Annotated in this window: 39 protein-coding genes (1 of these 39 only partly in view); 13 read left to right on the top strand and 26 right to left on the bottom strand. The window is 45.4% G+C overall.

The window, feature by feature from the left end:
- Nucleotides 1-774: 774 nt before the first annotated feature.
- From OM416_RS26605 to OM416_RS26595, 3 genes are all read right to left on the bottom strand, one after another.
- A complete protein-coding gene (locus tag OM416_RS26605; RefSeq protein ID WP_264934490.1) occupies nucleotides 775-1950 on the bottom strand; it encodes a YhgE/Pip domain-containing protein in 1176 nt (391 codons plus the stop codon).
- Between the two features lie 80 nt (nucleotides 1951-2030).
- Complete coding sequence (locus OM416_RS26600; RefSeq protein WP_264934488.1) at nucleotides 2031-2462, bottom strand: MarR family winged helix-turn-helix transcriptional regulator; 432 nt, start codon at nucleotides 2460-2462, stop codon at nucleotides 2031-2033.
- Nucleotides 2463-2626: 164 nt separating this feature from the next.
- On the bottom strand, nucleotides 2627-2794 hold the full coding sequence (locus tag OM416_RS26595) for a DUF3934 family protein (protein ID WP_076333364.1): 168 nt from the start codon (nucleotides 2792-2794) through the stop codon (nucleotides 2627-2629).
- A gap of 313 nt (nucleotides 2795-3107) precedes the next feature.
- Between OM416_RS26595 and licT the strand changes: the two genes are divergently transcribed.
- The 3 genes from licT (at nucleotide 3108) to OM416_RS26580 (ending at nucleotide 7503) form a co-directional block, all read left to right on the top strand.
- Nucleotides 3108-3968 carry a BglG family transcription antiterminator LicT gene (gene licT / locus OM416_RS26590; RefSeq protein WP_264934483.1) on the top strand — a complete coding sequence of 287 codons (861 nt, stop codon included), beginning with the start codon at nucleotides 3108-3110 and terminating at the stop codon, nucleotides 3966-3968.
- A 184-nt stretch (nucleotides 3969-4152) separates the two neighbouring features.
- A complete protein-coding gene (locus OM416_RS26585) occupies nucleotides 4153-6051 on the top strand; it encodes a beta-glucoside-specific PTS transporter subunit IIABC (RefSeq protein ID WP_264934481.1) in 1899 nt (632 codons plus the stop codon).
- A gap of 42 nt (nucleotides 6052-6093) precedes the next feature.
- On the top strand, nucleotides 6094-7503 hold the full coding sequence (locus OM416_RS26580) for a glycoside hydrolase family 1 protein (RefSeq protein ID WP_264934479.1): 1410 nt from the start codon (nucleotides 6094-6096) through the stop codon (nucleotides 7501-7503).
- Between the two features lie 98 nt (nucleotides 7504-7601).
- Here OM416_RS26580 and OM416_RS26575 read toward each other — a convergent pair whose 3' ends face one another.
- The 5 genes from OM416_RS26575 to OM416_RS26555 all read right to left on the bottom strand — a co-directional run bounded on the left by OM416_RS26575 (nucleotide 7602) and on the right by OM416_RS26555 (nucleotide 12752).
- A complete protein-coding gene (locus OM416_RS26575) occupies nucleotides 7602-8822 on the bottom strand; it encodes an MFS transporter (protein ID WP_264934477.1) in 1221 nt (406 codons plus the stop codon).
- A gap of 32 nt (nucleotides 8823-8854) precedes the next feature.
- The gene (locus OM416_RS26570) at nucleotides 8855-9454 is read right to left on the bottom strand and encodes a TetR/AcrR family transcriptional regulator (RefSeq protein WP_264934502.1); all 600 of its coding nucleotides are present in this window, start codon (nucleotides 9452-9454) and stop codon (nucleotides 8855-8857) included.
- 120 nt (nucleotides 9455-9574) lie between these two features.
- The gene (locus OM416_RS26565) at nucleotides 9575-10723 is read right to left on the bottom strand and encodes a S1C family serine protease (protein WP_264934475.1); all 1149 of its coding nucleotides are present in this window, start codon (nucleotides 10721-10723) and stop codon (nucleotides 9575-9577) included.
- A 14-nt stretch (nucleotides 10724-10737) separates the two neighbouring features.
- Entirely contained in the window at nucleotides 10738-11982 is a 1245-nt protein-coding gene (locus tag OM416_RS26560; RefSeq protein ID WP_264934473.1) for an FxLYD domain-containing protein, read from the bottom strand.
- 353 nt (nucleotides 11983-12335) lie between these two features.
- On the bottom strand, nucleotides 12336-12752 hold the full coding sequence (locus tag OM416_RS26555) for a VOC family protein (protein ID WP_264934500.1): 417 nt from the start codon (nucleotides 12750-12752) through the stop codon (nucleotides 12336-12338).
- A gap of 279 nt (nucleotides 12753-13031) precedes the next feature.
- Between OM416_RS26555 and OM416_RS26550 the strand changes: the two genes are divergently transcribed.
- Complete coding sequence (locus OM416_RS26550; protein ID WP_264934471.1) at nucleotides 13032-13802, top strand: class I SAM-dependent methyltransferase; 771 nt, start codon at nucleotides 13032-13034, stop codon at nucleotides 13800-13802.
- A 98-nt stretch (nucleotides 13803-13900) separates the two neighbouring features.
- Here the strand turns inward: OM416_RS26550 and OM416_RS26545 are convergent, their stop codons facing one another.
- Complete coding sequence (locus OM416_RS26545; protein WP_264934469.1) at nucleotides 13901-15988, bottom strand: penicillin-binding transpeptidase domain-containing protein; 2088 nt, start codon at nucleotides 15986-15988, stop codon at nucleotides 13901-13903.
- 177 nt (nucleotides 15989-16165) lie between these two features.
- Between OM416_RS26545 and OM416_RS26540 the strand changes: the two genes are divergently transcribed.
- A complete protein-coding gene (locus OM416_RS26540) occupies nucleotides 16166-16570 on the top strand; it encodes a CBS domain-containing protein (protein WP_062836321.1) in 405 nt (134 codons plus the stop codon).
- Between the two features lie 115 nt (nucleotides 16571-16685).
- Here OM416_RS26540 and OM416_RS26535 read toward each other — a convergent pair whose 3' ends face one another.
- The 3 genes from OM416_RS26535 to OM416_RS26525 are packed head-to-tail and all read right to left on the bottom strand — an operon-like array spanning nucleotide 16686 to nucleotide 18059.
- On the bottom strand, nucleotides 16686-17126 hold the full coding sequence (locus tag OM416_RS26535) for a hypothetical protein (protein WP_264934467.1): 441 nt from the start codon (nucleotides 17124-17126) through the stop codon (nucleotides 16686-16688).
- Nucleotides 17123-17572: a hypothetical protein gene (locus tag OM416_RS26530; RefSeq protein ID WP_264934465.1), complete on the bottom strand. Its 450-nt coding sequence runs from the start codon at nucleotides 17570-17572 to the stop codon at nucleotides 17123-17125. Before OM416_RS26530 ends, OM416_RS26535 begins: the two co-directional genes overlap by 4 nt.
- A 10-nt stretch (nucleotides 17573-17582) precedes the next feature.
- On the bottom strand, nucleotides 17583-18059 hold the full coding sequence (locus OM416_RS26525) for a GyrI-like domain-containing protein (protein ID WP_264934463.1): 477 nt from the start codon (nucleotides 18057-18059) through the stop codon (nucleotides 17583-17585).
- A gap of 240 nt (nucleotides 18060-18299) precedes the next feature.
- Between OM416_RS26525 and OM416_RS26520 the strand changes: the two genes are divergently transcribed.
- Together OM416_RS26520 and OM416_RS26515 are read left to right on the top strand one after the other, a co-directional pair.
- Nucleotides 18300-18902 (top strand): hypothetical protein, encoded by a 603-nt coding sequence (locus tag OM416_RS26520; protein ID WP_264934461.1) that lies wholly within the window; start codon nucleotides 18300-18302, stop codon nucleotides 18900-18902.
- Between the two features lie 239 nt (nucleotides 18903-19141).
- Nucleotides 19142-21382, top strand: a complete 2241-nt coding sequence (locus tag OM416_RS26515) for an S-layer homology domain-containing protein (RefSeq protein WP_264934459.1) — start codon at nucleotides 19142-19144, stop codon at nucleotides 21380-21382.
- A 198-nt stretch (nucleotides 21383-21580) separates the two neighbouring features.
- Here OM416_RS26515 and OM416_RS26510 read toward each other — a convergent pair whose 3' ends face one another.
- The 9 genes from OM416_RS26510 to OM416_RS26470 all read right to left on the bottom strand — a co-directional run bounded on the left by OM416_RS26510 (nucleotide 21581) and on the right by OM416_RS26470 (nucleotide 41021).
- Nucleotides 21581-22924 (bottom strand): MFS transporter, encoded by a 1344-nt coding sequence (locus OM416_RS26510; protein ID WP_264934457.1) that lies wholly within the window; start codon nucleotides 22922-22924, stop codon nucleotides 21581-21583.
- A gap of 125 nt (nucleotides 22925-23049) precedes the next feature.
- Nucleotides 23050-24330, bottom strand: coding sequence for a diaminobutyrate--2-oxoglutarate transaminase (gene ectB, locus OM416_RS26505; RefSeq protein ID WP_413775831.1), 1281 nt, complete (start codon nucleotides 24328-24330; stop codon nucleotides 23050-23052).
- Nucleotides 24318-28343: a non-ribosomal peptide synthetase gene (locus OM416_RS26500; RefSeq protein ID WP_264934453.1), complete on the bottom strand. Its 4026-nt coding sequence runs from the start codon at nucleotides 28341-28343 to the stop codon at nucleotides 24318-24320. Before OM416_RS26500 ends, ectB begins: the two co-directional genes overlap by 13 nt.
- Complete coding sequence (locus OM416_RS26495; RefSeq protein ID WP_264934451.1) at nucleotides 28344-31439, bottom strand: non-ribosomal peptide synthetase; 3096 nt, start codon at nucleotides 31437-31439, stop codon at nucleotides 28344-28346.
- A gap of 68 nt (nucleotides 31440-31507) precedes the next feature.
- Nucleotides 31508-32512, bottom strand: a complete 1005-nt coding sequence (locus tag OM416_RS26490; protein ID WP_264934449.1) for a TauD/TfdA family dioxygenase — start codon at nucleotides 32510-32512, stop codon at nucleotides 31508-31510.
- 12 nt (nucleotides 32513-32524) lie between these two features.
- Nucleotides 32525-37147: a non-ribosomal peptide synthetase gene (locus OM416_RS26485; protein ID WP_264934447.1), complete on the bottom strand. Its 4623-nt coding sequence runs from the start codon at nucleotides 37145-37147 to the stop codon at nucleotides 32525-32527.
- A gap of 339 nt (nucleotides 37148-37486) precedes the next feature.
- Nucleotides 37487-38479 carry a phosphotransferase enzyme family protein gene (locus OM416_RS26480; RefSeq protein ID WP_264934445.1) on the bottom strand — a complete coding sequence of 331 codons (993 nt, stop codon included), beginning with the start codon at nucleotides 38477-38479 and terminating at the stop codon, nucleotides 37487-37489.
- A gap of 405 nt (nucleotides 38480-38884) precedes the next feature.
- The gene (locus OM416_RS26475; protein WP_264934443.1) at nucleotides 38885-39433 is read right to left on the bottom strand and encodes a hypothetical protein; all 549 of its coding nucleotides are present in this window, start codon (nucleotides 39431-39433) and stop codon (nucleotides 38885-38887) included.
- A 4-nt stretch (nucleotides 39434-39437) separates the two neighbouring features.
- On the bottom strand, nucleotides 39438-41021 hold the full coding sequence (locus OM416_RS26470) for a glycosyltransferase family 39 protein (protein ID WP_264934441.1): 1584 nt from the start codon (nucleotides 41019-41021) through the stop codon (nucleotides 39438-39440).
- Nucleotides 41022-41196: 175 nt separating this feature from the next.
- Between OM416_RS26470 and OM416_RS26465 the strand changes: the two genes are divergently transcribed.
- A complete protein-coding gene (locus OM416_RS26465) occupies nucleotides 41197-42648 on the top strand; it encodes a CAP domain-containing protein (RefSeq protein WP_264934439.1) in 1452 nt (483 codons plus the stop codon).
- Nucleotides 42649-42796: 148 nt separating this feature from the next.
- On the opposite strand, the gene OM416_RS26460 is transcribed toward OM416_RS26465, so the two are convergent.
- Nucleotides 42797-43195 (bottom strand): iron chaperone, encoded by a 399-nt coding sequence (locus tag OM416_RS26460; RefSeq protein ID WP_091038905.1) that lies wholly within the window; start codon nucleotides 43193-43195, stop codon nucleotides 42797-42799.
- A 184-nt stretch (nucleotides 43196-43379) separates the two neighbouring features.
- Here OM416_RS26460 and OM416_RS26455 point away from each other — a divergent pair, with 184 nt between their 5' ends.
- Together OM416_RS26455 and OM416_RS26450 are read left to right on the top strand one after the other, a co-directional pair.
- Entirely contained in the window at nucleotides 43380-43700 is a 321-nt protein-coding gene (locus OM416_RS26455) for an ArsR/SmtB family transcription factor (RefSeq protein ID WP_017690570.1), read from the top strand.
- Between the two features lie 99 nt (nucleotides 43701-43799).
- Nucleotides 43800-44882, top strand: a complete 1083-nt coding sequence (locus tag OM416_RS26450) for a saccharopine dehydrogenase (protein ID WP_264934438.1) — start codon at nucleotides 43800-43802, stop codon at nucleotides 44880-44882.
- A 115-nt stretch (nucleotides 44883-44997) separates the two neighbouring features.
- Here the strand turns inward: OM416_RS26450 and OM416_RS26445 are convergent, their stop codons facing one another.
- Nucleotides 44998-45660 (bottom strand): M48 family metallopeptidase, encoded by a 663-nt coding sequence (locus OM416_RS26445; RefSeq protein ID WP_264934437.1) that lies wholly within the window; start codon nucleotides 45658-45660, stop codon nucleotides 44998-45000.
- Between the two features lie 153 nt (nucleotides 45661-45813).
- Here OM416_RS26445 and OM416_RS26440 point away from each other — a divergent pair, with 153 nt between their 5' ends.
- Entirely contained in the window at nucleotides 45814-46569 is a 756-nt protein-coding gene (locus OM416_RS26440) for a GNAT family N-acetyltransferase (RefSeq protein ID WP_264934436.1), read from the top strand.
- Nucleotides 46570-46754: 185 nt separating this feature from the next.
- Here OM416_RS26440 and OM416_RS26435 read toward each other — a convergent pair whose 3' ends face one another.
- Complete coding sequence (locus tag OM416_RS26435) at nucleotides 46755-49133, bottom strand: GH36-type glycosyl hydrolase domain-containing protein (protein ID WP_264934435.1); 2379 nt, start codon at nucleotides 49131-49133, stop codon at nucleotides 46755-46757.
- Nucleotides 49134-49263: 130 nt separating this feature from the next.
- Nucleotides 49264-49683, bottom strand: coding sequence for an ester cyclase (locus OM416_RS26430; RefSeq protein ID WP_264934434.1), 420 nt, complete (start codon nucleotides 49681-49683; stop codon nucleotides 49264-49266).
- 305 nt (nucleotides 49684-49988) lie between these two features.
- Between OM416_RS26430 and OM416_RS26425 the strand changes: the two genes are divergently transcribed.
- Nucleotides 49989-52499: a transglutaminase domain-containing protein gene (locus tag OM416_RS26425; RefSeq protein ID WP_264934433.1), complete on the top strand. Its 2511-nt coding sequence runs from the start codon at nucleotides 49989-49991 to the stop codon at nucleotides 52497-52499.
- Between the two features lie 129 nt (nucleotides 52500-52628).
- On the opposite strand, the gene OM416_RS26420 is transcribed toward OM416_RS26425, so the two are convergent.
- The gene (locus tag OM416_RS26420) at nucleotides 52629-53531 is read right to left on the bottom strand and encodes an SDR family oxidoreductase (RefSeq protein ID WP_062836304.1); all 903 of its coding nucleotides are present in this window, start codon (nucleotides 53529-53531) and stop codon (nucleotides 52629-52631) included.
- 190 nt (nucleotides 53532-53721) lie between these two features.
- Between OM416_RS26420 and OM416_RS26415 the strand changes: the two genes are divergently transcribed.
- Nucleotides 53722-54133: the start of a MerR family transcriptional regulator gene (locus OM416_RS26415; RefSeq protein ID WP_264934431.1), read on the top strand. It continues 572 nt past the right edge of the window; 412 of the gene's 984 nt are visible here — the first part of the coding sequence; it begins with the start codon at nucleotides 53722-53724; its stop codon lies beyond the right edge, outside the window.

The following is a 54133-nucleotide window of genomic DNA, read 5'->3' as shown; positions in this document are numbered from 1 at the left end:
CCTGAGCCAGGATCAAACTCTCCAATAAAGATGAATTTCAGTGGCGCGGTTAAACGCTATGAAAATCATCTCAGTATTTAAAAAGAGCGATAAGCTCATTTTGAATCTGACGAGATTAAAAATCTCATTTTTTGCTTCGAAATTATACAGTCCGAAGACTTGTACCCATTTCTCAGCGTCGATCTTGCAAGCAAGATCGTTACTCACTCGTTGTTCAGTTTTCAAAGATCAAACTTGTTTTGTTACCGAACGTTGTTCTCTTCAGCAACTCTTATATATTATCATGTCCGAACCAACTTTGCAAGCTTTTTTTTGAGTTTCTTTCGAAGCTTATTTCATTCGCTTGCCGCACCGTGTAAACCGTGTTTTCTTGGCCGGATTAATAATATATCACGTATAGATATTAATTACAACACTTAATTTAGTAAATTCTTTTGATGCAAATTGATCACCTTTACTGTGTTGCTCTCCTCTATCTCAGTTGTAAAGTATATTATTGCCTTAATGACATTCTTTCCATCCATACAACGTAATACATGTCTAATTCTTTTTAGAATTATGAGAACTAATTCTCCTCTGATATATTTCAGCTTCATTAATATACTCAATTAAGCTTATCCATATATCAACGTCATGCAAGATTACAGGGGTGCACTGAAAGTTACCACGAGTATAAGTAGAAGTATTATAGAAGATAAACAAAAAAGTGATGCACGCGTATAACTACACGCACATCACTTTTTGTGTTATCACATTATATATAGAAGGAAACTGTTAATGCTGAGTCTGTACTGATGCTGGAGGCGTCATCGTTGTTTGTCCATTACCTGCTTTTTGCATACCAACTCTCAGCAACGTAATTCCCCACGTTATCACCGAGATCAACAGAAGATGAACGATGTATCCACCCACAGCTTCGCCACTATAGATCAAACGCATAAATCCTTGTACCCCATTGGAAGCGGGCAGAAAGTTTCCAATATAACGGTAGAAGGGCGCCAGCATCTCGGCTGGAATGATATTTCCTGCTGTCATTAACTGAAGCGGAACCATCGCTACATTAAATAGAGGACCTGCATTGCCAAACAGGGCAAAACTCATTTGTGTGAAACAGATACAAGCCAGACTCACCAATACATGATACAGATACAATGCACCAAAGGAACTCGCAACATCCGTGAATTGAAGAGCTACTGTATCCACAATTAGGGGAACGATCACTGCTATACACAATAACAGCAATTGCCGTCCCCAGAAGATTTCCCATTTGGAATGGTTACGCTTCATGATATTTGACGTAATATTAAACTGAATGTTCATGGTCATCGAAGCAATGTAGGTGATAAAACCCAGAATCATGGGCAGCATCGATGTTGCAAAATCACTGACACTGTTCGTTTTATTAATTTCAGCCTTCACAGGCCCTTCATTCATCTTCGCCATCGCTTGTCCAATGGCTTCACTTAAATCTTCATTGTTAATGCTATCGTTATTGAGTGTCACTTGAACCTTGGATTCCAGAATCCCTTGTCCCATTTGTGCAGTCATTCCGGTCGCAGCATGTTCCACAATCGATTTCGCTACATCGGCATTTCCCTGATTGATATAAAAGGACAAGCTCGCGTCTGTACCGCCGCCAATCTGGTCAGCAAACCCTTCCGGAATCACAATAACCATCGCATAATTACCTGCATTCATCTGTTGCTTGGCTTCCTTGGCAGAATCCAGCACATCAACATGGAAAGGCGCGAGCGTTTCAATCTGCTTCTGCACCTCTGTCCCCTGTGTCCCATCTTCGTTCACCAAAGCAACTTGAAGTTGATCTACTCTCTCCGTGGCCTGATGATAACCCGTCATCCAGATCACAACAAATAACAATGGAACAATCAATGCAAAAACCAAACCTATTTTTGTCTGTGGTACTTTTAAAAATTCTTTGAAGCTTTTCATTCGTTCACGACTCCCATTAGTTAAAATCAAAATAATTGCACTACATATATATGCACATGCACATATTAGACCAAAAAAATTTATTTCATCTTTTCATAGATCCGATTCATCACATTCATGAATGCTTCAAGCTCTTCAGAAGAACATTCGGCGAGTGCCTCTTGCTCTTGCTGTTTGGCCTTTGGTGTCAGAACGTTATTCATTTCCAATCCTTCTGCCGTCAAACAAAGCAAAACCGCTCTACGGTCCTGTGGATCTTCTTCTCTCGTCACCAGACCTTTGCGAATTAACTTGTCTATAATTTTGCCTACCGTTGTCTGGTCCCGAACGGTTAATTCAGCCAGCTTCTTCTGCGATATATGACTTCCCGCCTTGCTCAATTCATTCAGAACGGCAAATTGTTCCGGTGTAATATCCTGTTCACTCAGATTTCTGGTTGTTGTTTTTTTGTATGCCAGATATGTCCGTGACAAAATTAATCCAAGTGGATTTTCATCCATATTAACAGGCATGCTGATGCTCCTTTCTCTAAATAGTAGCACTACCATCTATTTTGCGTAAGCTCTATATTATTACCATATCTACAATACTGTCAATTTAATTTTTATCTTTTTATACAAAAAGAGACCCACCCGATAGTCAGGCAGCTCTCTCCTCTGGCATCGTCAAGCCACACTTACTCGGGCTTGCCACTTGAAGTTTCGGTATCGTCCTTCTTCTTCGTACCTTTACTTTTATAAGGCTTCGGGGTACTTTTCGCCCGGTTAGCAGCTGCTTGCCAACGGTTCCAGCCTTTTTTGCCAGTACCACGGCCGGTGCCGCCTTTTCCTTTTGCTTTGCTCATGTTATCACTCCAATAATCCTGTATATGCTTAAAAATGACCGTCCTCGGTAACTTATTATGCGACCCAGCCCATCTAATTCACTTCCAGCAATTCTTATTATACCAAAAATCCACGTCTTTACGTCTATTTCCATAAATCATTGTATTGTTATTCTGTTATGAAAGCGGTATAGTGGACATAATTGAAAGAAGAAGCTGCGTTTTCTTCGGGATTGTTACTGGTAAGCAGGCGATACCCAAACCAAGGCTGTCTATGAAGCCTTAGTTTGGGTTTTTTTGTTATTATTACGACCAATTGAGGTGAAACACATATATGATCATCCGTCAGATTTTTAACAACAATGTCATCCGGGCTGAGAACCAGGTTGGTCACGAATTTGTTGTCATTGGCAACGGTCTTGGCTTCAAAAAGAAAAACGGACAGCCTGTGGATGAGGATAAAATCGAAAAAACCTTTGTGCTGAAATCGGATAAAATACCGCAAAAATTAATTGATCTGATTGGGGAAACATCGGTCGAATATTTGAAGTTAGCAGACGAAATTGTGGGCCATGCCAAACAGGAAATGGGCGATATTTTTAGTGATAATATCTATATATCATTGATCGATCATATTCAGTTTGCCATTACCCGGTACCGTAAATCCGTCGGATTGAAGAACTCCCTGTTGTGGCAGATCAAGAAATTTTACAAGAAGGAATTTGGGATTGGCATGAACGCTGTAGAGCTGATCCAGGAACAATTCGGCATCCAAATGGATGAACATGAGGCCAGCTTTATTGCGATGCATTTTGTAAACGCTCGTCAAGATGCTCAGGGCATGAAGCAAACCGTTGAAATTACCGAAGTTATTGATGATATCTTCAACATTGTGACCAATCATTACCATATCGCACTGGATGAAAATTCATTTAATTATTCCCGGTTTATTACCCATCTGCAATACTTTGTCCAGAGAATGTTGAGTAATGAACAGGAGCAATTTGCTTCAGGAGACAACTTTCTGTATGAGCAGGTGAAGGACAAATATAGCAACGCTTTTGAGTGCACACAGCGGATCAATCAGTACCTTGAAGGCAAGTTTGAAAGTGCCATGTCCATTGATGAAAAGGTGTATTTGACGATCCATATTCAACGTGTCACTTCCCGTAACGAGCTACTCGACACAGAATAAAAAAAGCTTGCAAACGATTTCGGCGTCATATATAGTAGGTCTCACAACTTAACGACAAGGATTGTTACTGCTCAAGCAGGCGATACCTAAATGATTGGCAACAGGTCATCTTTCCGATGATCATAGCCATTCGTTTAGGTATTTTTTTGTTTTCAGGCAATCTTAACAACAAAGGAGAATGAACATGGATCATAAAAAAATGGGGGATGACATCGTTCGTCTCGTCGGCGGAGAAGCCAATATCAACGGTCTTGTCCACTGTGCAACCCGGCTGAGATTCGACCTGAAAGATTCGAAAAAGGCCGAACGCGAAACGCTTGAAAAACACGATGGTATTATTACCGTTGTCGAAAGCGGCGGCCAGTTCCAGGTGGTCATCGGTAGTAACGTGGCTCATGTATATGCGGAGATTATGAAAAACCGGGATTTTGGAGGAGATTCCTCCTCATCGGCTGAGTCTACAGGGGAAAAAACCTCGCTATTATCCAAAGTTTTTGAAATTATATCCGGAAGTTTCTCGCCGTTAATCCCGGCTATGGCAGGATCAGGTATGCTAAAAGCTTTGCTGACTGTCCTGACCATGCTCGGATGGATGTCGGATACAAGTGACACATACCTGATTTTGTCTGCTGCCGGCAACGCTGTATTTTATTTCTTGCCCATCTTCCTTGGGATCACACTGGGTATGAAGCTGAAAGCCAATCCGTATGTAGCTGGCGTAATTGGTGCCGCTCTGATGGAACCGAGCTTCACCGGGCTGATGGATAAGGGCTCAGATGTATCGTTCCTGGGTATACCGGTTGTCATGATGAATTATTCAGCCAGCGTATTCCCAATCTTCATATCGATTAGCATCTACGCAGTTCTTGATAAGTTACTCAAAAAAATCATTTTGAAAGACCTGCAATTGTTCCTTGTACCAATGATTGCTTTGATGATTATGGTTCCGCTGTCCGCAATGGCCTTTGGACCATTCGGCACCACGGTAGGTGACTGGATCTCCTCCGGCGTAACTTGGCTCATTGGGGTCAGCGGTATATTATCAGGGGTTGTACTGGGTGGTTTCATGACCTTCATGGTTGTCTTTGGACTCCACTGGGGCTTCACTCCAATCACGATACAAAATATCGGGGTTGGCGGCGATCCGATTGAAGCCATGGCTGCTGCAGCCGTATTTGCACAAATCGGTGTAGCCTTCGGTATTTTCCTGAAAGCCAAAAAGAATAAAACCCTGCGAACCCTTGCTGGCTCGACCAGCCTTACCGGTTTACTTGCAGGAGTAACTGAACCAATCGTATACGGTCTGATCCTGCGTTATAAACGTGTGATTCCTATCGTGGTCATCGCAGGTGCGATCGGCGGTGCGATTAATGGTCACTTTGGTGTTAAAATGACTGCTTATGTGTTCCACAATATATTTGCCATTCCTGTCTATACACCAACGGTTGTCTACGTGATTGCGATTGCCTGCTCCTTTGCGGTAGCTGCCGTATTAACCGTGATGTTCGGTTATGAAAGCAAAACCAAAGACACAGTTTCCGCGACCAATGAATCTGTCTCCAACACGTCAATTGAAAGTACGCCAGCAGAACTTCCTGTCGTACCTGGGACCAAAACAACGGAAATCAAGAAAGAACAAATTTATAGCCCACTCACAGGTACGGCCGTAGCACTAAGCACCATTAACGACCCAGCCTTTTCGACTGGTGCTATGGGCAAAGGTTTGGCGATTGTCCCTGAGATTGGTGAAGTTGTCGCTCCCGTAGATGGTGTAGTCACTTCCCTCTTCCCAACTGGACATGCCATTGGATTAACAACCAACGCAGGAACAGAAATCCTGATTCATATCGGCATCAATACAGTAGCGCTAAAGGGAAAACACTTCTCTCCTGTCGTTCAAGAAGGTGATATCGTCAGACAGGGCGATCTGTTGATCCAGTTTGACATCGATAAGATCAAGGAAGCCGGATACGAAACCGTAACACCTGTCATTGTGACTCTAACGCAACAAGAAGTGGATGTGTTCGAAACAACTCAGGAACAGGTACAGAAAAATGATGTCCTGCTGACTCTCGTTGTCTGACCCAACTTATCTTATACGAATTCAATTTAGGAGGAACTAACTATGAAACATACTCAACTGAAACCATTTCCTAAAAATTTTTTCTGGGGAGGTTCAACCTCTGCCTATCAGATTGAGGGAGCTTGGAATGAAGATGGTAAAGGCCCTTCTGTCATCGACATGGGCAATCATGTGGAAGGCGTAACCGACTTCAAGGTAACCAGTGATCATTATCATATGTACAAAGAAGATGTGGCATTGCTGGCCGAAATGGGCTTCAAAGCCTACCGTTTCTCCATCGCATGGACACGTATCTATCCGCAAGGAGCAGGTGAAGTGAATCCGAAGGGGCTCGCCTTTTACGATTCCCTCATTAATGAGCTAATTAAATACGGTATTGAACCCATTGTGACGATGTATCACTTCGATCTTCCTTATGCGCTTGAAGAAAAAGGCGGCTGGTCCAACCGTGCGACGATTGATGCCTTTGAACAATATGCCAAAACCCTTTATGAGAACTACGGAGATCGGGTCAAATATTGGCTGACCATCAACGAACAAAATATGCTGATCCTGCATCCTGGCTCTCTGGGTACACTGGATACAACACTTGTTGATCCGCAAAAAACACTGTATCAGCAAAATCACCACATGCTGGTTGCTCAAGCTAAAGCCATGGTCCTATGTCATGAAATGCTGCCTGAAGCCAAAATTGGTCCAGCGCCCAACATCGGTGTAATCTACCCAGCGAGTTCCAAACCCGAAGACACACTCGCGGCTGATAACTATGCTGCCATTCGCAACTGGCTCTATCTCGATATGGCGGTATATGGACGTTATAATCATATTGCCTGGAGTTATCTCGAAGAGAAAGGATATACACCTGTCATTGAAGACGGAGATATGGATATCCTGGCGCAAGGAAACCCTGACTTTATCGCGTTTAACTACTATACTTCCCAAACGGTTGGTGAAAGTCTGAACGATGGTAATGACTTCTCCCATACAGGAGATCAGCATGAAATCGTAGGTGAACCGGGTGCATATAGAGGATCTGTGAATCCCAATCTGCAAAAAACGGAGTTTGGCTGGGAAATTGATCCGGTGGGCTTCCGCTCTACCCTGCGCCAGATCTACTCTCGTTATCATCTGCCATTGATCGTTACGGAAAATGGTCTGGGGGCATTTGATAAACTCGAGGAAGGCGACGTGGTTAACGATCCATATCGTATTGAATTCTTCAATAAACATATCGAACAGATTCAACTGGCGATTACGGACGGCGTGGATGTATTTGGCTTCTGCCCTTGGTCTGCGATCGATCTGGTTAGCACACATCAGGGATCAAGCAAACGTTATGGCTTCATCTATGTGGATCGTGAGGAATTCGATATTAAGGAATTGAGACGTATCCGCAAACAGAGCTTCCACTGGTATCAAAAATTGATTGAAACGAATGGAGAAATCCGTTAATACCGTAATCCTTTAATATGATAATAAAAAACAGTCGACCACACGTTAGGTGTGATCGACTGTTTTTTGTGTTAATGTACTTCATTTCCAAAATGAAATTACATTTCAGCCTTCGGTTGCTTTACCGCTTTGGCCCCTCTAAGTACCCGTAGGGATAACAGGAAACAGATCGCCAGAACGGCAGCTGCCGAAACGTAAGGATAGTTAATATTCACATCGAACAATGCTCCAGCTACGATTGGACCTGCGATATTCCCCAAACTGGTATACGCCGAGTTCAGTCCGGCCACAAAGCCCTGTTGCTCTTGTGCCAGTTTGGACATCTGCGTACTGATTGCCGGACGCAAAATATCCATACCCAGAAAGACGATAAACGTAACGACAAGAATGAGCCAGTACGTATGCACGAACAAGGTTAACAGTACAAATACCGCTACAAACAACAGACAGACCGAAATAACCATCTTTTCACCAAACCGGTTGAGCAACCAACCGATCAGGGATACTTGCACAACCGCACCCGCAATGGAACCAAATGTAATAATGAATGCAATGTCTTTTGTCGTAAAACCAAACTTGTGATCCACAAACAGTGAAAATACCGTCTCATAGTTCGCCAGACCAAATGCCATAACAAACACGATAATCAAGCTGAAAAAGTACGGTTCACGGTACGAATTCAGCAATTGGGATACCATACCCGGAGCTTTGACCCCCGCTGCGCCAGCGACAGGTTTACTTTGTTCTCCTGTGCTTCGTGCAGATTCCGGCAAAATTATCAATGTAATGATGGATGCCAGCAAACCGGCAACCCCTGCGGCGTAGAACGGAATTCGAATGCCGAAGTCCGCAATGTACCCGCCAATTCCCGGACCGATGATAAATCCGGTTGTAATCGCTGCATTAATCAACCCCATACCTTTACCGCGTTCTTCCTCTGTCGTAATATCCGCGGTATATGCCATAACCGCCGGGAAGATCATCGCTGCTCCAATACCACCCAGCATCCGGGCTGCGAAGAGCAGCACTGGTGCATTGACCGCACCAAACATAAACTCGGATACGGCAAAGATCAGCATGCCGCCAACGATAATTTTCTTACGTCCCCACGTATCCGACCATCGACCCGCAAGCGGGGAGAACAGGAACTGTGTGAAGGAGAATGCTGCTACCAGCAATCCAACCGTGAATCCGGTAATATGCAGTAGATCCATATACGCAGGCATAATCGGTACAACCAGACCAATACCTGTAAAAACGAGAAAAATATTAAACATTAACAGCAGCAGTGCGCCCCTGTTCCGTGTTAGTAATGCCATGATTCCATCCTCCGTAGTTGTCAAAATGTTGCTTAAGCTTTATCTTTTGCAATCCCGTGCAAGAATACACTGGCGGCCTGACGATATAGCGCAAGAGCCTGATCCGGATCCATCCCTCGTGACATCTGGCTAAGACCAATAATGGTACTCTCCAATATGAGCGCGAGGTTATCTACATTGTCTGCTTTGAACTCACCGCTCTCAATTCCTTGTTCTATCATTTGTTTATTAAATTGAAGATGCCGCTCAAACATTAAGGAGATCCGCTCCTCAATATCATTTTCTTTCTTTTCCCCTGTGAAGAACTCATCGGCTGCTTTCGTCAAAGGGTGATTCATGTCATCCAATATCAATTGTTCCGCTAAGCCGTAGATCTTCTCCGTAGAGGTGCGATAGAGATGTTCTTTGGCAGCCCAACTCGCTTCCCACTCCCGATCCCACTCATCGATTAGATAAAGGAACAGGCCTTCCTTACTTTTGAAATGGTAATATATATTGCCCTTGCTGCTGCCCGTCGCAGCTACAATATCCTCAATGGACGTTGCTTTATAACCTTTTTGTACAAAAAGGGCTTTGGAAGCATCCGCAAGTTTCTTCTTGGTCTGCTCGGTTTGAAGTTGCTTTTTATTCATATTCATTCGTTTCACTCCGTCCCATGCATACTGAACATTCGTTCTGTATTTTAACAGATGCATTGAATATAAGCAATCAAAAAAAGGAGAGTGGCACATCAGCCAACTCTCCTTTTTTGATTATGTTATTTTCTTACCTTTACCATGCAGTATTTTCAATTGGCCATTCTCAGAAGCAACCTGATATGTAACCTTATACTTCGTGGTTACATATTCGCCATCCCTGCGTTCATCGGCTGTAATCACTGCAGTCACTTCCATCCCGTCATTGCCCTTGTCTATAGAGGAGACCTCTCCAATCGTCACATAACTGGTATTCAGGTAACCCTCACGAAATTTGGCATAACTTGTGCCACTCTGCCATTCACTTCCGAGCAAAGCATAAGCTGTAACATAGTCACCTAGATTCAGACTGTTGTAAAACTCGGTCACCACCCATTCTGCTTTCGCTGAAGCAGAGGTCGATCCCGATCCATTACCACCAGCCGTCTGAACCGCCGTTGTGCTGGATGGTTTCATGGACCAGGCTTGCACTTGCTTCAGCACGGTAGTGATTGGGATACTGAACCCGATCCCACCCTCCTGCTCCACAACGGCTGAGTTAATACCAAGTACTTCGCCCGTCTCTGCGTTGATTAGTGGTCCGCCACTGTTGCCATGGGTAATCGGCGCCGAGATCTGATACAGATTGCTGTAAATGTAAGGCGCAATTTCGAAGCTGCGTCCAACACCGCTGATAATGCCTGTAGTTACCGTGTTCTCTAATCCCAGCGGGCTCCCAAGAGCCAGGATTTCATCTCCAGTCTCGGCTTTAGATTTGGCGATAGCCAGCGGTTTCAACTTTTTCAGATCAGGTACTCGAACAACAGCAATATCTGTTTCTTCCCCGATTCCAATTACGGTTCCTTTGTATTCCTCATGATTCAGAGTACGTATCGTCACTTCCTCCGAACCTTCTACCACATGAGCATTGGTTACAACATCTCCCTGATCATTATAGAGAAACCCGGAGCCTAGCCCGCTGCTACTCTCGATCGTAACCACTTTTTTCTGACTCTCCTCAATAATCTGTTTACGTGATTTCTTCACGGCTGTCTTGGAGGACGTTTTGGATGCCGCGGTTTCTGTTTCTTTCGCATTAACAACTGCCAATCTCGGTTCAGCCTGCAACTGATCTGCTGTATAACTGTGAATCCAGAACACGCCTCCTGCTCCGGCTCCTATAATGATTGCACTGGATATAATGGTGCTCCATATTCGTTTGCCCATTCCGACCTGTCCTCCTATTCCAGATACCACGTTGCATTCACAACAGATACTTCTGCTTCTTGGTATACACCATAATAATACGTCTCAAAAAATCCTTCTTCACCCACTTCAAGCCAGCTTGGATACACATCCACATAAGTTTGACCGAGATAAGTGCCGTCTGTACCATATATATCGACCATAATGGTGACGGAAGAGATCGGCCGAGTTGCATTGTTTATGATTGAACCGCTAATATACAGGTCACCATACATATCAAGCGTCGCTTCGACATTCACAATGCTCACTGCCGACGTTCGATTCTTCAGATCTTCTTCTGCTGCCTGCTGTTCGGCAAGTTGAATCCGTTCGGCTTCCGCTTTCTCGAAATTCTTCTTCTCACTCAGCACTCGATCACGATACGCTGTCAGTTTGTCATCCTCCGGCGCATAAGACAGCCCTTGATCGACCGTTTGCAATGCCGCTGCAAAATCCTTTGTCTTGACTTGCTGCTCAGCCTGCTTATAGCTAATCCCTGCCAGCTTATCAACAATTTGCTTCTCTACTGCTTCGGCTTCCTTACCCTTCAGATTCGATATCGTATCCAGCTTCTCAGCCAAAGCCTCTACTGTCGTCAAACTATCGATTTCTTTCTTCACCTTCAGCACAGCCAGCGTAACCTTTCTATTACTTAATGTGGCACGCACTTTGGTGAAAACGGGCTCTTCTCGCTCTTTCAGTACTTTCGCTACTGCCTGAATGGATTTGTCTCCTTCTGAGAGTTTTCCTGTTTTTAGACTTGTGGCAGCCTCATTTAACTGATTCATCAAATTGAACGCTTTCGCCGTTATTTGGCGATCCTGTACAAGTGCATCATAGTTCGGCCGTTTCGTTAGCGCGCTGTCCAGCAGTTGAAGAGCTTCTTTATATTTCCCCTCTAGTGCAGCTTGTTCCGCCTGTTGATGCAGAGACTTCACCTCCGCATTAATACTCGTCTCCTGCTGGTAGTAGAACGTTAGCAAAGCCCCCATTACGGCTGCCAGTAACAGTGGAATGATCCAACTAAATGCACGGCCTTGAATGGTGTTGCCCTGTCTGGGTGCAGGCTGTTGCTGCCGGGATAATAATTCGGCTGTTTCTCCTGTTCTTTTTTCCAAACCCACGGCTGTTTCCGCCCAGATCTGTTCCTCTGTGGAGCTTGCATCTTTCAGTTTTGTGTTACACTTTCTGCACATACTATCCCCAGGACTACTTTTGGTTCCACATATGTGACAATACATCCTAATCCCTCCATCAAAAAGAAACGTATGTATACTTACCTTCTAACTTTTTAGTACATCAGCTTTTGGCATCTTTCGATACTTAGTGTCAACATGAATCGACACTTATCATATAGCAAAAAGGTAAATTACACCATATGTTATCCGGATAAATTCGGTGCGTGTTTTCCATAAACGAAGAAGGAGATACCGACACGCGGTATCTCCTCCTGTTCAGCCCTGCTGTCCTGTGCGTACCCGGATGTTGCCCAGTTCGTTAGCATTACATACTTCCGATAATAAATGGATGCAGAAGTGATGCAAAAAAACCTTCCTATAATAATACTAGGAAGGTTTTACTTATTTTTATTTTGTCACGCCAAAGGAAAAGCGCTTAGATCCATATAGGAGACTTCCCACAGATGATCGTCCAGATCCTGAAAACTCCAGCCATACATGAATCCGTGATCCTGCGGTTCGTTGTATGGTTTCGCGCCTGCATCGAGGGCAGCTTGTACAATTACATCCACCTGTTCACGACTATCCACAGACAGGGCAACGATGACTTCAGTTGTATCGGCGGCATTGGAGATTTTTTTCGAGATGAAGGATTGGAAACGTTCCTCCACCAGAAGCATGGCGTAAATGTTTTCCCCGATAATCATACAGGTAGCAGACTCGTCCGTAAAATTGGCGTTAAACTCAAATCCCACCTTAGTAAAAAATTCAACGGATTTCTTCAAATCTCGAACAGGTAAATTGACAAAAATCTGCTTAGCACGAACAGCCACCATGGATCACCTCGAACTCATAGAATAGATTCCACCTCAAAATAACACCTCGCGTATACGCTGTCAATTGAATATAATTAGTAATATTCCAACTTGTGAGGTGACACGGATGTTGCTCCGAATGATTCGAAGTAAATAGTCGTCGGGCTGGGTCAAAACGCGTACCAGCTATCAAGGGACACGTCTGTCCATTTGATCACATTCGACATCTTACACTAGAACGATTTCGCACAACTCTCTTGTCCTGTTCAAACAAACTCACATTGGAGGAAAATAAAAATGAAAAACAAAATAGATTACGCTGACTTTTATGAACGCGCAGGCCGGACGAATGGCTGGAACTTCAGCTCCCTGAATGTTGTCTCGGAGAACATCGGATGGAACTTCTATGAGGAAGTTGTTCGCCATACGTGCTCGTCCGACCTGTTGTTGGATATTGGGACGGGTGGTGGAGAAGCCATTCTGTCCATTGCGGAAGAAGCCTTGTTACTGGTGGGAATTGATCTCGCTCAAGGAATGATTGAAACCGCACAGCATAATCTTCAGGTTGCGGGCACTCATCCCAATGTACGCTTTCTGCATATGGATGCAAACAAACTCGTATTTCCAGATTCCTTCTTTAATATAGTATCCTCCAGACACTCCGGTTTCTCTGCTTCAGAAGTATTCAGGGTTCTTGCTGAAGATGGGATATTTCTAACCCAGCAGGTCAGTGAACATGATAAATCCAACATTTCAGAAGCTTTTGGCCGTGGACAAAGTCTTGGCATTCAACCTGGCACATTGATGGAACGATACAAGCATGAACTTCAAAAGGCAGGTTTCCAGGACATTCAGGCCCGTGAATATAATGTAGTGGAGCATTACGTTACACCCGAAGATTTGATGTTTCTCCTAACCCATGCACCCATCATTCCTGATTTTGGAAAGGTAGACACTGACTTTGAGCGATTCCAGCAGTTTGTGAAAGAAAATCACGACGAGAAGGGCATTCGTACGAACTCGGCACGCTTCATGGTTACTGCTCGGAAATATATGATTCCATATTGAATAAAATGAAACAAAAAAAGGCCCGGTCACATGTGAGAACCATAACATGGAGACCGGGTCTTTTTATTATGCTTGCGAGGCTATATATTAAATCAGAGTTACTGCGCAATCTCCAACTTTCCCAAAAAAGGTTTTAATTTATCCACGACATAATGGCTTCCGCCCCGGCCGTTCACCTCTTCAATTACAGCTGATAACAGGAAGGTCGGAGAGTCGGTATCAAACACCACGAAAAACCCGTTCTCTTGCCCCTTCTCTCCCTTTTTCGCTTTCAACTCCGCTGTTCCCGTCTTACCCGCGAGTCCTCCAGGTATTGAATTCAAGGTATGAGCAGTGCCTCCCTGACGGGAAACAACTTCTCCCAATGCATCCTTAACCGTATTTGCAGCTTCTGGAGTAATAATCACCTCAGGGTCAATGCTTTCTTTTCCCTCGATCAGAACAGGTTTCACCAGTTTTCCTTCATTAATAAAAGGTGTAAATGACGACGCCAGATGAATCGGGGACATCAACATTTCCCCTTGCCCGTAGGATGTATCAGCAAGTAACACCTCGGACGACAGATCCAGATTCGCTTCGTTGGCATATTGGCTCGGCTTCAAATACAATTCATCCAGTCCAAAGTTATCGCCAAAACCAAACTTCTGGATTCCATCAATAAACTTGGCGCTGCCCATCTCGATCGCTTCCATGGCAAAGTAAATATTGTCCGAGTACACCAGTGCATCGACCATATTCACCGGAGATAAACTCTTCACACGCTTGACATAATAACCGCCCCAACTATCGTCTTTGCGCCATTGCAAGCCAGAAATATCATGTGTTTTCTCCGCTGTGGTCACCTTCTCCATTAGTCCCGCTGCGGCTGTGATCGCTTTGAAGGTTGATCCCGGTGCATATCGGGTAGTAACTCTGTTGATAAAAGGAAGCTTCTCATTTGCCGAGTACGCATCCCACTCTGCCTGCGAAAGTCCTGTAACCATCTTGTTCGGGTTATAGGAAGGCGCACTGACCAACGCCAGCAGGTTGCCGTCCGTCGGATTCATCAGAACCATCGCACCGGCGTCTCCTCCGCTGGATAATGTCTGATACAATTGCTTTTGTTGCTTGGAGCTAATCGTCAGTTGCACATCCTGTCCGTCTACAGCGTCCTTACGAATAAGCTCGGAGCGGGAGTTGCCGGCTTCATCGGTGATTTCAATCAGACCGCCACGTTCACCGCGCAGCTGTTTCTCCATGGACTGCTCCAAGCCTGATTTGCCGATCCAATCCTCTGCGCGATAATACCCTTCCGTATCCTTATCCAGATCTTCTTTGGTGGCTTTCCGCACATAACCAATCAGATGAGCAGCTGCCTCACCGAGTGGATAATAACGGATTTCCTTGCTTTGAAGCGTAACCCCGCTTAAAGACGCTGGTACGTCAAACTCCTCCGTGGAAGCAATCGGGACAAAATATTCCGGCTTCACCCATGTCTGCGCAAGTGCCTTGTGAATGGCATCTTCCGAAACCTGATAATGGCTCGCGATTCGAGCAATCATCTGATCGGGGTTATCACCAAGTTTCTCAGGCACAATGCCCCATTCATTCATCGTGCCCCTGGTAGCCAGCGGCAAGCCATCGCGATCCACAATGTTTCCACGATCCGGGAACAGTGTTCTAACTCGTACCTTGTTGCCCTTAATCATGTCAGTCAGGATCAACGAAGGCTGCCAGTTAATTTGCCAGTTTTTGCTCCCATCCTCAAGCTCCTGCCGGACCAGTTTCAGTGTATGTGTCTCACTAACTTCTCCCAAAAAGGTTGTCAGTTGCAGGTCATAGTCCACTTCATACGTATCCGCGTCTTTATTCTCTGCAGCTGTCTTACCGTCATCAGACGCCGTTTCAGCAACATCCACAGGCTTAACCTCCGCCTTGACGGTGAATACTTCCATACCCGAATAGATCACATTGTATTTTTCGACAAATTGTTCCTTGTTCATGCCCGAGTCTTGCAGCGAAGCAGGCGTCATCAAGGTATACAGCTGGTCAAACTCTTTTTTCTGCAGATGCTCTATGTACTGATTCACGGTGGTCTGGGGTTTGGCCTCTGCTTCTTTGTTATTCTGCATGTATAGATACATTCCGATTCCACCTGCAAATAAGATGGGCAGCAGTCCGTACATTAATTTACGTTTGGATTTCATGGTTACATCACCTCTAATATACACTATAGATTTCCAGAGCCATTTAAACAATGAAACAAATCTGACGAATTTATCATTAAAAATAGCCGAAAGCTCACATAATATGTTTAAATAAGAAGAGTGAGATTACATACTAAAGCTTTTTTGCTATGCAAAAGGCTGAAAAGGAGCCCGATGATGGAAATCAGCTATTTTTTACTCCCCAAAGCCGAAGTGGCCTATATCAAGTCTACCGCTTCCATGAAAGATGCTATTGAGCAACTGGAATCGCAGCACTACACCGCCATTCCCGTGATTGACCAGGATGGAAAATATGTTGCTACCCTGTCCGAAGGCGATTTGTTATGGAAAATGCGAAATACACCCGGATTGACTTTTGATACGATGGATCAGGTTCAAGTCCATGAAATTAACAATCGGGTATATAATGAATGTGTATACATTGAGGCTGAAATGGAGGATATGCTGACACTTGCAGCAGACCAAAATTTTGTGCCCGTGGTAGATGTCGATCGTGTCTTCCTCGGTATTATCCGTCGTAAGGATATTATTGAATATTATACGCGTAACATTTCGGATTAGATTTAAGCAGAACATCCCGGTAATAAACGAATATTCAACTCGAAAGGGTACACCTATGGTCAATGATTGGCCAACGGGGGTACCCTTTTCGTTTCATGGTATGGTCTGAATCACTCTAATTTCGCTTAGCCCGCTCTTCCTTGTAATAACTCAACACGTCCCTTGGGCTTCCCTGAAATGCACGCTCTTTGCCGAATTCATACGCCTGATGCAGATACGAATATGCCTCGTCGTGCTGTTCAAGCCTCATGCACACCATGCCCAAATCGATTAACGGACTGGTACTTCTATCCGAACTCCGCGTTTGCAATGATATCTCAGCCCACGGCTTCGCCAGTTCATATTGCTTTAGATCGATATGTGCATTCGCGTGGCAGGATGCGATCCAGCTTGCAATCTCCCAATCCATCTTCGGCTCGGGCAACATGCCCCATGCCTGATCATAATAGATAAGTGCTTGTTCATGTTGCTGCGTCTCATCCAGCACATTACCGGCTTCTACCGTTTCAATAATTTGTCGCTCCAGTTCGGCATGTTCCGGTGTCAGATCTTTCATTGCACCGTCTCCTCCTCCAGGACGAAATACCACTCCAGAAAAGCACTGAAATTGAGCCACTGCGGCTTACTCTCGCCATTGAGAAACCGTTCGATGGACTCGCCCAGTTCTACCAACACCACTTCTCCCGTCTGCCGGTTGTAGAAAAATCCACCTTCACCTTCAAAACTGTCCAGTGGAATGTACGCCTCGGGGAGTCCCAATGTGAGCTGTGCCACATTCATGTCTTCCAGATATACGGTGTTCTCCATAAACCAGCAGATCTGATACAATTCCTGATGTCTACTGTAAAAAGTCGGTCCATCCTCTGCATGTAAATAAAATTGTGCAAAATCTGACTGAAGATCGATCTCTAGCTTCCGTAATGCTTCTTCGTATCCTGCTGGAACATCTTCATGCCACCAGCCTTGCTCCTGGCAATGATCAATGACTTTATTCGATAACATCGTAGCCCTCCTAATTCAATTTGACGGGTATCCAGACTTGGGGAGGTGTGCCGTGACCTCTGTACACTTCAAGTTCCGGAATCCCTGCATGCTGATATGAAGTGGAAGGAAACCACTCTGTCATAATATGGTGCCACAACCGTTGTATCGCTCCCGGCTCTAGTTCATCTGCTTCAAATACAACCCAATGGGACGCGGGAAGTTCTATTGACAACAAACCTTCAGGCACTTCACCTGAGTGGGAGGTTGCAATCCAGTACTCCATTTGATTGTCATGCAACTCTCGCTGATCTACACAGATGCCTACCAAACCGGGAATCGCTCCGTTATTGAACCCGTTTAAACGTTCCTCAATCCCGTCCGCCAAAGCATCTTGCCACATCTTTGGAATTTCTCTTAAATTCTCGCCATCCACACAAGAGAACGTTCGTTTAATGCCCACAAAGGTAAGGGACTGCTGTTCGATCACATGTTCATTCACATTCATTAGATGGACTCCTCTCCGAGAGTGATATGGCGCATGGTTCTCCATTACCCATTCATGAAAACATTGTCTCATAAATTGATATGCTCTCCGTTATGTTCTACAGATACTGTATCAAAAGAGCAAGACGATTGGAAATAGCGCCAGTATGCAGGTTCTTTCCCATCCTCCATTTCCTTATTATGGTGCAACTTTCTTCCTAGTCGTTCGTCTAACTACTGACCAACAACTAAGGAGATGACTATGCGAATAACTTGCAGCCCCGGTTTCCCAGGAAGCATGATTGGATCGATTGATCTTCAGCCATCGAAGTATTACACCCCACCTTCCAGTAAGAGCCAGATTACAGATCATGTTGATCCTGAACTCGTTACCATTCCCTACGTGGAAGATCCGGAATTCGGATCACACTTTGACGCTATGAAGGTCATGAAGGGAACTTATAAAGATGAAATGCATGTGAGCTATGATGTCGAGTTTACGATTGATGTGGATAAAAAAGGCTACATTACGCAATTTGAGCATACGTTCCAGCTGGAACGTTATCTGGATCTGGTTCGCACACAGTCCTATAAAGTGATCAAGACGAACTGGCGTGGACAAGCATTTCACGTGATGACATACAGTTACCTGGAAGAAGTCATCAATCCCAAGAATGTTCTTTTCAAATGCAATCGCGCGGAAGATGTGTTTGTAGTAGCTGAACTTATGCCTCATCGTGTTGGTGGCATTGTGGTACAGCCCAATAATCTTTATCTTCATTTCCGTGCATTAATCTCAGCCCGCGATGATCTGTACCCTTTAGATTATATGTGTGAGCCTGATTTTAACCTGAGTCTCGACTAACAGAGTAGATACATATGTATGAGGAGTACAAGCTGTCCCGAATCGGCGGGGGCAGCCTGTGCTCTTTTTTCACTAATAAACTACCAATTCTTACTCATTTCCCTCCCACTCCTTCACACGCTCGGCCTTTTGCTCCCATGCCCACCTCTAAGCAAAATCAACTGTAATGTCGATGAATATACCATGATGTTGTACATGCATATGTTCTTCGACGTTCAGAATTGAGAGGGGTTGGAAACATGGTTTACCGGAAAAATAAAATGCATTCGCTGTTCACACTGCCCTTGGCAGGCCTGCTGTTTCTGTTATGGGGTGCTCAAGCGGCACATGCAGAACAGATCGACAGTTTGCTGCCAGAGCGAAGTCAGCAGGAGATTGTTCAGAAGTGGAATCAGTGGATGAATGGTGATGATGCATCTCCCCTGTATACAGAGACACCTTCGACAAGTGCTCCCTACTCTGCTGGTGTTGTAAGTGATGCCTATCTGGAACAAGGGCTGAATGCAGCCAACTTTTATCGTTTTATCACGGGTCTTCAGGGAGATCTTGTCCTTGATCCAACATTGAATCGTCAAGCCCAACATGGAGCTGTTGTGGTCTCCACGGGTGGATACCTGTCCCATTATCCAGAGCAGCCGGGAGATATGCCAAAGAATTTCTTTGACACAGGTTCAAAGTCTGCCAGCAGCTCCAATCTGTACCTTACCAGCAGTGCCAAGGATAACGTCCTGACAAAAAGCATTCAGGCCTATATGAATGATTCGGATGCCTCCAATATTGATCGACTGGGTCACCGGCGCTGGATTTTGAATCCACAAATGCAACGAATCGGATTTGGACTCGCCACTCGTAGTGAAGCAGGTAAGACCTATGATCAGTACTATAGTGCCATGCAGGTATTCGACAAGAGCAGAACTGGGGCAGCTCCTTTTAACTACAGTCTGTTTCCAAATCAAGGCGCATTTCCAATCGAAGCCTTTGGCAGTACACAGGCCTGGTCCGTTCAACTGAATACAGATGTATTCGCGAAACCATCACTGTCTGAGGTACAGGTCGAGATGACTCGAACTTCCGATCAACGTACGTGGACCTTTAATGCCAACAATCAGAACAGTGGCTTTCCAACAGGTTATTACAACGTGGACCCTGCGGATAAACAATGGTTTAATCAAGCCTATTTCAATGTAGAGACAGGTGGATATGGATATGGCTACGCCATTATCTTCCGTCCCGATGATGTGCAAATGTTAAAGAACGGCGATACGTTCAACATTCGAATTACAGGTCTGCAAAAGAAGAACGGTACAGCAGCGGAAATCACATACTCCACGCGTTTCTTCCATGTTGACGGTGTTCAGGATGCCACTCTTACCCGTATAACGCCAGGACAACAAAACCTGAACGTTCGAACAGGAGAACAGATTGATCTGCCTTCGATCACTGCCGTGAATGATAACGGAACATCCTATGTTCCACAGTCTAATGTTTCCTTCACGACGACGTCGGATCGCATTGCCATCAAGGATGGAAAAATACTCGGTCTTCAGGCTGGTAAAGCCGAAATCCGGATTCGTTTTGAAGGGAAAGAAGCGGTTGTCTCTGTTACGGTAACGGGAATCCCCCAATTAAGTGATATCCGCACGCATTGGGCGAAAGATGCCATTCAATGGGCCGTTCAACAGGAGATGGTCAGTGGATACGAGGATGGAACGTTCAAGCCCAACAATCAGGTAAGTGAAGCCGAATTTCTCTCCATGTTGTTCAAGCTGTATGCGAATTCCCATGTCATTCAGAGCATCGATGCTGTGGAGGGGCAAGCCGTCAAAGGAAACATCTGGAGTGATCGTTACTATACCTATGCATCCGCGTTGAATCTGAATCTGGAAGCCAGCAAACAGAATCCGAAGCTGCGTAATCATGCCTTGAATCGAACAGAAGTAGCTGTAATTGTAGCTGGTCTTGGCGGTAAAAATTATACCCAAGATGAAGATGCCATCCGGTATCTGCTGAACATGGGATACTCTTCCGGCAAAACGGCAGCTACGGTGCAAGGTTATGCGGGACAAGAATCCTTGACCCGGGCAGAGGCCGTTGTTTTTCTCCAGAACCTGAAGGAAAAAGGCTTCGAACTATGGGGCAGACCGAAGAATGCCACTGAAGCTACCGAGAATGAAAAGAACGGCGGACTACCGGATCAGACCATGAAAGCAGTATTTTCTGCCGATCACACGCTAGTCCTTCAAGGTACATTCTCGGCGTATGCCAACCAGACGATGCCGATTAAAATCCATGGTCCTTCGCCTGCTGTAGAGCACATCCAGACGCAACAGGTTACAGCAGATGCCTATGGCAATTTTAAACTGACGGTAAGTAACCTTGACGCGAAGGAACTTAACCTCTATGTGGACGTACGCGAAGATTATTCCTACTGGATCAGTGTGGAGGCGGGGCGAACTTCGATAAGTGATTACACGGAGTAACAACAATTCACCTGCAATGCGCCAATGCTCAGGTAACGTTTAACATGGTTTAACATGAATAAACCTGAATAGGACACCTCACGGAAAAGACACGGGATAACCAATTGTTATCCTCATGCCCTTTCTGGAGGTGCCTTTTTTAATTTTTTACCCATGAAATTTAGAGATAAACAACAGGCACATTACGCTATGTCAGCGTTAAACCCCCACTTCGGTATTCGAGCGAGCCTTGCCGCCACGTGGTGTGAAATTGAAATATCCTTCATCCAGTTGCTCCGTCTTGGGCAGGTTGCGGGATACGCGATCGAACATCCAGTATACACCTACCAAAACGACGGTAATTCCACATAAGGTAATGACTGTAGAACTCTGTAGCCAGACTCCCAACGTACCACCGATCAGACTGCCGATTGGCATGGCTATACCACTTAACGCCATCGTTGCAGAGAATACCAAACCCAAATATTGCTGTGGTACTCCCTTCTGCACAACGGTATTGATGATAACGTTAACGGCTCCGCCGGGAACCCAGGCCAGTCCATATACCAGAATGCTCAGCCAGCTCCATGGGGTAAATATACACCCGATCCAAGCGATACCGGAGATGATGTATGCCACAGAATACAACCGACCCAAACGTACATTTTCCAGTCTGAGATACGGTGCACATGTTGCGCCAATGACGCTACCCAGCGCCTGTGCCATCAGCATCAACCCGTAGATACCAGCTCCACCGATCTCATCACTGTATATGGGTAGCACACTGAATGTCGCTCCTCCCGCAGCATTAATAACCATAATGCCAAAGAGCAATTTGGCCAAAGCCGACCGTGTAAGCAGCATGATTCCGCTCACTAAATCATCCGTGTAATTTCTAAAAAACAAACGCATGCCTGACGGTGTACTCTTGTTCACCCGTTCAATGATCTCATCGTATGTATCCTGTTCCTTCTTCATTTTCGATTCCATGATATAAGGAGCAATCCGCAATTGGGAGAATAACAGCGCACCTATGAAGAAACCGATGGCATTCCAAAAATACAAAGACACCGCGCCCAGCGCAACAATGAGGATCCCGGAGATGGCATTACAAGCCACATCAATACCCTGATAAGCGATGGAGAACAGAGAGTTGCCCTGCGTGAGTTGGTGTTTCTCCAATACTCTTGGCAGAGCTGACATCTGAACCGGATACACCCAGGTATTACAGATGTTCAGAATAGGGGTGATCACCAATACCAAGCCTACGCTCAGAAAATCATAGTACGCTGCAATCGGCACAATTAATAACAATAAGGCCTGAATTAACTGACTGTATACCAGAATCCCCCGAATCGGAAGCCGATCTATCATCGGTCCAGATAACAGTTGAATAATTTTCGGCAAAATGGATAAAAAACCCGCGAGTCCTGTATAAAATGAGGAGCCTCCCAGATTGTAGACCAGCCACATGGCGGATACCGCGTATAAACTATCTCCAATATTGGTCAAGATTCTGCCAAAAAACATCAAACTGAAGTTCTTGTTTTTGAAAATCTCCATGGCTCACCTCCGCCTACGTCGAACCTGTATCTCATTCATCCATCTCTTCCATCCGGCTATAAAGAATGAAGACAAGCGAAGTCATTCCTGCTCCGCTTGTTTCAATCGAATGATTGATTAGAAAGTTAAATCTTTTGTACAACCTTCTCCTCTTGCAACACCGAAGCAATGCTTTCCTTCAGGATGTCGATTCCTTTTCGCAGATTGTGATTGGAGATGTTCAATGGAGGCATGACCTTAACCACGCTATCATGCCTGCCTACTCGCTCTACAATAAGTCCACGATCGTAGCAAGCCTTCTGCACCTTTGCTGCAATATCCGGTTCGAATTTGGAGAAATCCAGCCCCCAGATCAGACCAATCCCCCGAATATCAATGTTAGGGTATTGCTTCAATATCTCCTCATTCCATACCTGCTTCAACATGGTCTCTTTCGCATACACCTGCTCTTCCAGAGATACCTGTTCCCTGTATTCCAGTGCTGCTTTGGCTGCGATAAAGGCCAGCTGGTTTCCGCGAAAGGTTCCATTATGTTCGCCCGGATTCCAGATATCGAGGTGCGGCTTCATCAACAACAAGGACATCGGCAATCCATACCCGCTAATGGATTTGGAGAGAACGACCAGATCAGGAAGTATCTCGGCTCGCTCGTAGGAGAAGAACGGCCCCGTTCTACCGCATCCCACCTGCACATCGTCGCATATGAACAAAATATCGTAGCGATCACAGATGGCCCTGATTTTCTTCAACCACGAAGTCTCCGCAACATAGATACCACCCTCTGCCTGTACCGTCTCCAATATGATGGCAGCCGGCTTCTCAATACCGGAGTGGGTATCTTCCAATATATATTCGATGTAGGCAGCACTATCAAAATAATGATTATGCTCATTCGGATATGGAATAAAGGTTACACCGTCTAATACTCTGCCCGCACCCTGCCGGCTGTCCCGATTACTGGTAACGGCCAGACTCCCCAAGGACATACCATGATAACCGCCCATGAAAGAAAATACACCGGTCCGCCCTGTATATTTACGCGCCAGCTTCAACGCTGCTTCTACCGCATTGGTTCCGGTAGGGCCACAGAATTGAAGCTTGTATTCCATTCCTTTTTTCTTCAGTACAGATTCAGAGAAATATTCAATAAAATCAAGCTTCGCTTGCGTGTACATATCGAGCCCATGCATAATTCGATCCGATTCAATGTAGGCCATGATTTCGTTTTTGATATATTCATTGTTATGTCCATAGTTAAGTGCACCAGCACCTGCGAAAAAATCGATATACGGACGACCATCCACGGTATAGAGTTGATCATCTTTGGCTTTATCAAATACGGCCGGGAAATGTCTGCAATAACTTCTCACATTGGATTCCATCGTTTCAAAAGTCATCTGATCCATCCCTTCACCATTTGATTCACATATTGGGCCACATTCACTGCATGATTGTAGTCGATCAGATTCTCATGATGACCTGGAATAGGCGTTGAAGTGCATGTACCTGTCGTCTTGGCGTGCCAAACCTGTGCATCCGTTAACGGAACTGGAGTTCGTTCATCCTGAGCGGTTGCGTATAACAGATGGATGTCAGACTGAATCGGCTCTGTTGAATGGTAGTTATCAAAAGCCACTTCATTGGCCAGGCGCACTTTCAAATGTCTAAGCGTGTTTTCACCAGGAAAATGATTCATGGCTTCTTGTAACTGAGCTTCATAGTCTGCACTGTGCTTGAACTCATACCTATTGTTGTGTGCTAATTCGGCAAGAACCTCCATCTTGTTTATTGGACGAACATCCCGTTCATGGCTTCGGGCAGGTGCATCCAGAATGATCAGCCACTCCAGCTGCTGTCCTGCATCTTCGATGATCCGCGCCATCTCAAAGGCCACATTGCCACCAAAGGACCAACCCAGCAATCGGTACGGGCCTATCGGATTCAATTGCGTAAGAACACCATAATAATACTGAGCCAGTTCCTGAACGGTATAGAGCGGTTCTTCGTCGTTCTCATATCCTTTTGGCACAAATCCGTATATATTCAAGCCTTTCAGTTGGCTAACCAACTCATAATAATTGATCAGGTTGCCGCCACCCGTCGGAATAAGAAACAGTGGAGTTGCATCCGCAAGACCGTCTTCTTTCAACACAACAACCGATTGATCTTGGGGCAAATTCCCCTCCCGAATGATATGTGCAATCTCGGTCACGGTGGAGTAATCAAACAAGGTGATCACGGATAGCTCGGTCTGGAATGTTCTGTTCAGAACATCCATTAAACGGACGGCTTTGATGGAATGTCCACCCTGATCGAAAAAGCTTTCATGCAGATGGATGGTGTCCACGCCAAGGATATCCATGAAAACCTGCATGACCTTTTCTTCCAACTCATCCTGTGGAGCAGCGATATAATCGTTCAATGTACCACGGTCCAGATGCTTCAGCGCTGCCTTGTCCAACTTGCCATTACTGTTGAGAGGAATACGTTCAATCGTAATGAAACGTGAGGGAATCATGTGACTCGGCAGCAGGGTTCGGCAGAAGTTGCGAAGATCCGTACTGAGAATCTCAGAGGATGGAACCAGCTGAATGTAAGCACTCAGTGACAGTTCTTCATCATCTCCCCATCTCTCAGCCAGCATCGCACACTCCTGAATATCAGCGTGTCTGGAGATTACATCGGTGATTTCTCCCAATTCTACACGCATGCCTCTGATCTTCAATTGGTTGTCTATTCGTCCGACAATGTATAACTTGCCAGTAGCATCGTAATAAGCAATGTCGCCCGTTCTGTACATCCGTCCATCCGTAAACGGGTTCGCAAAGAAAGCCTGCTCGGTCTTTACGGGATCTCCATAGTAGCCTCTCGCCAGACCAACACCACCAATATACAAATGACCATGAACCCCAATGGGCACTGGTTTCTGCATTTCGTCCAGAACGTAGATGAAATTGTTCCCGATTGGACGACCAATGGATATATTTCTTCGAGCGCGCTGACCTTCCGGCTGCACATTCATATGAATGGTCGAATCAATGGAAACCTCAGTCACCCCGTAACTGTTATGCAGATTACGCTCGGGAAGAAGGTTGTGGAACGCCGCAACCATCTCGGGTTTCAATGCCTCTCCACTGGAGAATACATCCCGTAATGATGCTAATTGCTCCAGATCCGCCATATCAATTCGCTCCAAAATCATCTTCAGCATGCTCGGAACAAAAAAGACGATGGCCACTTCATATTGCTTCAAAGCTTGAATGATCGCATACGGATCACGATGAAATCCTGGTTCCAACAGTGCAACCCTGGCACCTGCCATCCATGTCCAGAAATATTCAAGACCGACATCATCAAAGGTCAGGGTTGTTTTCTGAAGTACCGTTTCATGGGATTCCAGCTTGAATTGGTGCTGCATCCAGCAGATACGGTTCACCCACCCCTGGTGCCGCACAGATACCCCTTTGGGTTTCCCTGTAGTGCCTGACGTATAATAAATAGCTACCAGATGATCAGGCCCCACTGGTGTCGAAGGAACTGTTATCGGCTTGTCCATATACATTTCAGGTTGAGATACGTCGATCAGAACGGCAACATCATCCGGGATCGGCAACGTATTCGTATTGATGAGACAGATGCACGCTCCCGAATCTGTTAACATGTGACGATTTCGCTCCACAGGTGCATCCAGATCCAGAGGCACGATAGCTCCTCCCGCTTTTAACACAGCAAGAAGGGCAATGGGTAAATGCAGCGAACGTTCTATGCCAATGGCTACCGCCTTGTCAGGTCCAATTCCCTTTTCGATCAGAAGATGAGCCAATTGATTCGCTTGGCGGTCTAGATCGCGATAAGATAATTGGTCTCCCCCATACACCACAGCCACCTGATCCGGGGCTCGGGTTACAGATGCTTCAAACAGATGTTGTACACAGATATGATCAGGGTAATCCATTACGGTATCGTTCCATTCATATAGAACCTTCTGTCGTTCTTCAACACTAACGGCTCCAACCCCTGCGATTGGCTTCCCTGGATGATCCACAATATGTTCAAGCAGCGCTATAAAATTACTGGCCCAGCGTTCAATCGTACTCACGTGGAACAGATCCCGACTACATTCAAACGTACCCTTAATCACATCCAGATCTTCCGTTAAGTCCAGAGACATATCGAATTTGGATGTGTTGTTCTGCTTCAGCTTGATTTCCCTGAACACGGCCTGTTGATCATTCTGTTCGATCTGATTCGCCTTCGCCAGACTGAACATAACCTGAAACAATGGCGAATATCCCGTTGTTCTGGATTGTGTTAGATCATCGAACAATAGATCAATCGGTACATCCTGATGATCGAACGCATCAAGGATCGTATTTTTGGAAGCGTCAAGGTGTTCCAAAAATGATTGCTGATCATCAATACGGCTACGCAGTACGAGTGTATTGACAAAGAAACCAACAATCTTCTCCAAATCGGACTGGGGCCGATTGGAGACAGGCGTCCCGATCATCAGATCCGTTTCACCCGAATACTTACGTAACAAAATCGCAAAACAGGTATACATCACCATAAATAGCGTGGAATGATGCTTCTCCGAAATCTCTCTTAATCTGCTGGTAAGGGGTGCCGGAATCGTGAAGTATATTGATATCCCCTCTTCACTCCGTTTCTGTGGACGCTCATGGTCATATGGCAAATTGAGCGTATAGGAGTGTTCCTTCAGTTGATCGAGCCAGTACTTCTTCTGATTAGCAAACTCGTTACTTTCCAGTAATTGATTCTGCCATACCGAGTAATCTATATATTGGGTCGCGGAAGAACTATATGCTGGCAATAAGCCCGCTCCGCGGAAATGTTCATAATAAGATAACAGGTCTCTTCGTATGATCTCGATCGACTGACCATCCGAGATGATATGATGCATCAACAGAACAAAAATATGGCGTTGATCGTTCAGCTTAAACACTTTGAATCTGCACAGTCTGTCCCGGGTAAAATCAAAAGGGCCATCGGCCCTTTCGACTTGATCAACAATCTGCCTTTCGGCCTGATCGCCCGGATACTTCGATATATCAACCCATTCATAATCCGGTTCGTCTTCCTGAATATATTGATACGGTATGCCTTCTGCAGCATCAATCCGAACTTGTAGTGCCTCTTGCCTCTCCACCAGCAGTCCGATGGCTTGTTCAAATGCAGACTTATCGAACTCTCCCACAATCTCATTAGCGAATACCATGTTATATGCCGTACTTGCCGGCTCAATCTGCTGCTGAAGCCACAACCTCTTCTGAGCAAAAGATAGCGGGAAGTGATTGATGTCGCGAGAAGTGCGCTCTACTGTGTTGGTCACATTCATCTGACTTAATATTCGATCAATCAGTTCGCTTTTGTTCATTACTGCACCAGATTTTTTCACTTAATTACCCTCCGCAGAATATCCATTCGCTTCCAATAACAGATTTTCAATTACTTCGGACAATTCACGAATGGTAGGCGCATCAAATATTTTACGCAGCGGCAGATTGACACCTACCTGTTGTCTGATTCCAGAGATAACCTGCGTTGCGATAAGGGAATGCCCTCCGAGCGCAAAGAAATTCTCATCAACACTAATCTGCTCCCGCTTCAATACCGTTCTCCAGATCTGGGCAACAATCTGCTCGACAGTTGTCGTTGGTGCGGCATATTCTGCCCCGGAACTTACATCTACGTCCGGTAGAGCGTGATAATCCATTTTTCCATTACTCAGCAACGGTAAATGGTCTAGCACTTGGATGACGTTCGGAATCATATATTCGGGAAGCGCGGACGAAATCCACTGTTTGACATCCTTAATCTCTCCAGCTCTATCCAGTTCTACATAGGCAACCAGCAACGATTCTGTCTTCTCTAGCAGCTTCGCTGCTGCAAGTCGAACATGAGGGTGTTCGTTCAGAACCTTCTCGATCTCGCCGAGTTCGATCCGGTAACCTCTTAACTTCACCTGCCGGTCAACCCTGCCAATGTATTCGATATGACCATCCGGGAAATAACGGACCCTGTCTCCGGTTTTGTACATCACGTTGTCCGGCGCATAAGAATGTGTCAGGAAAGCCTGGTCATTTAAATGTTCATCCACATATCCATCTGCCAGACCCTTTCCGCTGATATATAACTCTCCGGCAACACCTGGCGGAACAAAATTCAGGTTCGAGTCCAGTACGAGCAGATTGGTATTATGAATGGGTCTGCCGATCGTTTCCTGAACGTTATCTTGGTCGCAGATATGATACGTCGTATCAATACTCGCCTCGGTTGGGCCGTACAAATTAATCAACTGAGCATTGGATCCGGCAAAGAAAGCTTTCTGGAGCGGAATTCCCAGCCTTTCTCCACCGCTGAACACCCTTTTTAACGGTGCTGAAGAGAGGGTTTCTTTTTCCACCAAAGCCTGAAGCATGGTAGGTACAACCTGTAACGTCGTAATCCGTTCCTTATGAATAATGTCGAGCAGATAGTCGGGATCAGCATGCTTGTCCGGTTCAGCAAGAACCAGCCTTGCGCCTGTAGTGAGCGGTGCATAGAATTCCCATACGGATGCATCGAAATTAATCGATGTTTTCTGCAATACAGCGTCTTCTCCGGTCAATGGAAATTCATTGTTCATCCAATGCATATGGTTGCTGATGGCCTGATGTGACACTTTGACCCCTTTGGGTCTGCCTGTGGAACCGGAAGTATAGAGGATATAAGCGATATCTCTGGCATCTACTCCGATTGTCGGTGCATCCGTGGGCTCATTCGCAATGGCCTCACCTTCTTCTTCAAGGAATACAGGATTGGCAAAAAGGGAGTTGAGCCGTTCATTGTTTTGATTCAACAACAGCACCGTCTCAATGCGGGCATTCTCACGGATATAGGACAATCGCTCATTCGGATAATCCGGATCAAGCGGTACATAAGCAGCACCTGCTCGAAGTACCGACAGAAGAGCTATGACCAGCTCAGGAGATCTCTCCACGCTGACGCCGACTACATCTCCATGTCCGACGCTTCTTGTCCGCTGCAGATAGTGGGCAAGTTGTCTGGACTTCTCATGGATTTCCCGGAACGTAAGCAAAGTGTTACCAGACACAACCGCAATCTGATCTGGCGTCTTCAACGCTTGTTCGTCCAGCATCTCCACCAATGTCGAGGTGGCATATTCCCGAACCTCTCCTTGAAGAATCGATTGCAATGTAACTGTCAGATGATCAGGGATGATATTGGTCGATACGGGTTCAGCCAGATTCACATAGGCATTGTTGCAAATATGTGTGAAAATATCCGCCACGTAGCCAATCTCTGTCGGAGTGTACACTTCCTCGTTATAACGAAGAACGATATCTCTACGTTCAGGATATTGCTGGATGTTGAGTCCAAGGTGAACCGGTTCAATCTGTTCCGACTGATACACGACCCGGAACGTGTGATCACTTGATTCCACCACGGATGATGCATCCCGACTCTCGAATCCATAGGAGAACACAGACTGGCTTGAATCCGATCTGCCAAACATTTTGAAGTCAAAATAATCTGCATATTCCGCACTATCTTTTGCTTCACTCGTCGTTCTGTGTAAAAACTGAGCCAGCGTGTCGTCCTCTTTCAAGCCCGAGTACAGAGGTACGTATCGATTCAATGCACCGACAACCTTCTCCAAATCCTCATCTTGTCGGCCACGCGTATGTACGCCAACCGTTAGTTCCTTATCCTCGCCCAGCAGATGCAAAGTCAGATTCCAGCAGGCGAGCGCAACATTATCTATGGTACTTCCAGCCTTCTCCGCTACCTTCTCAAGTTCAGCCCATAATTCTGGTGACCCTTCCACAGGGAAGCGTGCCAGCGTAATACTTGGGGATTCGCTACCGGATGCCATGGACAATTGTTTGTCCACATGATCGAACCGTTTATTGTTCCAAAAACTTCTTTCCTCCGCGTGCTCATCATTGGTCAGCAGGTCATTCAACCACTCGGATACAGCATAATACGGGACCTCTTCTTCCAGAAGTTCCGGGTCCACCTCGGCCGTCATTAATTGTGACAAGTCCTCAAGAATAACGGCAGGTTCAATATCCGAGAACTGTGGATCAAAGGCGAGAATCAGTACTTTGGAACGTTCGGACAGATCCACGTTAATGGCTTCCAGCGAATAATCACCTGTCCATGTGCCCAACTCTTTTCGGATCAACCCTTGAATATCCTGTTCCTGAATGGATTCATCGGAATATGCAGTACGGAATCGGCTTCTGGTCTCCGAATCTACCTTCTGAAGATGCACCCCATAATTAGGATCAGCTTCTATGGAAGTGCGGAGTGTGCTGTATTTCTCGGCTATTCTCTTCACGGCTAATTCAATCTGACCATTCGAGCATTCACCTTCGATGTTAACAGCAATTACATTGGGGACCAGTGATGTTAATCCATTATTATTCAGTTCATGCAGTCGTTTCTGTTGTGGTGAAAGGGGATAACCCAGCATTACATTTTCCATGTTCAATCCTCCTGCATTTCTAATGTATTTTCAGTTCAAGTGTAATTTCCTTACGACGGAATTGAGGCTTAACGACTCACGGGTTCTCCCATGGCTACCAATACTTTTCGATCTCCCTGATATGGGTTACGAGCATGGGCAACCAGCATATTGTCCAGCATGAGAATATCTCCCTCTTGCCATGGAAAGGCGACCGTGGCATCGGCATAAGCCTGACGAATATGAGCAGCCACATCGGCATCAATTGAACTTCCGTCTCCGTAATACGTCTGGTATGGCAAGCCACCTTCTCCGAATTCTTCGAGCATCAAGTTGCGAACTTCCTCGTTCAGGCTGCTGCTGTGCCAGAAGGCAATATGATTGAACCACAGGCTCTCATTCGTATCCGGGTGGATCGTGATGGCCGGTCTCACCTGCTTCGTTGTGAGGGTTCCATCCTCATTCCAGTGGAAAGACATGTTGTTGTCCAGGCAATACTGCTCGACTTCTTCCTTGGACTCCGTGTGGAAAACATACTGCCAGGTCTGCCCGAAGCCGTTGCCGTAGTTTCGAACCAACATCCAACCTTTCTCTGCAAAAACGTCCCGAATGTCCGGATCAATGAGGTTATATACTTTCCGCACATCCACAATAGGCGTTTCTCCTCCTTCATCGGCGACGACGATACTGGAGAACCAGATTTTTTTGGGCCAGGTCATGACGTAGGACAATTCATTATGCGGTGCAATGGTCTCCTCGTTCGGGAATTCCGTTGACGTATACACCTTGCCTTGTACTTTAGTTCTCGGTGTCGCTCCTTCTTTATAACTGAGCGGCTCGGGGCAGCTTACATCGATAAACCCGTAAAAGCTCTCTGGTGTGGTGGTATCAAAACCTCTGAACAGAACGCCGCCATATTCCAAAATTTTCTCTTCCACCATATCCTTATTGTTGAGATACCATTGATTCAGATCCAACCCGGCCAGATTTGGTTTGATTACCAATGGCAGCTCTTGACCTTCCTCCAGAAACGATTGCTTCACGATTTCTTTCTGAATGACCATCTGCGCACCTTTATCAAATTTCTTCTTCATGGTTAATTCCTCCTAAGATTTGATTTTGTTGAATTTCTTTTTGCTCTTACTGCTATTCAGCAACTCCATCTTGTACTCGTGGGCCATCACCTCCCAATCATGGCGTACAGCTTGAAGACTCCGTGAGGAGTCAGCTGCAATCAGCTTCACTACAGCCATATAATCATGCAGGAATCTCTTCATGGTGGATTTGCCAAACAACTCTGTTTTGTATTCAACTACTGCATTCATGACATGGTCAGCCTCGATGAGATTCAACGTCAGATCCCACTTGCTCTTGCCACTGTGGCCCCACAAAATTTCATTCTGAGCAATATTCAGCCCTTCGATGTTGTACGTATTTTTGACATCAAGTACGAACCATGTCTGGAAGAACGGGGTCAGCCCGGAAGCACGATCCGGGTTCAGCAGTTCAATTAGTTTGCCGAAAGGCATCTCTTGGTGATCAAATGCTTCAAATACCGTATTTCTAACGGAAATAATCTGAGCGTCTATGGACTGCTCGGGGTCCATGACCGTCTTCAAAGCAAGACTGTTGGAGAAATATCCGATCAATCTCTGAACTTCGGCACGATTACGGTTTGCTACAGGTGTTCCCACGACGATCTCGGTTTCACCCGAGTAAAAGTACAGCAACATTTTGTAGGCGGTGAGCATGGTAATGTACAGACTGGCATTGTTTTTCATACCGGCCCTTTTGATCATGTCAATGGTTTGGATCGGAATTTCTGAGAGCAGAATATCTCCGGTATCCCCATTATTCAGCGAAGGCTCCCGGTCATACGGCAATACTTTCACTGATCGGTTAACGGTACTTCCCAACTGGTTGCGCCAATAATTAAGAACTGTCGGAAATTCGGCAGTCATCCATTTTCCTTTTTGCCAATGTGAATAGTCGGAATATTGAATACTCAAATCCTCTATTGCTGCATTTTCTCCCTTCAGATAAGCATTATAGTACGCTCCCAGTTCAGCCATCAGAATATCCTGAGACCAGCCATCGAAGATAATGTGATGAAAATTAAAATAGGCAAAATATTGATGTGCATGGATCTGATACAATCCAAAATAATACATCGGTCCGGTTTCCAGATTGAACTGGTGTCTGGATTCTTCTTCAATCACACGCTTCAGACTGGCTTGGGAATTATCCCTCAGCGTATGCTGAACCTCGATGTCAAAAGGCTCATAAGGCCTGATTCGCTGCACCGGTGTATTGTTCTCGATAACAAAATACGTTCTCAATACATCATGCCGCTGCACAATCTGATTCAATGCATAGATGTAAGCCTCTTCCGAGAATGCGCCTTCAAAAAGGACATGTCCGGGAATGTTATATTTGGTGCTCTTCCCCTCGAACTGCTCAACCAGCCACAGGGATTCCTGGTTGAATGACATTACACCTTTGAGTGCCGGATCAACTCTGGGAATATCTGTAGACAGGAAGATTGGCTTGTCCATAATTCCGTTCAATACATCCAATTTGGATCTGTTCGTCGTGTTGTGTTCCATGCTCATCATGCCTTCCTTTCCTTCCATGATCTGATTCAGATACGAACTTAAGGATTGGATTGTAGGGAAATTAAACATATCGTTAATCGAAAAATCAAAACCTATCTCGGAAAGTCTGGTATAGATCTGAATCAACTTAAGGGAATCACCACCCCGTTCGTAGAAGTGGTCCGTCACACCCACCTCTTCCAGACCAAGAATCTCAGACCAGATGGTAGATATCGTCTGTTCCATGACAGTACTCGGTGCCACATACACATTTTCTTCATCCGATTGTGGCTTCTCTATCGATAACGCCAAGTAATCAATCTTGCCGTTAATGGTAAGTGGAATCGAAGACACCTTGATTAGATGTGTGGGAACCATATACTCCGGCAACAGAGATACCAGATTATCCCGTATCATCCTCCGGGTCACATGTGCATCGCTGACGTAATGAGCACATAACTGACGGGATTGCTGATCCGTCTTGACGCTTACAGCTGCATCCCGGATTCCCTGGATCTTCAAGAAAGCTGCCTTGACCTCACCCAGTTCAATTCGATACCCGCGAATCTTCACTTGGTCATCCATTCTTCCGAGGTATTCCATCTGACCATCTTCCCTTAACCTGCATAGATCACCTGTCCGATACAATCGCTCGCCTGGATGATCCGGGTGTTCAACGTACTTTCTGCCCGTCAATTCGGGTTGGTTCAGATAGCCTCTGGTCACTCCGTCTCCCCCGACCAACAATTCACCCTGAACACCGACAGGAACGTATTGCAGTGATTGATCGAGCACATATATGGATGTGTTCTGAATGGGCTTGCCGATGGGCACATACTCCGTTTGGTCAACTTGAGGATCGTAGGCATAGATCATGCAGCCTACTACCGTCTCTGTCGGTCCATATTCATTAAAAATGGTAACCTCATGTTTGCTTTGCCGCGTAATATTTGCAGCCAGGGAAGCACTCAGATTATCGCCACCCACAATAAATGTTCGAACATTCGATCTGTCCATAATGTTCATGTCCTGAATCAATTGCAGATGCGCCGGAGTCAGCTTGACCAGATCCACTCGCGGATCCAGGACAACATCAGTAATCAACGCCTTGTTATGAGACGAGTTGTAGATGATCATCGTGTTACCCGTAATTAACGGCGTAAAGATGGAGGTAATGGTCAGATCAAACGCGATGGATGAATAGAGTGAAAAAGTCGTTTTCCTGTCAGTAACATACGTCTGACTTGCCCACCATATATAATTCGTCAATCCCTTATGTTCCACCAATACACCCTTTGGTGCTCCTGTAGAACCCGATGTGTAGATGACATAAGCCAGATCCTTCATATCTATGGTCAAGTTCAGATTATCGGTTGATAGATGCCCCTGACTATCTTCAAGCATGTGAATGACTTCCAGACTGTCCGGCAGAGTGATAGGCTCGTTAACCAGAACAAACCTTACCTGAGAATCTTTCAAAATATGTTGAATTCGTTCATCGGGATACTCGGGATCAATCGGAATATAAGCACATCCGGCTTTCATAACAGCCAAAATCGCAATAACCATTTCCATACTGTGTGTTGCAATAATGCCTACCAGTTCTCGCTGCTTGATTCCTCTGCTGATCAATACTGTAGCCAAGCCGTTAGCTCTGGCATTCAATTGTTTATAGTTCATCTCCTGATCACCCAGGATAAGTGCAGTATGTTGAGGGGTAGCCACTGCCTGTTCTTCAAACAACTGGATGACCGTTTTGTCGCTCGGATACACCGCCTCGGTATCATTAAACTCGATTAACATTGATTGTTTATCGGCTTCGCTTACAATACTGATCTGTTCAATGCTTTGTCCGGAATGCTCCAGAATAGCTTCCGTAACCATAAGAAACTGATCGAGCAGATTGTCCATGAACGTTTCACTGAACAACTGGATCCGATAATCCATCTGAAATATGATACGATCCTCATTGATTTTCTCAATAATGTTGATAAGCAGATCATTCGTCTCGTGTCCGTTAAACTTGTTATCCATGTAGACATTATGTCCCTGCATCTTGTCAAAACGTTCTGGACGATAGACCAATGAAATGCCGAACAGTCTGTTCAGTTCCGGTAACGAGAGCGACTCTCTCAGATCACGGATGAGCTGATTATAGGGATATTTCTGATGTCGCAACATTTCTTTCTGTTCATTGGAAATGCGTTGCAGCAAGGTTAACACGGATTCAGAGGGTTCTACCCCGATCCTGACAGGTACGGTCGTGACAAACATGCCAATCATGTCTTTATCTGTTTTGCTAGTGCGGTTCGCGTAGTTGGTTCCAACAACCAAGTCGGTTTGGTGAGTGAGTTTATTCAGCAGAATAGCTAGGGTTGAGAGAAAAAAGGTAAATACGCTGATATTCTTCTGACGACAGAACTCTTTCAAACGTACATACATGGAGTGATCCATTTTCATCGTTTTTCTTCTGGCTGCGGTGTGAGTTAGAAGGGGATTGTGTGCTTTCAGTTCCATAAATTCGGGAATCGTATGAAACTTCTCTCTCCAAAAGGCCTGATCTTTCGCATAGCGTTTGGAAGCGAGATATTGTTGTTCACTATCTATATAGTATTCATAATCGTGAATCGTAGATTCCATCCTGCTTGCATTACCATCTTTTAGTTCGGCATGGTAGGTTTCCGTAATCTCATTCGTCAACTGAAATAACCCCAGGCCATCACAGATGATATGGTGAACCTGAATGATGTATCCGTATTGTCCATGACCCTCATACGTATAAAACTGACATAGATTTTCACTGTGTACATGAATCGGATGGTTACCCACATACTCAGTCCATGTTACACCAGTCAAAGCCGGGTCTTCTTGAATGTGCTTGAGTGATCTGTACTCATAAGGTTGGATGTATTGTTTGTTCTCACCTTGATCCAGTATAATTCGGGTTCGAAGCAGTTCGTTATTCTTCAAAACCCTGTTAATCGACCGCTCTAACAAGGTGAAATCGATCGGTTCCGGTATGCTCATTTTGGATGTAATCATCCATACATCTGAATTCGGATATATCATTTCCATATACCATATTCTTCGTTGATGCTCTGTTAAAGGATGCAGATCGACACATACATTTCCCATCTAATTCTCCTTTATATATAATTTATCCTAAAATAAGTTAATTACAACTTATCATTCCACCCAAATTTTATCAATAACTATTTTATTTGTTTTTTTAACAATTTTATATATATTACGACATTAAAATACCATTTTTCATATGGAAAGAATGAAAGTCCCAACCATCTCTTCTACAAGATATCCACTTCCGTTTCATTATTCGGTAAAGTTCGAACAAAATGAAAAGCCCCGTGATAGATACAGAGCATCAGCATCTGACCGCGGGACCCGATTAACGTAATTTATTGCGAACTTCAGTGCTTATGGATCATGACTAGCTTGGCGGAATTGGAACAAATCTCAGCTATTGAATACCTTTCCGAATTGCTCTGCTTGTTCCGTCATCTTCTTACTCAATCTTACTCTTAATCCACTCATCCATTCTGGCTCATGTAACCACTGTTCTGAAGCAGACCGAAGAATACGCACATATCCATATAGATTGGCAAAACGGCGACATGCAGGGAACATACTCTCCAGATCATAACGTTCTCCCGCCTTGGACCAATAACCGTTCAGGAACAATTGCTTCTTCTGCTCCCATTGCTCAGGCTGGATTTCCTCACGCAGACTATCCAGACTCTGTTCCACATCCATCGCGTACCAATGATACATCGAGTCATCAAAATCAATGGCATAACAAGACTGGCTATCTTCCTCATAGAAGACATTGTCCAGTTCAAAATCGTAGTGGATGAGACCGAAATTTTGTTGATTCATCGGCCAAGTCGCAAAATACGTTTGGAGAAATTTCACCTCGTTTAGAGCAGCCGTCTCTGTTGGAAATTCCTTCAGGATCTCCTGCATCCAATTCAGAACATCCGTATAGGTCCAGCGTTTCTCCCCCTGCTCAGGCGTGAAAGTACGCGATAGATGATGCAGCTCACCCAATGCCTGACCATAGCTGTGCAGGATGACGTCATTCAAATCAATGTTTCCTAACTGCGATCCGGGTACTCGCTTGAATACAGAAGCATAGTATGTTCCCCATGGGGTGTGAGTCTCTACGAGTTCTGTCCCTGAATGAGAAGGTACCGCCTCCATGGCTCCATAATGATTCGTTCGAAGATAACGTAGGAACGCCAGTTCAGCACTAAGATTGACCTGATTTTTCTCCTCTACCGGGGCAAAACGAATCAAGCGAACCTCCCCCTGATCCCTGAACGGATACACGGCATTGGAAGATATGCGATAATACTGAAACATATCCAGCGATTCGGGATCATAGTTCCAATTCTTTAGGATCATCTCGGCAAGATCATGATGTTGAAATAAATATTTTAACTTTAACATGGGCATTTCTCCTTTTTGATTGTTTCATGTGGATTGCTTGTAGCCATCGAATACCTATTTTTGCGCGCAAAAAGCCGCAGGCTATGCCTGCGGCTTTTAAAAATTCTGAATGTATGAGAAATTTGCACAAGAAAATAAACCTCGCATACGCCAGAAAAATTGAGCAGTTATATCCCTATATGTCGGAAGATCTCAGATCGGTCTGGGAAACGAAATGTGTTCCAACCTGCATCTGATGACCTACCGGAATTATTCAGTTTATGCTTACCTTCGTTGTAGTAATAGAGCATACCATCTTAGACCGTCGTTTCATGACGCTCACTCCCTTCGAAAGACCAATTGTTTCCATAATAACCTACAACCTTAATGTAAGCAATTACAAAATGAAAATATCCCCATCCTCTTTTACCGGACAACCATCACCCGTTCAACCGTCTCGGTGTTGTCCTTATACCACACCATCACGATGTTTTCTTGTTGAAGATCAGACACTTGAATGGACGAATTCGCACTTGGGTTGGAACTGCCAGAGCGCGGCGTTCCTACTCCTTCAGTGATAGTGACATCATCACTGATATTCAAATTCATTTCCATTCCAGTATCCTTCCATTCCATGCTTGGAGATGAGGTGTCCTGCACCTCAAGTAACGCCAGCGTAACTGTGTTTCCATTCACGGAGATGACTCTGCCTGTCATGTCGGCATTCATCATCCCCTGCGTCATGTCCGGACTGCCTGTACGGTCATTCATACCCGTGCCGCCCCTTCCACCTCTAGGTGTTCCTCCGTTCATGCCCATGCCACCGCCATTCGGCATGCCACCACCGTTCATGCCTTGTGCAGAACCGGTGTTGGTAATATTTTGGGCGGTTATCACATCGCAAGCCGTCAACATAACCGAACATCCCAGCAGCACGAGCAGCGTAACCGATGTGAAATATTTATTTATTCGCATATGATCACCTTTCTCTCAGGGAATATCTCTCCAAGGTACGTTTACGATGGAATATAAGATCATACGTATCTTTGAATCCCATATAGGACAGCACAACCAACAGTGGATATACAGGGTAGATGTATCTGGACTTAATTTCCCACAGAATATAAAATCCGATGAATCCAAGAATGACCAGGATCAATGAGACTTCATCATACCGTTTACGACGAATTCCACCGACCAACCGGATGAAAATAAAACAGTACATCAGGAAATTCATTACATATACAATCCAGAGCAAACCTGTCCGATAAGCCGAATCCCCCTGCAACAGTTCTGTTATGGCATTGGTATAACTGTAGAAGCCTGCGATTCCGCCTCCCCTTCCTCGTCCGGCACTCAAGGAACTCTCATTGCCGATCCCGTATCGGTCCATCTGGTACGTCCCTTCGGTCCAGGTCCATATGATCTTTTTGTAATACATCTGCACCAAGTCACTTGCACTTGCTTCGGACAGTTTATTGCTAATCTCTTGTTTGAACAAATCTGCACTTTCAGCCTTATTGTAGTCGGCCTGCCTCTGATAGATCTGATAACTCTCCATATTGTCCCAGAAGCCAAAGCGCTCCACATTAATCCCCATGTTCAGCCACATATAGACCGGAGCGGCATTTTCTCCAACAGGCTCGCTTACGGCACCGGAGGATTGAAGAACCGCATTCTGTGTCAAGGTCGGTACATTAAACAACATCCCCAGTATACCGATGGAAATGATGACTTTCTTCATTCCGATGCTCCGCATATTCAGCAGGATAGTTATGATGGCAGCGATCAGCACGATCACGCCGATGCTTCGGAAGTAGTTGCCCATCGCGAGAAAAACGGCGGCAATGACGATTGTTTTCCAAGACTTTTCACGTACAAAACGAATGAAGAAGTATAAGCACGATGTCAGAAATGCTGTAGCAATCACATCGTTATAGATCAGGTTGTTCAGGAACAGGGATGGCAGGTACGTCGCTGCAAAGATCAACACACCGTAATCACGTTCGGTGGATCTGTCGTTAACTTGTTTGTAAATAAGATAAATCATGAACGTCGTTAATGTTGAGAACAAAATATTAAATAGTTTGATGACCAGATAGTTGTCCGGGAACAGGTATAGCAAGGTCTTCAGGTACAGCACGATCGAGTAGTTAAACGGGAACATGTGCAGATAACCACCCGTTTCAAACGACGAGTAGTCTTGGTCGTACAGCATATTCATGGCGAGTGAGAGAACGGTCTGTGAATCATCGGTGGGCACTCTCGGAAATACGAAAATGATGATGATCTGAATGGCCAGAGAACTGAGCAGCACCATCGGGATGACAACCTTCGGGCTGTATTTGTTCAGCTTCAGACACAGAGCGTATAACCCGACACCTGAACCAAGGAGCAAAAGAATGACCGGGAGAAAAACACTCCACTGCTGCATGCCCAAAATGGGATTGTCCCCATACAAGGCGTAGTTGTACTGTGCACGAACCAACAAGGTCGAAGCAATGAATACCGCAACAAACACGAGCAAAATGAGATAAAACGACTTATGCAGCATCTTAAACATGCCAAAACTCCTTTTCGAATACAGGATTCCGTGAGTATTATAATGGCTCTGGCTGAAAAATCGCTGAATTCGAACAAACAATTTCATTCATAAAACTAACGAATTATCCCTCTAATGTCGATAATATACATCGGATACATAATATTATCATTTTATACTAGAAGGAGATTAGAACATGTTTATTCAAAAAAGGTACATCCGCTCGTTACTCTCTCTTCCTCTGGCAGGCCTGTTATTCATGCTGCTGGGGACTCAGCAGATCACTGCAGCCTCTGTCGACAGTCTTCTGCCTGAGCGAAGTGAGCAAGAAATCAGTCAGAAATGGACGCAATGGATGAGTGGCAAGGATCAAACTGCCACATTCACTCAGAATCCTTCGACCAAGGCACCTTACGTCGCTGGTGTAGTAAGTGATTCCACATTAGAGCAGGCTCTAGGTGCAGCCAACTTCTATCGCTATCTCTCCGGTCTGGATGGAGATCTCGTTCTGGACGCTGCACTCAATCGTCAAGCCCAACATGGAGCGGTCGTTGTGTCTACCGGAGAATTGACTCACTTCCCGGCTCGTCCGGCAGATATGGCGAAAGACTTTTTTGATCTGGGAGCCAAGTCGACTTCCAGCTCCAACCTGTACGCTTCCTATGGTGCTCAAGGAAACCTTGCAGTCAAAAGCGTTGAAGCTTATATGGATGATTCGGATGCCAGCAACATTGCTGCACTCGGCCATCGCCGCTGGATTTTGAGTCCGCAGCTGAAGAAAGTCGGTTTCGGGATTGCATCCCGGGACAACAAAAACTATGCAAGCCATTTCAGCACCATGCAAGTGATGGATACGAGCCGTTCAGGAAAACTTAATTACAATTACAACTTGTATCCTAACAAAGGGGCATTCCCGATTGAGGCATTCAATGTGTCACAAGCTTGGTCTGCACAGCTGAATCCGGACGTCTTCGCGAAGCCCTCCAATTCGGAGGTACAGGTGGAGATCGTGCGTTCATCGGATCAGAAGACTTGGGTATTAGGAGCGAAAACTCCGGTTAGCAGTGATCCTGCAAAGGCATTTTTCAATGTAAATACCGATGGTTATGGATATAACTATGCTGTCATTTTCCGCCCGGATAACTTGAAATCCCTGAAGGCAGGCGATACGTTCAACGTTCGCATTACCGGTTTGAAAAAGAAAGACGGGTCCAAAGCAGAAATTTCATATCAGACACGTTTCTTCTCGGTTAGCAATCCTTCACAAGAACCTGTAACCGATCCACAGAATCCTGGGACAGAACCACAAGACCCTGGAACAGAGCCGCAAGAACCGGATACCGGGAACGAGGATTACTTGGATAATCATCTGATGCAGTTCGAATATACGGCGGATCGTACGCTGAAAGTACGGGGAACACTCACTGCTTATGCAGGCAAGACATTCTCATTCCAGATCCACGGTCCTTCACCTGACGAAAAACATATTCGCACTGAAACGGTGAAGCTGGACGCTAACGGTCGGTTCAGTCTGACTGTCCCTAATCTGGGCGTGTCCGACCTGACCATCTACTTGCAAGTGGACCCAAGCTTTATGTATTTGATTCCTACAGCAAGTCATTCAGACGTTACGTATTACTTTGAATAGACGCGAAGCAAGAGACTAGGAAGAAACTAAAGTAAAATGAAGTACGACCAGAGTAGAACCTAGAATCTAAAAACAAAAACAGTCGGAATGCATAAGCATCCGACTGTTTTTTGGTATGATATGAGCTTTGGTTATAATACGAGTTTTGCTACTTCGGTGCTCCCTTTTTGCGTTTCTTTTCCAGCGCGATCTCCACATTTTCTTTCACACGATACTCCACGATCCGGCGGATGAGATCCTCGGGCAATGGCTGATCCAGCGGAAACTGGACTGACCCCTTTCCCCCTTTATACTTGGAGAGTTCCTCCTGGAAAGCTTGAATTCCTCTGGGAGCAGGGTAAAACCCAATATGATGCTGGTATGCGGCAAAATGAACCAGATTCCCATGCTGTGCATACGTCGGCATCTTGTAACTGATCTTCTCTTCGGCGTTCGGAGCCGCTTCACGAATAATCTGTCTTATTGCCTGTAATCTCACCTGTACATCGGGTGCAAACTCCGAGATATATTCATCTACCAGCACCGAATAATGGTTACTCTCAGCCATCTGGGACTCCTTCCACCACGGATACATCAATGGATTCGTGGTACGGTCATATTTGCTTATATTGTACTTCAAATGGACAAGCGGAACAGCTATTTTCCTGCAACTTGCAATGTTATATTTGATTTTTAAGTGAACTAAGCCTTATAATACGTTTAAACAATTAAACATTATAACGGAGTGAGCCATGAACGAGTCGATGGGTAACCAAAAAGTTATTGATATTTTCGAGAATCTAAGTCCTTATCTTCAAGGTTTGGGAGACCCCGTTCGCCAGCGAATCATATCGCTGCTCATTGATCAAGAGAGCATGAACGTATCGCAGATTGCAGAGCATGTCCCCATGTCACGCCCTACGGTCTCTCATCACTTGAAAATATTACGTCAATCCGGGCTGTTATCGGTTCAGAAAAAAGGTACAGAGATGTATTACAAGCTGGAGTTCAACGATGCGATCGAATTACTGAAACAGCTCGTTCATCTCGTAGAAGTGGAATGTCAGAGCTAGCGCATACCGCGCTGGTGAACCGCATTCCTTTTCTTCACTCTATTATGTTCAATAGTTTAAACATATAAGTACATAAACATATTAACGGAGGTTTATCGAATGAATAGAAAAAGAGTTCTTATCGCTGGAGGTTATGGTGCTGTAGGTGCACAGCTTGCCCGCATTTTGCATGACAGGCATCCTGATCTGGAATTGGTACTGGGAGGTCGTTCTGCCGGTAAAGCAGCCCCTTTTCCATCCAATCGTGTCCACACGGTTGTTGTTGATACCAATGCAGACGATCCACTGATTCACGCAGGAGAACATATATCATTAATCATTAATGCAGTGAACGATCTGGATGATCGGTTACTGGTGTCGGCCGTACGGAGAAAAATTCCCCTCATCGATATAACACGCTGGACTGAGGTGTTCAATCAAGCGATCCGGACAATAGAGCAGGAAGAGCTTCATGCTCCGGTAGTGCTGTCCTCTGGATGGATGGCAGGAACGGCGTCACTCTTTGCCATGATACTTTCTAACTCTCTGCAACATGTCGAAGTAAACATTCATGCCCTATGGTCGCTGCGGGATAAGGCCGGCCCTGATTCGGCAGCCTTCATGGACCGGATGAGTATTCCTTTTCAGATAACCGAATCCAATACACATCGACTCGTCTATCCCATGACAGATCCGATCAAAGTTCATTTCCCGAACGGGTATACGACCCCATGTTACAGATTGGATACACCCGATCACGTCACATTACCTCATACCAGTCATATTGATTCAACCAGCTTCCGCATTGCATTCGATAGTAAAGTATCTACCTATGCACTCACGGGACTGGTTAAAACTGGAGTATGGAAGATGATCAGCGGTGAACGTTTCAAGCCATTCCGGCGAAAGTTGCTCTATAATCCAGGAACTGGGAGTGCACATCATCTCGTCATTCAACTGAAAGGACTGGATGCGAAAGGGAACCAGGTTGAACGAACGATGACGGTCTCTGACCCACTCGGTCAGACCCACATGACTGCACTCGGCGCTGCGGTGCAAGCCGAGAAGATACTGCTGATGCCTGCGGATGAGCCTATGGTTCCAGACATCTATTATCCTGAGCATCTGTTTGATAAACAAATGGATATGGATACGGTTACTCATTTTTTCAAACAATACGGCGTTCAAGTATCTTATTCCTAATATTCAGACACAACAAAATTCCGCGAAGCCGATCACTGCAACAGTGAGACTTCGCGGAATTTACAAATGATATCAGAGAGATATGGCGTATCCAAGTGAAGGCTTAAGCTTAGAATTATAGCGTCATGGCTCGACCATTGCGCATCAGATAATCTTCTTTCGCTTTGTAATCCGGCATGATGCTGCCGATCCGTCGCCAGAAGGAGCGATCATGATTCATGTGGTGAATATGGCAAAGTTCATGAATGATGACATAATCCATCACTTCCAGTGGCGCCATCGCCAGGCGATAATTGAACGTAAGCTTTTTGTCCCAGCTACAACTGCCCCACTTAGTGGGAGAATCTACGATCTCTACTGACTTCGGCTTCACCTTCAACTCTTGCTGATAGCGTCCGATGCGCTCCCCAATCATACGTTTACACTCGGCAAAATAAAACTTCTTCAGATTCGCTCGCAGCTCTTCTTCTGTCAGACCCTCTACAGGGATTAAGTCATGCAGTGCATGCTCCTTGCCAAAAAGCAAAAACTTCCCCTTACCCTCATCTTCGTATTCCTTGGCTTGAGGACCGTCAAGAGCCCGCTGCATCAGAGCGGATTTCTTCAAAATCACATCCCCATGCTGCTCTACAAGTTGCCGGATCATGTCTTCACTGGTACCATTGGGTGCTTTGATCGTTACCATATAAGGCAAGTCCATCGTGATAGAAATTTTCTTACGTTTGCCGTACTCGATATGACAGTTAATGCTGTGATTATTTAATTCTATAGTTAACATAATGCGCTCCGCTTCTGAAGTTATTCGTTCAACCAAATCAAATTGTATACCATCTCCAACCATAATGCATACTGTTCGACGATATTTATGTTTGCATTGTATTTTTATACATTATTATGTATTATTATTTAATTATGAAATCGGAGGTTGGTTATGACGCATACTATAGATTCAGAACACAAAACCATTGAAGAACTATCGCTTAACCACTGGCAACCCTTGTCCACCTTATTATATGACGGTTGGGTACTGCGTTTTGCCAAAGGATATACCAAACGTGCCAACTCCGTTCAACCTATCTACGACTCCACTCTGGATGTGCATAAAAAGATTGAGGAATGTGAGCGCATCTATGCTTCCAATCAGTTAAGTACCATATTTAAGATCACACCGTTTATTCATCCGGATCATCTCGACCAACTTTTGCAAGACAAAGGGTATACTGTTGTGGATCTGACTCGTATCCAGATCAGGAGCCTGGAAGAGATCAAAGAGCCTGCACACCAGGCTGTACAGATCGACGAACAGTTGACCACAGCGTGGCTGGATCATTTTTGCAGGCTAAATCAGGTGAATGATCTGCAACGGGAAACGACAGAATTAATGTTGGACAATATCCGGACAAAGGTAGGTTTCATCTCGCTGTTGATTGACGGGCAAGTTGTCGCTTGTGGGTTTGGTGTCATCGAACGTGGCTACATTGGATTGTATGACATCATAACAGACGCTAACTTCCGGAATCGGGGACTTGCTGAACAGATGATCTTGCATCTCCTGCATTGGGCAAAAAAACAAGGTGCTACATCCAGTTACCTGCAAGTGGTTGCGAATAATGCACCTGCCTTGAAACTTTACGCCAAGCTGGGTTATTCGGAGATATATAGCTATTGGTACAGAGTCAAAGAATAGAGTGTTTGCTAATCAAGCTTAGCTTGTGGATTCTTTTATCATATTCAGTCTGACAAACAGATTAGTTCAAAACAACATCTTGAAAGCAAAACTGCCCTCCTCCTATGAAGGAAAGGCAGTTTTTAATTTTTCTTCGTGATTGTCCAAAACTCTTCACACCGTTTATCAGCTACTCCGTACTCTTTCTACAATGGCAGCTTCACCAGCACCTCATATTTCACGCCGGCTTGTATGTTCTTGATAATGTCGCCTTCAATCCGTTGGCCGTCAACATGCACCTCAATTGTCTGGACAGATGCATCCTTCTTCATGTTTACATGCAGCTCAGCGCCGCGGAACAACCGCGTAACGGATGCCTCGTTCCAATCTTCTGGTAACTGCGGACGCACTTGAAGTCCTTGTGCATGACCTTGCAGTCCAAACAATCCGTCGATCAGGCAGCGATACACCCAAGGCACCGTGCCGGTGTTGAACAGGTGACTGGAACGCCCGGCTGTACGTGGGAATTGATGATAAGCTCCGCGATAATAATTCGGGATAAATACGGGTAGCTGACCCCGCTGGAGAATATCCTCGGCATCGGGTCCCGGGATCATTTTACGCAGCAGACGATACGCCTTCTCCTTCTCGCCCACCAGGTACAATGCATAAATATAGAATGCCGCCGCATGATTGTACACGGCACCGTTCTCCGCACTTCCCGGATGTTTCTGCGTGACACGGCCTACATCCTCCCGCATGGCGGTGAAAGACGGCGCGAGTTTCTCGATACCATACGGCGTCTCCAATTGCTCCTCTACCGCACGGATTAACTTCTCCTGTTTCTCCTGATCCGCAGCACCGCTCATAAGTGCCCAGCTCTGAGGATTGATATAGATGCGTCCTTCCACGTCTTGGCTTACACCAAACACAACATTATCATCCGTAATTCCGCGCGCATACCAGTCCCCATCCCACAGATACTCATTTGCTACCGCATTGGTCTGATTGGCTTCCTGACGGAATTCCGCTGTAACCTCGGCATGCCCTGCCTCTTCACCAATATCTGCCCACACATTGAACGCATATGCCGACGCAATGGTCAGCCAGCCGGATACGCCTTTGCCTTTGTACCCCACCATGTTCATCGGATCACACCAGTCACCCTGATTGATATAGTTCAACCCACGCGCATCACGCTCATGGATCAACCAGCGCATTGCAAGATTCATATGCTCCAGTACGGAAACCTTTTGTTCACTGTCTGTAAAAGCAACCTGTTCCTCCAAAATGCTATAGTCATTCGTTTCATCCAAATAGGTCTTCAAACAGACCGGAAGCCAGATACAGTGGTCGGTATGAGGAACCTGGTTAATATATTTCAGTTCTGCGTCCGGGTGCAAAATAATGCCGTCTGGCATCGCACCGCTTATATGCTGTTGAGACAAGGCCGTCAAGAACGCAGCCCGCCCAATCTGCGGCTGAATGTAACTCATTCCCATGTTGTCTTGCAAATAATTCCGCGTCTGCGGATCGGTTGTCAGACGATTCGTTTTGCCATGATAGTACATCTGGCGAGGTAACCAGTGATTCACGACATTATCTAGCCAGCTGTCCGGTGTCTCAATCTGGATGTTCCCTTGCCCTTCCGCAATATAACCAGCATACTCCTGCTCGGCTGCGGTGAACCCATCCTGTCCTTCCTCATTCTGCTTCACAAAATAATGCTGACGAATGCCCTCAATCTCAGTCTCATCATGAGCCGGGCCAAAGATGAATCGATACGCCTGCTCCGCTCCTGCTTCCAATTCGACTCTGTATTGCAATACAGCCACCGGTGTCTCATAGCGTGCATCTCCACCAGCAAGTGTCTCCGACTGAAGGGCAGAAGGATTATGAAGTCCGCCTTCGCCTTCAAAGTTCTCATGATTTACTTCCCAGCCGGTCGGTTGGTGATCTGCAAGCAGATAGGTTTTGTCGCTGTAGTTTTTGATTTTGCTATAATCCTGATATTTCTGATACGGCGTAACCGCCGAGCAGACAATGCCCTGCAAATCTTCCACATATGAACCGGACTGGTTCATCCATGACATATAGCCGACCGTATAATACGGGTAAATACTCAGCTTGCGTTTTCTCGAAGACAGATTGCTTACCTTCACACGCCACAGCTCCATGACATTTTCCTTCGGCAAACGCAGGGACATCTCGATGCAAATATCGTTCTGAATCACTTTCCAGTGAATATCATGCTTACCGACAGCGAACGTATAGCTATCTGCTTGCTTGCGAACCGGTTCATACGGGGCTGAGAAGATTTCGCCGCTTACTTCATCTTTAATGTAAATAAACCGTCCCGGATGGTGGGCATAGTATGGCTGCTCCGGCTGCATAAACGTCTTGGCTTCCAGGTTGGGCGCATACGAGTATTTGGCAGGTTCGGGCTGCATAAATTGGGCCACCGCGTATCCCCGGCAATTCACATGAATCATCATCTTTTCATTCCAAAGGAATCCGGATGCCTTCGGTAAGCTTGTCGGGCTTGTCAGTTCAACATATTGATTATCTTCCGTTGCTTTAATCATCACTGAACCTCACTTTCAGATGTTGGAGTCAAAAGACAGAAAACGTTTTAGGTAACTTGTATACAACTTTGTTCATTATAACACGGGAACGCTTACAAAGAATTGAAAACTAAAAAAAGAGCTGAGAAACTCAGCTCCGATTACGTTCCAATTGTTTTTCGATGCCCGACCTGTCGATCTGTATCCAATACGCTGCAATTCGTTCGTTTTCCACTCGGTATACCGCACTGGCAATTTCAATCACTGGCAGGTTGGTTGGGCTGTATCCGTCCACTTCGCCAACATGGGTACCAGTTTGTCTCCAGCGCACATAGACTTTGTCGCCTTGCGTCAGCAACTCCTGAATTTCGAGTGAAAACTCCCCGTATGCTTCGATCATCTCTCGCACATGATCCGCATAATCGGAAGGGGTTCGGGTCACCGTGACCTCTTCTTCAGATATCACTTGATGGGCCAGTACTTGTTCCGCCATCACGCTGCTTGCATAATCAGGATTTCGGCCTGATCGGACCTCTTCAAAAAAGGTTCTGACAATCTGTTCTGCTGTCATCTGAGCCCCTCCAGTCTATTCAAATGTTCCGCTTATATATATAAATATGTAGTAACACTTGTATTTTAACATGGAACACACGCTACGAAACTAAAACTGTTCTATTGTTCTACAGGACTTAAAACCTACCCTCTCACCTTGACAATGCGTCAATATGACCATAAACTAGCAAAGGATATTAGGAAATTAATAGGAGGTTTGTCCGTTTAGAGGTTCGAGTATGGGTTTTAACCATATTTGATAATCTTTCGGTGTGTAGAATGTAGCCATTAGAGCAACTCAGAAAAACAAGAAAGCGGTGTATCATGAAACGTCTATTTTTCATTATGTTTGCGCTCACCCTGTTACTAGCTGGATGCCAGAGTACTGAGCAGGAAAGCAGTCCGTCCGAGAATAATCCAACAGAAGTAGTAGAAGGTTCTACCATTTTAAGTTTGAAGCAGAAATACGGCTCTGAATCGGAACAAGCGATCATGCCGATGTACAACGTAGCTCAGGATGAAGAATTTACGTTCAAGTTTAAAGCAGATTTACGCAAAAGTAACCTGTCAGCTAGTGACATTATTAGTGTACATACCGATATTAAAGCACTCAAAGCAAGCGATGTATATGCCATTCCAGAGACAAACGACAATAGTGTTTCCATTAAACCTCTTGGGTGGGGTGTTTTAAGTTCAGACTCCATGATGAACAAGGATCAAAGTTCTTGGGGCGGTGCCCCCATTTATTACATTCGTCTGAATTATGATCCAGATGCTGAGAAGCTAACACTACTCGATCAGCCCATCATTATTCCGTTTACAGTGAAATCGGAGTTACCCGTACCTAACCTAAGATACGAAATTGACAAAGATAGAAGGTTCAAGTTGGTCTGGGACAAGGTTGAAGGCGCCACCGAATATAAAATTTATAAACGTTCTGACCTAACCAACTTCGATACAAATGTGCCTCTAACTGGCGCAGAGGACGCGTTCAGTAATAGTCTGCCTTTAGATATTGCGGTAACAACAGAGACGTCTTTCAATGATTTTTTGAGAGACGGAAAAGGCGGGCTAGGCACTTATAATGAAATGATAACTACCACTCAGAACCATGGTATACGAGGAGAATATTACGTCACTGCAATCGGTGGAGGCAAAGAATCCAATTTTAGCAGAGGTGTGCCTACAGCTCCGCTCGCTTCCCAGTTACCAACAGCTTTGAAAGAACAATTGTATAGGGAGAAATTAAAGAATATAGATGTACTTCCTCAGAAAACAACAGTTGAGTACAATGACGGTTCATTATCCCGTGAAACCATTGTCTATGATACCAAAAGCGTAGAGATTTCAGAGTTCAATGAAACGAATATTCCTTTTCACGTTAAAGGAACCGCTCTGAAAAGTTACGTACGCGTAGAAAATGTGACTCAAGCAGATTTGGACAAACTATCTCAGCAAACCGTAGCCGATTCCAGCAACGGACTGGTGGAACCGAAGAATGATACACCTTACGTCCCTGCACCTGATGTGCCAACGATCATCAACAATCATGATGCACCTGAGTCTGCAACGGAAACAGAAGAAGTACCGGCTTCGGAAACTCCAACTACAGAGTCCACAACCGATACTGAGACTTCAGAGACTGCAGCTGATCCTGTATCCACCGAAGTTTCTAATGATACTTCCGGGAATGCTTCTGAAGAAGCTTCCAATGAAGCCCCTGCTCCAGCTCCTGAAGCTGAAGAAGACAATCTGGTAGATGAACAGAAGTCCAATACACAGCAAAATGTAGAACAAGGTAATCAGGAAACTGTGCCTCAGCCTGCTACAGGCGATGCAATGATTAATGCAGATTCCGCATTGGAAGAAGTTTTAGCCAAAAACATGATTGCGGCACAAGATAAAATTTCGTTAAAAGCTTTCCCCGAAGCTCAAAATTTCACGACACTCTCAGATGTTGTCCTGAAAGTGATGTACCAGAATCCATTGATTCTTGGTGTGGAAGGTTTCGAATACAACTATGGTACACTTACCCTTTCCATCTATTACAATGAATCGGCTGGTGGTATCCAGAAGAAGCAAGATGAGATTATTGCCAAAGCAAACGAAGTTGTAGCTTCCATTATCAAGGATGGCATGAACGAAGACGAGAAACGAAAAGCCATCTACGATTATCTGAACGATAACGCGAAGTATGACGATGCAGCGCTGGAGAATGCGGAGCAGAACAACTTCAAAAATGTCGATCCGCAGTTCAATGACTCGTTTACCACATACGGTATTCTGGTCAAAGGAGTTGGGGTATGTGCCAGCTATGCTTCCGTTTACAAATTGCTCTCCGATCTCTTGGGATTGGAAAGCATCGTTGTAACGGGCGCTTCCAGCGGCGTTCCACATGCATGGAACAAGGTCAAAATCGGGAACGAATGGTTCCATGTCGATGCCACCAACAACCTGACGAACTCCGGCATCCCATACTTCCTGTATAATGCCAACGATGAGACTGCTGCAAGTCAGAAAACGATAGCGGATCAAGATTACTGGCTTGATTCCGAGCTCGCGATGTTCAATGGCGAGAGCGATGCCAATGATTATTATGTGCAAAATAACCTCGAAGTCGCATCCATTAATGAGTACAAAACCAAGGCTGAGAGTGAACTCAAAAAAGGAGAGAGCCGGGTCATTCTCCGTTTTGCCTCACCTGTTGACTCTGATGAGCTGATGACAGCTGCTGGCGAAGCCCTCGCTGCGGTGGATGAAGCTCTTCTGAATACAGCACAATTAGCCACGCTCGGCAGTTATGCCATCTTGGACCCGAAACCAGAACAGAAGTAAATTTATAATTCTGAACAAATAACATAACAACAAAGAACTCCATTCACCTTCATCGGGAATGGAGTTCTTTGCTTAACTGGCCTATGATCGCTGACCTATGGTCGGTCTATAGACCTTTTTATCCAACGTTTACGGACTAACCGTACCGCCATTCGCATTCAGTGTCTCGCCGCTCACATAGCTGGATTCCTGGCTTGCCAAGAACACAAATGCCGGAGCCATCTCGGCAGGCTGTCCTGCCCGACCCAGCGGTGTGTTGGAGCCAAAATCAGCGAGCTTCTCGATTGGCTGTCCACCCACGACCTGAAGCGGAGTCCATACCGGGCCCGGTGCAACAACGTTGACACGAATCCCTTTGCTACCCACCTGTTGGGCCAGCGCTTTGCTGAACGTGTTAATCGATGCCTTAGTTGTCGCGTAATCCAGCAGGATTGGCGAAGGTTTGTACGCCTGAATCGATGATGTGTTGATAATGGAGCTGCCCGGCTTCATGTGTTTTACCGCTGCTTTGCAGAGCCAGAACATGGAATAGACATTCGTTTTGAACGTCGCATCGAATTGCTCGGTGGTCAGATCTGCAATCTGCTCCACAAACTGCTGCTTACCTGCCACGTTAGCGAGGATATCAATCCCGCCAAGCTCTTTTACCGCAGATTCAATGAGTTCCTCGCAGTATTTCTCATCCTTCAGGTCACCTGGCTTCGTAATCGCTTTGCGCCCAGCTTCCTCAATCAGCTTCACGACTTCCTGTGCATCTGCTTCCTCTTCCGGCAAATAAGCCAGAACGACATCTGCACCTTCACGGGCAAACGCAATCGCTGCCGCCCGGCCAATTCCACTGTCAGCTCCGGTCACAACCGCTTTGCGTCCCGTTAAACGTCCGCTGCCTTTATAACTTTTCTCACCCGCATCGGGAACAGGAGTCATCTCACGCTGAAGCCCCGGCTCATCCTGTTGCTGTTTCCACTCCGGTGTAGCCTTCGGATATTGTGTCGTTGGATCTTGCATGGTGTGCTGGTCTTGATTAGCCATGTTCAATTCCTCCTCGGTTATTTACAGTGATCACTACGATCACAGAAGTTGTTTTCATAAATGTTGCACTCTTTCCTTTGTAACCGAGATGGGTGAAATTTAAACTAAGCCCGCCCGAATTCCCTGATGACTGTCTAACATTGAATCTCCCCTAACAGGAGATTGTATAATAGAACATGAGGTGATCTCGTTGAATGCAAACAAAGAACCCTATTCCATCGGTGAAGCGGCCAAACTGATCGGCTCCACGGTGAAAACGATCCGTTATTACGATGAGATTGAACTGTTACAACCCTCCAGTCATACGGAAGGCGGGCACCGACTCTATACAATGCAAGACCTGTGGCAACTCGAACTCATTACAACGCTTCGTTATCTGAATTTCAGCATACCGGATATTCGAAAGCTCATGTCGGGTGAACTGGCGGTAGCACAGGCGTTAGATCTGCAGATTGAAGCCTTGGAAACCCAGATCGGCACGATGAATTCCATGCTCTCCATTTTGCAGCAAGCGAAGCAGCATGAAGAAGACACTTCACTGCATTCGGAACAGTCTCTTACCTACATCTCCAGTCTGGTTGAATCCCTAACCGCCCATGCGA

The sequence above is a fragment of the Paenibacillus sp. LS1 genome (assembly GCF_026013365.1).
Lineage (GTDB): Bacteria > Bacillota > Bacilli > Paenibacillales > Paenibacillaceae > Paenibacillus.
The sequence above is the reverse complement of the archived record's forward strand: the minus strand, read 5'-3'. Positions and strand labels throughout refer to the sequence as shown.

Bases quoted from the DNA above. Each gene is read 5' to 3' on its own strand.
- OM416_RS26605 (WP_264934490.1), bottom strand. From the start codon at position 1,950: ATGAAAAGCTTCAAAGAATTTTTAAAAGTACCACAGACAAAAATAGGT.
- OM416_RS26600 (WP_264934488.1), bottom strand. From the start codon at position 2,462: ATGCCTGTTAATATGGATGAAAATCCACTTGGATTAATTTTGTCACGG.
- OM416_RS26595 (WP_076333364.1), bottom strand. From the start codon at position 2,794: ATGAGCAAAGCAAAAGGAAAAGGCGGCACCGGCCGTGGTACTGGCAAA.
- licT (WP_264934483.1), top strand. From the start codon at position 3,108: ATGATCATCCGTCAGATTTTTAACAACAATGTCATCCGGGCTGAGAAC.
- OM416_RS26585 (WP_264934481.1), top strand. From the start codon at position 4,153: ATGGATCATAAAAAAATGGGGGATGACATCGTTCGTCTCGTCGGCGGA.
- OM416_RS26580 (WP_264934479.1), top strand. From the start codon at position 6,094: ATGAAACATACTCAACTGAAACCATTTCCTAAAAATTTTTTCTGGGGA.
- OM416_RS26575 (WP_264934477.1), bottom strand. From the start codon at position 8,822: ATGGCATTACTAACACGGAACAGGGGCGCACTGCTGCTGTTAATGTTT.
- OM416_RS26570 (WP_264934502.1), bottom strand. From the start codon at position 9,454: ATGAATAAAAAGCAACTTCAAACCGAGCAGACCAAGAAGAAACTTGCG.
- OM416_RS26565 (WP_264934475.1), bottom strand. From the start codon at position 10,723: ATGGGCAAACGAATATGGAGCACCATTATATCCAGTGCAATCATTATA.
- OM416_RS26560 (WP_264934473.1), bottom strand. From the start codon at position 11,982: ATGTATTGTCACATATGTGGAACCAAAAGTAGTCCTGGGGATAGTATG.
- OM416_RS26550 (WP_264934471.1), top strand. From the start codon at position 13,032: ATGAAAAACAAAATAGATTACGCTGACTTTTATGAACGCGCAGGCCGG.
- OM416_RS26545 (WP_264934469.1), bottom strand. From the start codon at position 15,988: ATGAAATCCAAACGTAAATTAATGTACGGACTGCTGCCCATCTTATTT.
- OM416_RS26540 (WP_062836321.1), top strand. From the start codon at position 16,166: ATGGAAATCAGCTATTTTTTACTCCCCAAAGCCGAAGTGGCCTATATC.
- OM416_RS26535 (WP_264934467.1), bottom strand. From the start codon at position 17,126: ATGAAAGATCTGACACCGGAACATGCCGAACTGGAGCGACAAATTATT.
- OM416_RS26530 (WP_264934465.1), bottom strand. From the start codon at position 17,572: ATGTTATCGAATAAAGTCATTGATCATTGCCAGGAGCAAGGCTGGTGG.
- OM416_RS26525 (WP_264934463.1), bottom strand. From the start codon at position 18,059: ATGAATGTGAATGAACATGTGATCGAACAGCAGTCCCTTACCTTTGTG.
- OM416_RS26520 (WP_264934461.1), top strand. From the start codon at position 18,300: ATGCGAATAACTTGCAGCCCCGGTTTCCCAGGAAGCATGATTGGATCG.
- OM416_RS26515 (WP_264934459.1), top strand. From the start codon at position 19,142: ATGGTTTACCGGAAAAATAAAATGCATTCGCTGTTCACACTGCCCTTG.
- OM416_RS26510 (WP_264934457.1), bottom strand. From the start codon at position 22,924: ATGGAGATTTTCAAAAACAAGAACTTCAGTTTGATGTTTTTTGGCAGA.
- ectB (WP_413775831.1), bottom strand. From the start codon at position 24,330: ATGGATCAGATGACTTTTGAAACGATGGAATCCAATGTGAGAAGTTAT.
- OM416_RS26495 (WP_264934451.1), bottom strand. From the start codon at position 31,439: ATGGAAAATGTAATGCTGGGTTATCCCCTTTCACCACAACAGAAACGA.
- OM416_RS26490 (WP_264934449.1), bottom strand. From the start codon at position 32,512: ATGAAGAAGAAATTTGATAAAGGTGCGCAGATGGTCATTCAGAAAGAA.
- OM416_RS26485 (WP_264934447.1), bottom strand. From the start codon at position 37,147: ATGGGAAATGTATGTGTCGATCTGCATCCTTTAACAGAGCATCAACGA.
- OM416_RS26480 (WP_264934445.1), bottom strand. From the start codon at position 38,479: ATGTTAAAGTTAAAATATTTATTTCAACATCATGATCTTGCCGAGATG.
- OM416_RS26475 (WP_264934443.1), bottom strand. From the start codon at position 39,433: ATGCGAATAAATAAATATTTCACATCGGTTACGCTGCTCGTGCTGCTG.
- OM416_RS26470 (WP_264934441.1), bottom strand. From the start codon at position 41,021: ATGTTTAAGATGCTGCATAAGTCGTTTTATCTCATTTTGCTCGTGTTT.
- OM416_RS26465 (WP_264934439.1), top strand. From the start codon at position 41,197: ATGTTTATTCAAAAAAGGTACATCCGCTCGTTACTCTCTCTTCCTCTG.
- OM416_RS26460 (WP_091038905.1), bottom strand. From the start codon at position 43,195: ATGGCTGAGAGTAACCATTATTCGGTGCTGGTAGATGAATATATCTCG.
- OM416_RS26455 (WP_017690570.1), top strand. From the start codon at position 43,380: ATGAACGAGTCGATGGGTAACCAAAAAGTTATTGATATTTTCGAGAAT.
- OM416_RS26450 (WP_264934438.1), top strand. From the start codon at position 43,800: ATGAATAGAAAAAGAGTTCTTATCGCTGGAGGTTATGGTGCTGTAGGT.
- OM416_RS26445 (WP_264934437.1), bottom strand. From the start codon at position 45,660: ATGTTAACTATAGAATTAAATAATCACAGCATTAACTGTCATATCGAG.
- OM416_RS26440 (WP_264934436.1), top strand. From the start codon at position 45,814: ATGACGCATACTATAGATTCAGAACACAAAACCATTGAAGAACTATCG.
- OM416_RS26435 (WP_264934435.1), bottom strand. From the start codon at position 49,133: ATGATTAAAGCAACGGAAGATAATCAATATGTTGAACTGACAAGCCCG.
- OM416_RS26430 (WP_264934434.1), bottom strand. From the start codon at position 49,683: ATGACAGCAGAACAGATTGTCAGAACCTTTTTTGAAGAGGTCCGATCA.
- OM416_RS26425 (WP_264934433.1), top strand. From the start codon at position 49,989: ATGAAACGTCTATTTTTCATTATGTTTGCGCTCACCCTGTTACTAGCT.
- OM416_RS26420 (WP_062836304.1), bottom strand. From the start codon at position 53,531: ATGGCTAATCAAGACCAGCACACCATGCAAGATCCAACGACACAATAT.